We start from the raw sequence: 42,286 nt of genomic DNA, 5'->3' as shown, positions 1-42,286 counted from the left end.
TGTCTGCAGTACATACCCCGCCGTTCCAGCCGCGGAAGGCGGAAATTCTTGACGCGACACTGCGTGATGGTTCCTACGCAGTCGACTTCCAGCTCGACGAGAAGTTCGTCGGTGAGCTCCTCGGCCGGCTCAATGAGACGCCGATCGGCAAGGTCGAGATCGGACACGGCCTCGGCTTCGAGGCGGAGCGGTCCGGCATCAAGGCCTGCAACATCGATCTCGCGCGCTGGTGCGCGATCGCGCGGGAGGAGCTGACGGCCACCTCGTGGGGCATGTTCGCGCAGCCAGAGTTCAGCCGGCTCTCCACGCTCCGCGAACTTTGTGACGAGGGAATGTCGTTCGTCCGCATCGGCATGGAGCCCGAGCGGGTCCCGGACCACCTCGAGTACATCGAGCGCGCCACCGAGATCTGTGGCGAGGTCTACCTCAACCTGATGAAGACGAGCGGCACGCCCGCTGAGGAGATTCCCGGCCTGCTGAGTGGCGTCACTCCCGCCATCGCCGGTGTGTACGTGGTGGACTCGTACGGCTCCATGCTTCCCAGCGACGTCCACCGCTACGTGGCCGTCGCGAAGGAGAGCTTCTCCGTCATCGGATTCCACGGCCATGACAACCTGGGCATGGCAAACGCGAACAGCATCGCCGCGATCGAGGCGGGCGCCGCGATCGTCGACGGAACGCTCGACGGAATAGGCCGCGGCGCCGGCAACGCGGAGACCGAGTCGCTGGCCGGGATCATCAGCACTCTCGGTGAAGATCGGTTCGACTACAAGCAGCTGGCCAGGCTCGCGCACTTCTGCCGGACCAGCCTGGACCTCCTGCCCGAAGACCGGAACATGCAGGTGCTCGGCGGCGTGATCGGCATGCACTCCGGATTCTTCCCGCTCATCGAGCAGTTGTGCTCCGAGCTCATCGTCGACCCGGCTTCCTTGATGGAGGCCGCCGTCGAGCTGGCCCCGCGGAGCGCGGGCAAGAACGACATCCGTGCCGCGGCTCAGCGAATTTCCCAGCGCACGGCCGTGGCCTGACCCCTTCAAACCACGCGAATAGGGAGCAACAAAGTGCGACTGGCACGGTTCAACACCGAAGACGGGCACCAGATTCTGGCGAGCCACCGCGGCGGCTGGATTTCACTGTCCGGCATCGAAGGCTACAAAGCCCCGCACCGCCTGGCCGACCTGCTGGACGCGTCCCGCAGGAGCGAGCTCGCCGGGCTGCTCGAGTCCCGGCCGGACGCCGAGCCGGCCGACGTCCGCCTGGAGGAGGCCGCGACCATCATCGACGCCGGCGACATCTGGGGGGCCGGCCTCAACTACAAGGGGCACTCCCAGGACCTGAGCGCACAGCAGCCCTCGTCCGGGCCCGGCTCGTATCTGCGGCCGGCCAACTGCCTCATCGGAAACGGCGGGGTGATCGAGCTTCCGTCGCAGAGCAAGCGGGTGACCGCGGAAGCGGAACTGGGCCTCGTCGTCGGGACGGAATGCAAGAACGTGCGGCGCGACGAGTGGAGGTCGGTCATCGCGGGTGTCACGGCCGTCCTCGACATGACTGCGGAAGACGTCATCCGAGAGAACCCCCGCTACATTCCGTGGGCCAAGGGATTCGACACGTTCTGCAGCGTGGGCCCGCAGCTGGTGACCCTCGACGAGTTCGAAGACGCGGACCTTCAGTCGATCCGGGTCTCGACCGTGCGCAACGGTGAGGTCGTCGCCTCCGCACAGGTCTCCGACATGAAGTACGACCTCGGCTACCTGGTCGAGTACTTCACGGCCGGCCGCACCCTCGTGCCCGGAACCGTCATCTGCACGGGAACTCCGGGAGCCGCAGTGATCAACTCCGGCGATTCCATCACCTCTGTCGTAGAGGGCATCGGCACCCTCTCCCACTCCGTGAAGGGCTGAAGGCGTGCCCGTACAGCAGATATCAGTGGCAGACGCGATCGAGCACACCATCCAGGAGCGTCCCGAATGCACTGCCCTGGAGACCGCGGACGGGGTGCTCAGCTACCGGGAATTCGGCGAGCAAGTGCGGGAGTTCATCGGGCAGCTCGAAGCACTGACCGCGCCCGGTGAGTTCATCGGGATCGAGGCCATACGTACCTCGGGCTCCATTGTCGCCATGGTGGGCGCATTGCGGGCCGGACGCCCGTTCGTGTTCATCGACCCCCGTGACAGCGGGTCCTCGAACAGGACCAAGGTGTCCTCGCTCGGTATCAACAGGGTCGCCAAGAGCCCTGCCTTGTCGCACCCGCCAGAGCTCGTCGACACGCCGGCCGAGTGGCGCGGGGACGCGGGAGAGCGGCAGCTGCGGGCACCTGCGGAGCTTGCGCCGTACCAGGGCAGTGTGGGTTACGCGATCCACACCTCGGGATCGACGGGGGAGCCCAAGTGTGTGCTGGTGCGCACCGGACCGCTGGCCCGGATGGTCCAGGACCATGTGCGCTCTCTGGAGTTGGGCACAAAGAGCCGTACGCTGCAGTTCGCCCGACTGACCTTCGACGGATGCATCACGGAGATCCTGTGGACCCTGACCGCAGGCGCGTGCCTGGTGGTTCTCGGTGAGGAGCAGCTCAGCCCAGGAACGGTGCTCCAGGCCACTCTGGAGAAGTTCCGCATCACTCATCTGAAGACGACTCCGTTCGCGCTGACGGCGACCGAGCCGTCGAGCGCGATGAGCCTGGAGCACGTCATCAACGGCGGCGGAGCCTGCCGCCAGGCGGTGGTACAGAAGTGGTCGTCGGAGGCGGCGCTCCACAACGCGTACGGGACCACGGAGACCACCGTCTGCAACTTCCTCAGCGACCCGCTGGACCCGGACGACTGCACCGAGTCCGTGCCGCTCGGCGCGGTGGTGGGCGATTGCAGTTACGACATCCTCCCCCTGCCGACGGCGGGCGGGGACGGGCCCACCGGATCGCAAGTCACCCGTGGTGAGCTGGTCATCACCGGCGAGAGCGTCGCGATCGGCTATCTGACCGCGCAGGGCCTGCGGCCCTTCACCGACGGCGCGGCGAGCCGGGTCTACCGGACCGGCGACATCGTCGAACGCCGCGGCGGGCAGGTCTTCTTCGTCGAACGGCTGGACCGGCAGCTGAAGATCCGGGGCTACCGGCTCGATCCCGGCGAGATCGAGAGCGCGGCATGCCGGCTCGACGGAGTCGTGGAGGCGGTGGTGACCGCAGAGTCGCATGAGGGCGCGGACGACTACGCCGCTGAGGCTCTGGTCTGCTACTACCAGGGCACCGTCACCCCCCGGGCGCTGCGTGCGCACCTGGAGACGGTCCTCGACTCCTACAAGGTCCCCTCGGTGATCCAGCAGATCGAGTCGCTTCCCTACACGCGTAACGGCAAGGTCGATCGCGACGCTCTCAAGGCCAGCCGTCATTCCGCGCCGGAAGTTGGTGAGACCGGCGGCAAAACCGTCCCGCCGGAGGAGCAGATCCTCGATCTGGTGCGCCACCTCACCGGTGTGAACGACGCCGCCCTCAACGACAACTTCTATGACATCGGTGGCGATTCGGCCTCCACGGTGATCCTCGTCAACAAGCTGAAGGAACTCGGCTGGATGGATGCCGGTGTCCGGGACGTACTCCGGGCGGAGAACTTGAAGGTCCTTGCCGACGAACTTCGTGACCGGGGTGTGTGAAAGCGATGTGTGGCGTATGCGGGACTTTTTCCCCGAACGGTGGGGTTGATCGCAGCATTGCCGCTGCCATGCACTCCCGGCTCATCCACCGTGGGCCCGACGAGACCTACTCGCTGAACACCGAGACGATCTCCGCGAAGCTCGGCCGCCTCGGCTTCACCGGCCTGACCGACGGGTGGCAGCCGGCCGAGGACCGCAGCGGCCGCTACGTGGCCATGACGAACGGCGAAGTGTTCAACGCTCGGGATCTGCGCGCCAGAGTGGGCGCCGACCGGCAGAACAACGGCGTCGACGTATCCGTCATCCCAGAGCTAGTCGCACAGTACGGGATCGAGGGACTCCGACTGGTGGACGGACAGTTCGCCACGGTCGTTCTCGACCGCGCCGAGAATGCGATGTTCCTGGCCAGGGACCGGTTCGGCATCTGCCCGATGTACTACACCGCTACGGGTCCGGACGTGCACTTCGCCTCGGAGATCAAGCCGCTGGTTCAGTGCGTCAGCCGGTCCTGGAAGGTGGATATGGGGGCGGTCGACCAGTATTTCTCGATGGGCAACATCGTCGCGCCGCGCACTCTCGTGAAAGAGGTGCAGGCCGTTCCCCCCGGCTGCGCCGTCCGGTTCGACGCCAGTGGCCGGGAGACCCTGCGTTACTGGCGCTACGGCGACTTCGCACCGGCCGCGGAACCCGTATCCGGCGAGGCGCTGCGCGAGGGACTGCAGCGGTCGGTCCGGGACCGCCTGCATGCCGACGTGGAGATCGGCGCCTATCTGAGCGGAGGATTCGACTCCACCGCGATTCTGACGGAAGCGGTGGCTCTCACTGCCCGGCCTGTCCGGACGTTCTCGGTAGTCTTCGACGATCCGGGCCTCGACGAGGGACGTTTCCAGCGGGAAGTGGCGCAGGCAGTCGGAAGCAAACACGAGCAGATCCTGTGCCGGCAGACCGACATCGCCTCGAAGTTCGAGCAGATGGTCCGGCACTGCTGCTATCCGCAGCGTGAGACGTACAACGTGGCCGCCATGATGCTGGCCGATAGCGTGCGCTTCTCCGGAATCAAGGGAGTGGTGTCCGGCGAAGGCGCGGACGAGCTGTTCTTCGGCTATGACTCCTACGCCTTCGACAGTGCGACCCGCTCGAGCCGGACTTCCCGCGCGGAGAACGAGCGGGCGTGGGGCAGGGCGGACTTCAGCTGGGAGGTCGACTGGCGCAAGGTGGGCCAGCGGCGGGACGACTACCTCGCCCCTGTGGCGCAAGAAGCGCTGGAAGGCGACGAGTTCTGGCGTACGAGGCTCATCCCGTTCTCCGAGGACGAGGTGAAGTCGCTTTCACCGATGCAGTTGCGCTCCATCGCCGACGTGTACGTCCAGCTGTCGGGCCACCTGCTCGGCGATCACGGCGACTCGATGCTCATGGGAAATTCCATTGAGGGGCGCTACCCGTTCCTCGGCAATGCGGTCGTCTCACTCGCCCTGCAAGTCGAAGACAGCGCGAAGGTGGTCGACTTCGAGGGGAAGGCCTGCCTGAAATCGGCGTACGAGGGAATCGTCCCGGACTCGGTTCTCCGCCGTGGGAAGCACGGATTCACCGCATACGATCTGCGCTCGGTCACGGATGCGCGGACCTGGGACGAGTGGCGCGGCCTCGTCGAGGCCAGTGGCATCTTCACTCCCGGCTGTCTCGGCACACGCGCCGGTCAGGGCGCGGAGAAGTGGGACTTCAGGCTCAGCGCGATCAGCATCGCCATGGTCATGGACGAGCTCGGCCTTGGACTCTGACTCCCGTGGCCCCGATACGCGCGCACTCGTGTCTGAGGATTGGAGAATTCAGTGAGTCCCGAGAGCCCAGGCATCATCGTCTTCCCGGGTGCCGGTTCGTTCGGCAGTGAGCTCCGTCCACTGCTGCGTGAGCTGGAACCCTCCGCGTGGCTCGCCCGGTATCCAGGCCGTTTCGGTAGGGATTTCGGCAAGGCGGCGGCATCGTTCCAGAAGGTCGTGGAGTCGTGCGTCACCCAGGTGGGGCGGCTTCAGCCGTATCGCCCGGTTCTCGTCGGGCACAGCTTCGGCGCCTACGTCGCCTATGCCACGGCAAGGGAACTGGAGGACCGCGGGACGGAGGTCTCCGCACTGGTGGTCGCCGGAGCCACCGCGCCGGCCCTGCTCACGGTGCCAGAGCAGGCGTGTCGGAGCCGGTCGGACACTGCGGCCTACCTGGACGGTATCGACCCTGGCCTGCTGCCGGACGAGTCCGATGAGTGGCGGGACATCGTTGTGGACACCGCGGGGGAGGACCTCCGGGTACTCAGGGAATTCACCGCCTCGGCCCATCCGGAAGTGCGGTGTCCGGTCTTCGCCGTGCGTGGTGAAGAGGACCCGCTCACGTCCGCAGGCGGAATCGGCGCATGGGCCGGTGTCACTGCCAAGGGGTGTATCCACCGGGAATTCCCAGGCGGTCACTCGGCCCTGCTGAACTCGCCCGAATTCGCCGCATGGCTGCGTGAGATACGTGTACGCGGCTGAGCAAACGCCGTCCCTGGCGGGAAAGGAGATCTGTCCTGTGAACAGCCGTCCCCTCACCGCGGGCGGGCACCTGGTGGTTATCGGCGGTGGTGCCGCCGCGACGGCGGTGCTGCACCAACTGACGGAGCACGCCGGGTTCCGGCCCGGATCGGTGACGGTGGTGGACCCGCGGCCGGCCGGGTTCGGCGTGGCCTTCGGCACCACCGACCCAAAGCTGCGCTGCAACACCTCGGTCGATGTCACCTCGCTGTACCGCGCTGACCGCTCTGACCTCCAGCGCTACCTGGCGGCACGGGGCTGGCCGGTGGGCCGCGCCGACTTCGTCCCGCGTGCGCTGGTCGGGCAGTACTGCCGGGAACGGTTCGGGCAGCTGAGCCGGGAGCTTCAGGCGCGGGGGGCCCAGGTGCGCCAGGTGACCACGCGGGCCCGTACGGTACTCCCGGCAGAACGCGCGGGCGAGGGATACCGGGTCACCCTGGACGACGGCAGCACGCTGGAGGCCACCGATGTGGTGGTGGCGGCCGGTGGCGACCAGCCGCACCTGCCCGAGCTGCTGCGCGCGTATGCGGACCATCCGGATCTACTTGCCGGCCCCTACCCCACGGACCGGCTCCGGGCACTGCCCACCGACGCCAGAGTGCTGGTCGTCGGCAGCAAGCTGTCCGCGGTGGATGCCGCTCTGGTGCTGTGCGGGGCTGACCGGCAGGTCACCTTGTGCTCGCCTTCCGGCGAACTGCCAGCCGTCCGCAACCGGCTGTGCCGTACGGCCCGGCCGACCGGGCTGTTGGCCGACTTGCGCGAACTGAACCCCGGCACCCCGGATTTCGACCGGACGCTCACCCGGGTCCTGGCGCGCGCCGTCCGGAGCGCCAGGGCCGGCTGGGGGCACCCGGCGGCCGCGCTGCGTCGGCAATTCGGCACCGAACCCAAGGCGCTGGAGCGGCTCACCACAGAACTGCGGCAGACCGAGGCGGGCGACAATGCCTGGCAAGACGTGATCGCCGAACTCATCGAGGCGGTGAACGACTGGACCGAGGGCTGGCCCTCCGCCGAGCGAGACCGTCTGCTCACGCGCTTCCGCCCGCTGATCGCCCGCCACATCTCGGCCATCCCGGTGTCCAGCGCCCGCGCCCTGGCCGGGCACGGCCTGGCCGGACGGCTCGCCGTGCGCCGCGGCACCCCTGCGGCGCTCACACCGGACCCGGACGGCGGCTGGCAGGTGCGCTGGACGGCCGCCGGCCCGGCCGAGCACCACACTCATGTGCTGTCGGCCTCCGGATACCTCAGGCCTGCCGTGTGCACGCACGGCCCCGCGCTGCTCGCCCTCGGTCCCGCCGCCTGCTCCCCGCACTGCGCTCCACCGCTCACCGGCCCGGACCTACGGCTGCTGCGTCCCGGCGGAGCCGACCCGGAACGCATCTGGATGGTCGGAGCCATGGGGGCCGCCCGCACCGCCATCGTCAACTACCTGTGGACCGCGGCTGGCCAGGCGGGCACCGTCGCCCAGGCCCTCGCCGTCTCCACCCGTTGAATCCTGTCGAAAGGACGCCGCCCATGTACGTGCTCGTCGATCCCGTCTCCACCGGCCGTGAGCTGGCCGCCGCCTTCCGCGAGGAGGGTGCGGACTGCCTGCATCTCTACGAGGCCGCCCTGCACGCCGAGCACGCGAGCGACCCGGCCCCGCACACCGGCCTGCTGACTGCCACCGGACCGCAAGCCGTTGCCGAGGCCGCAGAGCTGCTGCGCGACAAGCAGATCACCGCGGTGATCGCGGCCAGCGAACGCGGGGTGCTGCTGGCCGACGCCCTCGCTCACGCACTCGGACTGCCGCACCACGACGTCCAGCTGGCCGCCGCCCGCCGTGACAAGGAACTCATGGTGCGCGCCCTCGAGGCCGAGAGCGTGCCGGCCGCCCGCACCCGGGCAATCAGCTCGCTCACGGAGCTCGACGAGACCCTCGACGCCTGGGGCGCTGCCCCCGGCACCCCGCTGGTGGTCAAGCCGCGCAACAGCGCGGGCAGCGACGGCTGCACCGTGGTCGCCAGCCGCGCCGAAGCCCGCGCAGCGGCCGAGGCCACCCTGCTCCAGCCCAATCTGATGGGCGAGACCAATACCGACGTGCTGCTTCAGGAGTACCTGGAGGGGACCCAGTACATCGTCAACACCGTCAGCATGGACGGCCGCCACCTGCTCTCGGAGGTGTACCGGGAGCGCATCGACACCATCGCCGGGGCGCCGGTCCTGCGCCACATCGTCTCCCGACCCCAACTCGACGACCGCGAGCAGGACCTCGTCGCGTACGTGCTGCGCTGTCTGGACGCCCTCGGCATCCGGGAAGGCGCCGCGCACACCGAGGTGATGCTCACCACGGCCGGACCACGCCTGGTGGAGGTCAACTCCCGGGTGATGGGGCCGTCCCTGGCACCCGACCCGTACCACGCCGCCTTCGGCTACAGCCACCAGCACCTGGTCGCCGAGCGTTTTCTGCGCCCGGACGACTTCGCCCAGCGCTTCGAGCTGCCCTACGGGGGAGGCCGTACCCTCGCCAAGATCTTCCTGCGCACCTTCCGGGAGGGGGTACTGGCCGCCGTGGACGGAGCGCGCATCCTGCGCCGACTGCCCGGCTTCCACTCCATCGACCGGCTGCCCGCGACCGGCGTGCCGATCCCGGACCCGACGCTGACCACCGGCGCCTCCGGCATCGCCTACCTCGTCCACGATGACGAGGAACTTCTTTACAGCTCCCTGGGGTTCATCCACCACCTGGAGGACGACGGCGCCTTCTACCGCATGGCCGACCCCGGCCAACGGCACGACGCCAGCGAGCCGCTGCAGCGGACGGCGGCCTGATGGCAGGGGCACCCGCACTCATCGCCCTCTCGGTGCTGCTTCAGGCCGCCGCTGAGGCGTTCCTGTCCGGCCGCATCAGTAGCGGCGACAGCCTGCGCTTCTCTCTGGTGGCCTTCTTCGGCTGCACGCTGCTGTTCCTGGCTGTGAGCCGGATACGCCGCACACCGGCTCGCCGGGCGGCAGAGCCGCATGCCGGGCCGGGGAAACTGCGCCTGTTCGCGGCCCTCAACGTAGCCAGCGCGGTGACGTTCCTGGGCCTGTACCTGGCGCTGGTGTGGGTGCCAGCTGCGTTCGCCGCCAGCCTGATGGCGGGGGTCGGCCCGACCGCCGCGACGGTGCTCGCCACCCTGTCAGGCCGACGCCACACGGCGGCGAGCTGGCTGCGCTCCGCAGGTCTGTTCGCCGCCTCCGTGATCACCGCTGCGGCCGTCCAGCCCTCCCTCCTGGACACCTCCACTTGGCAGTCCGGGCCAGCCGCCAGCGCGGTCGGCGCCGGGCTCGCGGTACTGGCCGGGGTGGGCGCCGCGGCCATCGCCCACCTGTCCCTGCAGCTCGGTGCACACGGAATCGCACCAGCCGTCGTGATGGCTCACCGCTTTCACCTGACCTACCTGCTCGCCGCCCTCGCCCTGACCAGCGACGGCCTGACCCAACCCCCTCGCCTCAGCTGGACGGTGACCGCGCTGATCGCCCTCGTCGGCGTGGTCCTGCCTCTGTACATCCTGCAGATCGGTGTCCAACGGACTCCGGCCGCCGTCACCATGGCTCTCCTCGCCACCCAACCCGGCCTCGCTTACCTCGTGCAAGGCGTACTCGGCTACCCACTTACCTGGACCGGCACCATTGCCGTCCTCTTCCTGATCGTGGCGGCCATCGTCGTCGCCCGAACCGAACACCGCGCCAGCTCCAGCGGCCCGCCCGCGGGAAAGGACACGGGTGGGGTCAAGGGAAAGGTGGGCAGCAGCCCCTAACCACGCTGCACCGTACGACAGCTTGCGCCCGTCACGCACCCGAGCTGCGGCAAGGGCGCACCAGTCACCGTCACCCTTGGTGGTCGCACTGAAATCTTTCGTGCGCTACTGAAATCTCTACTGAAATGAATCTTGCGCTACTGAAATCTTCAGAGCCACCCGACACTTGACCTGGGGTTTCATTGGCCGCCTGCGTCCCGGATGACGGAGGTGACGCACTTTTCCCCTATCTCTCTGCATGCTGAAGCGGGGCTGCGCGCTGCAGGGCCAGCGCGTCCTCCTCCTGGACCGGCCCAGGCCTGCCAGGTCTGGCTGTAAAAACCAGGTGGAAGAGCGCGCAGTCCGCCAGACTGCGCCCTGTGACTGACCTCTACTCCACCCGCGAGGGGCTTGGACCGCGGCGGGACCGCGAAACCATCACTCCGGGGGCATGGCAGGGCATAACCGCCCTGATCGGGCAGTGGGCCAACAACGGCTCGCTGGCGCGGCACTTCCCCTTGTACGAATGCGTTGACGACAGGGGCAGGAACACCATCACGGGCACGGACATGGGGATGTTCCTCCGCGCCATCACGGGGCACATCCCTGATCTGGCCGTGACTCCGCAGCCGGACGGGCTTGAACTAGAGCGATCTCCGCTCGACCCGTACTCGATGCCCGACACCGCCTCCGTGCTGGACCTCATCGAGTTCGTCGCCCGCTACATCGACAAACCGATCGACGCCACCAACCACCCTTGGGGCGGCAACCACACCGACTACACGTTCCGGCACGGGGACGGCCCGGACCCGTTTTCTGACCGCAAGCTGTCCCCGGGCGAGGCTGAGCTCCGGGACAAGGTCAACGAGATCTTCGAGCGGAACGGCATCGCGTACATCGTCAGCGACACCATGCAGGTCCAACGGCTCGGGCCCGTTGAGGCGCGCCTGCTGGTGTCCGAGTTCAGGCCTTCGACGGGAGACGCCAGGCTCGACGGCCTGTTGGATGACGCCATGGGGCGCTTCCTGTCCCGGAAGCCGGCCGACCGGCAGGACGCGGTGGAGAAGCTCTGGGATGCCTTCGAACGGCTCAAGACGCTGGAGGGCAACAACAAGGCGGTGGCAGGTCCGAAGCTGATCGAAGATGCCGCATTGAGCTCCGAGCCGTTCCGCAAGCTGCTGTCGGATGAGTTCCACCTGCTCACGCAGGTCGGCAACAACTTCACGATTCGGCATCATGAGCTGGCGAAGACGCCGCCGCCCTCCGATGACGCGAGGGACTACCTCTTCGTGCGGCTCGCCTCCGTCATCGCCGTTGTCCTGCGTCACACCGGGCGCATGGCCTGAGACCAGTCGCGCTTCTGCGCCGTGCCGCGCCGACGTCAGTCGGTGTGGTCGGCGCGGGCCAGCGTCAGCACCGCGTTACCGAATGTAATCTTCACGCGTTCCGACACTTCTGCTGACTGCCCTGTCCTGGCCTTCGTCGTGCCGGTGCCGGCGGACTGGCTTCCGGCGGCCGCGGCCTTGTGTCGGCGCCGTTGGGCCTTCTCGCGGCAGCTCCTTGAGCACCACCGACGGGCCCTTCCGGACTCATCCCTCTCGATGGGCTCCTGACAGTGTTCGCAGGTCCGGATCCTGTAGGGGGCTGGGTCGACTCCGCGGCGGGCTCGTTGCCCGCAGAGGTATGAGCACCAGCGACGCTGGCCGACACTGGAGTTTGCCTTCGGGAGAGGGTCCTGGCAGAACTCACAGGTCTCGGCCGGCGGGCGGAGGAACTGTTCGGGTGAAGTGAGACGGCTCCATCGGCGGGCGTGCTGTCGGCAGGCCGCTGAGCACGTCTGGCGGTGCGATCGAGAGCCTGGAGGCAGAGGCTTTTCGCAGGCTATGCAGCGACGGCCTGCTTGGTGGGCAGGATCATCGTCAGCGCTGGATGCCGTCGAGGAAGCGCCTCCCTGCTGGCGAAGGAGGTAGGCAGAGCGACGGCATGCCGATGAACAGAGCCGGTGGCGTTGTCCGATCTGGATCTTCATCGGCTTCTGACAGATGCGGCAGGCCTCCGTGGTTTGCCTCCGGCGGTGGGCCCGGGTCCTGCAGCGCATGGAACAGAGGATCGCCCGTCGGCCGAAGGCATTGCTGGGCGGAATGTCCGTGCCGCATTCAACGCACTTCTTCGTCTCGAGTGTTGTTCGCAGGAAGTCGGGGTCACGACCGGTGACGGCAGCAAGGCGGTCCCAGGACGGTGTGCCGCGGGGGCCAGGTGGTTCGTTGAGGAACTTCCGCAGGTAGGGCGACGGGAGATGGTTGGCTTGCGCGAGGCGTCTGATGAAAGTGGGACCTCCCTCTCCCGCCTTCGGCCGGACCTGAAAGGGGAGTGGAACAAGCTGCAGGCCGACCTCGACAGGCGCTGTCACCACCGATTGCCCGCCGTTGGCGGGTTGTTCGGGCGGTCACGTCCCGAGGCGATGTCCAGGTCGACGGCCAACAACCCGCTCTTGGTAATCTTCTCGCTGCCAGTCAGGATGGCATCGACGGCAGCCCCGCGGATCTGGTGGGCGAGGGTGCCGATCATGCCGCCGGTCCGGGTGTTGAGGAAGCGATCGAGGCGGGCCAACGTGCCGCGCTTGTGCCGGTGCAGGAGGAGGGTTTCCTCCATCTGCGCGACCAGTCCCTTCCATTCCTTGTTGTAGGGGAACGGGTGGGTGGCCACGGGGGTGAAGCGCCCTGCGATCTGGTCACCGCGGGTGCCGGAGAGGAGGCCTCCGGACTCGACGTCGATTCCTGCATAGGCGAACGTCGCCGGGATGCGCTCGGAGAAGTACTTGAGGGTGTCGGATGCCTCGGCTCCGTGCCGCGTGTGCAGGGAGATGTTGTGGATCTCGTCGACCAGGACGAGGCCGGTGCGGGCGGTGGTGCAGACGCCGACCACGGCCTCGGTCAAGTCGGTGATGTTCAGGCTGCGGGTGACGGGGAGGCCGAGGAAACGAGCGAACTCGGCTGCGATCATGCGAGGCGTCGCGGCCGGCGGAACGGTGATGTAGATGACCGGAATGCGCTCGTCCTGGCCTGGGTGTCGGCGCCGGTCCACGAGTTCGTGGGCCAAGCCGAGTTGGGTGAGAGCGATCGTCTTGCCGGTGTTCGCAGGCCCTGAGACGAGAAGTCCGCGGCGGGCACTGATCGCGCCCCGGTTCAGGATGATCAGGCGACGTCCGCAGGTCACGGTGTGCCGGACCGTGGACGTGGCGATCACTTGCAGGCGCGCGTGATGGTTCAGCCGATCGTCGTCGTACGTATTCTTCTTCTCTTTCGCCAGCGGATCGGACTCGGCCGCCTCGACGAGCGCCTCGTACTCGCTCTCGCTCATGATGACCATCGGCTGGCTCAGGAAGGTCGCGATAAACGAGCGCCATCCAAGCAGGGTGGTCAGATGCCGGCCGAAGTCGTCGCTGGCTTGGCCGGACAGCGGCATGGTCACGAACGTCTCCAAGGGTCCTCAAGCGGGTCGAAGAGTCCCAGTGGGATCACCTCAGCCATCTCTTCCTCGTCCACGGATTCCTCGGCGGCTGACGCGTCTGCGGGCTGCGGCTCGGGAAGGACGGCAGGGGCAGGAGCCGTCACCTTGGTCCGGGCCACCACTTGGCGGTCACGCTTGGAGGGCCTGTTCTTCTTCCTCTTCTGGCCGGGCTCGGCCGGATCCGGTCCGGCGTTCGCACGGGTCAGCAAAGCGGCCACGGCCTCGGCGAGTTCTTCCTCGGTGGCCTTGGGAAGCTGGTGACTGACGTGGTCCCAGGCGAGATCGCCGAAGGGAACAGGCGCCCGGTTCAAGTACTTCCACGTGGCCTGGATCCACTCGCCTTCACCGCGGTGGTTGCGTACCCAGACACGAGAGACGTCGTAGGGGTCGCGATGGACCTCCCAGAGCCCCCGCTTGGCCGTGACACCTGAATCGCGCCGACGCATGGGCCCGAGTCCCGGAGCATCGTAGGTGCGGTTGTTGATGCGAATACCGTAGGAGTTGACGACCCGCCAGGCAGCGGGCAGAAGCTCGGTGTAGTCGTCTGCGCTGAGCGCGACCGGGACATAGCCACTGGACTCCACCAGCGCGGCATACTTCTGGTTCGGAGTGAACAGCCGCCCCGGGTGGTCGGGGTCTCGCAGTCCGTCATGAGGGCGGTTCTGCCACTTGGCGACCACCCACTCGTCGAGGAGATCCTGCAACTCGGGCAGTGACCACAGGTTTTCCTTCTCCGGGTGCCGGCCGCGACGGTCAGTGTTACGGCCGGTGTATCCGGGGAGGAACTGCACGAACATCGTGGCAACCGAGCCCAGCATCTTCTCGATGTGGCCCTTCTCGAAGGGCGAGCCCTTGTGGGTCGGCTGGAAATCGATCTCCAGAAACCTGCACGATGCCCGGAAGTTGTGCGAGATGAACGCCTTTCCGTGATCGCAGACGATCATCTCCGGGACGATCACCGGCTTGGCAGCCGCGTGCTCCAGACGCTCATCCAGTGTCAGCAGTCGGCGGTGAGGCAGCACAGAGCGGGACATCTTGAGCGCGTCCACCCAGCCCGGCCGCATCAACTCGGGCGTGACGGTCCGCGCCAGCAGCACACTGGCATCGACGGACTTCGTCGACGGCCGCAGGACAAGCGCCGTCGGGGTCCGGGTCGCGACATCGATCATGCCTGTGAGCTCGACTTTGCCGACCACCCCGTTGTCGAGGCGAACCATCACGTCCAGCGGAGTGGAGTCGATCTGCATGACCTCACCCGGAGCGGTGACCGTCAGCTCTCCCAAGGTCGTGCCCGCCGTATGAGCCTTCGAACGGCGCGTCACCGCCGAGCCCAGGGCGTGAGTACCCGCCGTCAGTTTCTCCACCAACCGGTAGAGCGTGGCCCGGGAAGGCCACTTGGGCTCCGCTTGTCCGTCCTCGGCCTCGTCTTCGGTCTCCGTCTCGTCTTCGTCCTCGGTGTGCGTGAGGATCTCTTTCGTCCGCCAGATCAGGTAAGACGCGGTCCGAGTGGAGGGGTCGGCACCTTCCTCGATGGCCTGGCGCATCGCCTCGACCACTCTGGTGTCCACCGCCCCGAACTCCGGTCGCTTGCGGGCCGCCCGGCGATCTGCCAGCCCGGCAACCCCTTCCTTGAGGTAGCGGCGACGCAGCCGGGCGACCGTGTGGGCCGTCACCAGGCGACCGGACCGGGACAGCTCGGCCGCCTTGGCCTCGTCCCGTGCGGCCAACGACGTGCCCGCCCCGTATTCCTCGCGTGGCGTCGCGCCGGGCTCCGCGTCCGGCGGGAGTCCATGTACGACTTCCAGAATGTGGCCCTCCCACCACAGAGCCTGCTTGACCGCCGCGGCAGGCAGCAGGTCCAAGCCGGATGAGGCAGGCAACGGCATCTGCTCCGGTCGGAACAAGACCTCGAAGTCCTCCGCCGCGAACAGCTCAAGCAGAGCCACCACGCGATGCGGAGCCTCCGCGTCCTCCAGGACTGCGGCCTGCGCGGTCACTTCGAGCACTCCGCGGACCTGCCCGTCAAACCGAACCCGCTCGCCAACTGTCAGAATCGGCGGACGCCTCAGCCGGTCCATTGCCGCCGCCCCTTCGCCCAGACCAGGCTTCCGGTCTTCAGCAGCCCTCCCGAGAGATCCACCTTCAGCTTCCCCAACCACAACAGGTGGAACAGCACCGGCAAGACCTGGATCCGGTCGCCGACCAGCGCAGCACCATCCCACAGGCGCCTCGGCTCGCTGAAGACCTCCAGGAGTCGCTCGACTACCGCCTCCGGTCGACCGCAGCGTGCCCGGCGATACCGCGCCAGCCACCGAACGTTAGCCATGAGAATCGGCTGCGGACGGCCCGCCCACTCGAACTCCCAGCCCACCGCCGCGCAGGCCCGCTGAGTCACTGCGAAGGACTCCCGTGTGTCCTCGTCCATGTCGTCCTCGGCGCGGACATCCACAATCCGAGCCTGGCCCGTAGCCAGCCGGACAAAGTAGTCGGGAGCATGACGGCGCCGCCGTTTGCCGTCATGCCAGTGCAGCCAGAAGGGCTGCGAAGATATCGCCCTGACCTGCGGATCTTTATCGAGCAGGATCAACCGGTCTCGCTCGAGCCAGGACTCATAGCCCACGTGATCCCGTACGGTCGTCGAGTAGTACCAGCCTGCGAAACCCGGCGTTCCCTTGTCCCAGCGAAACGGTCGGACAGGTTCGACTGCCTCGAACGGAACCTGCCAACTCGCCCCCAGAGCGTGCTTGCGACGCTCGCCGTTACTGAGAAAGTCCAGCTCAAACGCTGTTAACGCTTCATCGCCGTACGCACGCGACAGCGCCTCCACCGCACCCCCAACCCGGCAGGCCGAGCGGATCCTCAACCTTCGGTGAGACTAACGAGCGCTTCAGCAACTTCGCTGAGATTCGCGGAATCTTCGCTGAGACAGGTCACCGGCCCGCAGCAGCCTCGTCGGGCAGGGGAGTGGCGGGGCTGTCGAGCCAGACACGGCAGGCGCCACTGCGGTCGGCGCTCACCCCGAATCGGGTACGGCCCGGCCGCCCGCGCCTGTCCCACCAGCTCCAGGCCGCGCACGGCGAAGCCGCAGTGCAGCGCGTCGTACGGGGCGCCCGCCGCATGCCCGGCCATGGCGTCCGCGCACAGCACGGTCACCGGCGGGCGGCATCCCTCAAGGCGCGACCGGAGGCGATGGGCGAGGTCGGGGTCGGTTTCGACGGCGGTCACGAGCGCCCCGGAGGCGGCCAGCAGCGCCGCCGTCCAGCTGGTGCCGCCACCCAGACCGAGGACCCGCGCACTAGGGGAGATCTCCAGCAGCGCGAGCATGACGGCGACGGCCGCGGGCGCGGACGACGACGAGGAGGGCACCGGACTGCCGTCGAACAGGGACTCGGTGAGCTGGGTGACGACCGACTCCTTGGAGCAGACCAGCGCCTCCCACTCCAGCGGCGCCTCGCGCCGGTTCACCGCGCGGTAGCGGCGCGCGGACCCGGGCTCGCGTACGTCCCGCCGAGGTCGTCCTTTTCCTCCTCGGTCAGCTTCCTCCTCGGTCAGCGCACCATCGCTGTCCGCGTCCTCCCGCGCCATCACAACTCCCCTTTCAGCCCTGCTCGTTCTACCCCAGGACGCGAAGCTGAAGCGAGAGCCCGACTACCGCTCGGCTGCCCTGCCCCGCGACCAACCCGCCGCCCAACAACCCTGCGGCAGCGCACCGTTGCCCGGCTGTCAGGATGCCCGTCATGGAAGCGCCGCCGACCGCCTGCCTTGCCGACCTGATCCCGGACGCCACCGGCGTCACCGCCTTCAACCGCGCCTACGGCGCGGCCAGGGACGCCGGGAGGTGTTCGTCTGCGTCGCCCGCACCGGACAGCGCTGGACGGTGAAGACCGACACGAACACCGCCGGGCCCGGCCGCACCGTCAGCGACAACGCGGCCGGCGCCGTACGCGAGGCCATCGACCGCCTCCGCGACCGACGCTAGGTGCGCCTGACGCCCCGGCCGCCGGCACCGGATAGCACCGTGCCGTACGACATCGCGGGCGAGGGCCGGGCCCGGCGGATCGCGGCGACCCTGCCCGCCGCCCTCCACAGCGACCTGGAACCGCTGGCCCGCACGGTGCCCGCCACCTGAACCCGCTGGGGCCCTGGCTGACGCCGGACCGTCCGGCCCGCCTGGCGGGACGCCTTCACACGTGCCGGTGCCATGCGCCGGGAGCGTGCTCCCGCGGCGGCACCGGCCTCTTTACAGAAGGGGCAGGGACAGCAAGGGTGACGGGACCTCCTGTTCTGGGATGGATCGGGAAGAGAGCTGGGGTGGCGCAGTGTCCTGCACGGGAGTGCCGCCACCCCAGCCACCCCGCAGAGACGGCTTTGGACAGACGGAGGGCTGGAGCGAGGATGCCGCGACTGTTCGATCACTGCCTGGCCCGGCCCGAGCCGGTCTCCCTGCACGACTTCCTGCAGACAGCGACCGCCGTCGGCTCCACGGACCCGGTGGCCCAGCGGGCCAGGGCCCTGCTTGCCGACCCTGAACGGGCCCGCCAGGCGCGCAGCGTGCGGACGGGCGGCACCGGACTGATCCTCGATGACGCCAAGCAGGCCGTCGTCATCGCCGCCGAAGCAGTCCACCACCGCGTCGCGGACGCCGACGTGCTGGAGCTGTACGCCCAGCTGCGCGAACAGCCGGTGCTGCCCGCCGAAGAGGCGCTGTTCATTGAGGTCCAAAAGCTGCGTACGCTCGGCCCGTTGACCAGCTACGGCTGGCTGGTCGTCCGCCGCCCGACCGAGCAGGGGCACGAACTGCAGGCCTGGCTGTCGACGGAGTGGGGCGGCAAGCTGCTGTCGGGGATCGCCAGCCTGTGGATCGACCTGCACGCCGACGGACGCTATGTGTGCGAGCCGGACACCCCGGGCCCCGCGACCCGGATCGCCTTCGCCGACGCCCCCGACCGTCCCGGCCTGCTGCCGAGCGTCTTCGACCCCCTCGTGACCGCCGTGCTCCCCAGTACCGTCGCCACCCTGCTGGCGAGCCTCGCCGTGGTGCGCACCGCCGAGCTGCCCGCCATCCACCTCGACCAGGCGCAGTCGGCCCGCTACCGGCGCCGCACCGGCTGCCCGCTCACGCCGTACCGGAAGATCCCGGCCCAGGACCCGGTGCTGAACGCACTGGTGCCAGCGGTCCGCGAAGAGTCCTAGTCACCCGCACTCCCTGGACAGCAAGGCCGGCGCGACCACGTTGCCCAGTCCGCGAGGCGGGATCCCCAGGCAGAAATCCCGGGCCTCTCCGCCCGCCCGGCGGGCCGTCCTGAGCCGCCCGCCGCTGCGTTGCGTCAGCCTGCCGAGACTGACCTGGCATCCCGATGCACCAGCGCACCGGGACGACCGGGCAGAGGGAGGCCGCGGTGGATGACTTCGAGACCGACGACATCGCGGCCATGCGCGAACAGGGAGATCTGCCGGCGTTCCTGCGCCTGCAGATCCGCCCGGCGAGAGCCCCCGTCCAGGTCGTGGCGCTGTGGCAGAGGTTCCCCGGCCCCGCGGGCCACAAGCCCGGCGCCTGGCCGTCAGCCACGCCGCTCGGCGCGGACCACCGGCGGGCCCCGGGCGAGCCCGAACTCTGCGACTGCGCACGGTGTCTGGCGATGGCGGCGCCCTGCGAGGACGACCCCTGCCGGTGCCCGCGCTGCGGCTCCCCGCATGCCCCGGCGGCGTGAGGATCTCGCGCACCAGGCTCAGGGCACACGTCCTGACGGGGCACGGACACCGACGGCTGAGCGGGCCGGGGGCTAGTCCAGCCCGGCGTAGGCGATGCTCAGGACCGTGATGGTCCGGGTCTGGTCGCCGATCAGGAGGACCACGGCGAGATCGCCCGCGGCCCACAGCCGCATCAGCCCGTCATCGACGTCTCCGTACGGGCTGGTGGCCGCCCGGGGATCGCTGACCGAGTCGAGGAGGAACTGCGCGACCCGGGCGCGCGCCTTGTCCGGAAGGTCCCGGTATACGGCGTGGAGGGTGGAGTCCATATAGAGCCGGTACATGGTTCAGGCGGCCCGGCTCTCCACGATCAGGTCGGTGACGTCGGAGTACTCCGCGGGCAGCTCCCCGCCGTTCTGCTGCTGGAAGGCGCGCACCGCACGACCGCGTTCGACGGCGCCCTCGAGGTCCTCGATGGCCTTGACCCACTTCTCGCCGAGGGCCTTGAGCCCGTCGAGCGGGGTGAGGTTGAACTGCCGCCAGAATTCCTGCCGCATGCCGGCGTCTGGCAGAGCATGGGCGATGGAGTCAGGGGTCCAGTCGGCGTTACCCATGATCAAACCGCCTCGAAGGTCGTCGGCACGTGCCGCTGCTGTACCCCTCAGGGTAGCGGCCCGGCCTTGCCCGGCGGGAGACAACCGGCACGAGCACCCGGCGCACCCTTCGCGGGCATGACGACGCCGGGCAGGATCCGCGCCCGGCGAACGAGCCGGGAGCGGTCCGGACGAAGATCCCGCCGTGCGGGAGCGCCGGGCAGGACGCCGACGCAGCCGACGGGACGAGGACCGGCACCAGGCGCTCGGCGCCAAGCGGACCTGATTGCCTCGGAACGGCCCGGCACCCCGACCGTAAGAACCGGGCCACCCGCCGACTTAGGAGGACCCAAATGAAGTCGACGCGCATGCACCTGGCCCGCGCGGCCGTACCCGTCGTAGCGCTGGGAGCCCTGATGGCGTCCGGCACCGGCACCGCCACGGCGGTGACCACCTGGTGGTACAGCAGCGGCCCGCACGGCAGCGGCGCCGCCGCGACCTTCCGCGAACAGGGCGACCAGCTGCGCGTGTGCGACGTCAACTCCGACGGCTACCGCGCACTGGTGGACGTCCAGACCGCCGCCGGCGCGCACGTCTATCGCGTGACGGACAGCTACAACGACAACCGGTGCACCACCGTCAGCGCCGCCGACGGCCGTCACAACATCGCCGAGAAGCGCTCCTACCGGCTGCGGGTCTGCGTGATCAACACCGGTCAGCGCCCCTCATACTGCAAGACCTCCGACCCCTTCTACAACGACCACTGACCACAGGGAGGGGAGTGACCACGTGGACAGCAGCGTGCTGAAGCCCTCAGGAGGACGCGTCACCTACGACACCGGCGGTGGTGGCCGGGAGATGCTCATCGCCGCCAGTGCGCGACTGGCGGCCGAGACGAATGCCCCGCTGACGATCGTGGAAGCCCGAGTTCTTCACTCCGAAGTCCGCGCGCTCGTCCGAGAGTTGCAGCCCGAGGTGCGCAGCGCGGTCATCTCCGCCGAGGAGGCGGCCCTGCAGCCGGCCGGAAGCATAGGCGGCGTTGGCCGTACACGCCGACGTCCTGCGCGATGCAGACGTCCGCCAGCCGCTGCTCGCGATTGCCCACAGCGCCGACCACCTCGTCGTGGCGCGCCACGACTACAGCGACACCGCCCTCGATGCCCTTGCCACTCCCGGCCTCGTCCTCAGGCTCCGCGACCTGATGCCCCCGCGCCCCGCCCGAATCCGATCGCCGTGCGGTGGACGACCCCGGAGATGGAGGAGCACAAGCAACGCTTCATCCGGCAGCTCAACCAGGGAGCACTGCCCGAGCAGGACCTGGTGAGCTTTGAGGACCTGGCCGAGATGATGCAGAAGGTGGACCCCGATGAGGTCAGGCAGCGCATCGAGAAGTTGCGGGGCCGGCCAGTACGAGGAACACATCGAGCTGGTCCGCCAGCAGCGGGCCGACGGCCCCGCGCCCCGCCCCGGGGCCACCCACGACCACGGCCAGGAGCAGTCCGCCGCACACCAGCAGCACCGGCCCCAGGGGCCCGGCCGCACCTAATCACCCGTCCAGATCGGCACACTGCGAGGTGAGGCCGCGCCGTCGACCAGACCTCATCGCGAAGAGGGACCCACATGAACGATGCGATCAACCACCCCGAGGCGGCACAGCTTGTCGACTCGCTGGTGGCCTCCGGGGGAGGCCTCGTCTCCTACGAGTTCGGGGCCCCCGGCAGACAGATCGCCGTCGCTGCGGGAGCGCACCTGGCCGCCCGCACGGGCACGTCATTGACGGTGATCGACTTCCGCCACCTGCTGCCCCAGATCCGCGCCACCGTCGCCGAGTTGCACCCGGACCTCACGTGTACGCCCATGCCCGCCGGTGAGGCGGTCCAGCATCCGGAGCGCAACACCGGCGGTGTCCTGGTCGTTCACACCGACCTCCTGCACGACCCCGGCACTCGCGAGGCGCTCCTTGCGCGGGCCGGCGCGGCCGAGAGCCTCATCGTGGCCAGTCGCGCCGACGTCGACGAATCCGTCCTCAACACCCTCCCCGGTCCCCGCTTCGTCGTGAGCGCCCGCGCCCTGATGCCGCCCTCCCCTCCGAACGCCTCGGGCCCCGGAATCCATAGGCGATTCGAGGCCGCCATCGGCACGTCGTACTCGGACGGGTTCGCCGAGATGCGGGAGCGCCAGGAGCGTTTCGTCAGGCAGCTCAAGCAGGGAACACCGGGTGAGCACGACACGGTGGGCGCCGAGGAGTCCACCGAGACGGTCAGCGTCGAGGAGTTCACCAAGGCGGTGCAGAACGCGGACCCCGACGAACTGAGACGGCGCATCGCGCGCGTCCAGGAACAGCAGGGGCAGCGGGCCGCCGACTACCCCGCCCCCGCCGCCCCGCAGCAGGTCACCCGCGACCACCAGGAGCAGTCCGCCGCGCATCAGCAGCAGGGACCTCAGGGCATCGGCCTCACCTAGATCCCGCCCGCCGGCCACCGGCCCCCACCACCGAGCCACCGTTGCGGCGGCGCACGCCGTCCCCGTGAGCAGGGCGTGGGCATAGGGTGCGCCGAAGAGTCGGCGCGGGCGAGGGGGAGCGGGTGGGAAAGGCGGCCTGGCCCTCGTACATCACCCGATGGTTCACCCGGCGCCGCCCCGGGCTTCCCCTCTCGGCGGCCGCCCACACGATCGCCTCGTGGGACGCCGCGACGCGCCTGCAGACCCGTGGACACCTGCTGTGGCTCGCCCAGCAGATCACCGAGGCCCGGCGCATGGCGCAGGCCGCCCTCGACCAGTCGGCCCCCTCCCTCGTGCGTTTGCCGGACGCGCTCGACATCACCGTCCCGCCCCAACTCCGCGACGCCGCGCTGCCGGACGGCGCCGAGCAGCTCGCCGCCGCCGTGAACCAGGCCCGGCATAACGCCGAACAACTGGCCACCGTCACGCCCCGCTCGGCGCGCAGGACCCTCCAGCGCCTGGCCGACGACCTCACGCAGGCCGAGAACAGGCTCGACCGCGCGGGCAACGACGTCTGCGGAGCAGACCTGAGTGCAGCCGACCTCACCCACCTCTACCTCGGCGGTCTGCGCTGGGATGCCGCCACCCAGTGGCCCGCCGGGTGGCGCGATCAGGTCCGCGCCGACTCAGATCCCGTGGACGGCGGCCACCAGGTCCGAGACGGCTGAGCCACCCCGCCCCAGCGGCAGTGTGCAGCCCTCGGCTACTTCTCCTCCCCGGCACCGGGCAGGACGCGGATATGGCGCTGCGGCGTGGCAACGGCTGCCGTGTCGCGGGCGGGAACTGGCTCGTACGGCTTCCACAGCGGAGCCTCCTGGTAGGGGTGGTTCCGGTCCCAGCGGGGCGCGCCGGCCAGCGCGACCACCCGGTTCAGCGGGATCCGCACCGGGTGGTGCTCTCCGCCGGGCTTGAGCGCCAGCATCCCGTCACCGACCTCGTCGAGGGTGCCGTACAGGCTCGCCCAGACCCCTTCGCCGCCCTCGGGCCCGCACCACAGGTCCAGGCGCAGCACCTGCCAGCTCAGCCAGGATCGGAGCTCCTTGAGAAACGCGGTCTGCTCGCTCCCGCCCGGGATCCAGCAGCCGTAGCCCTCGCTGAGGGAGGACGCGATCCGGGAGGCCCGCTCGCCGTCGTTGCCGCGCTCGAGCCGGTAGCTCGACTCGGCACGGGCGTGGCGCTGCTCCCCGACGACTGCCGGCACGGTGTCCGGGGCGCTGTCGGCGTCCGCGGGCAGCACGGGGAAGGCGGTACGCAGCAGCTTGAGGGCCGCCGCCGTATCGGTTCGGCGGCGTCCGGTGACGGGCCCGGCGGCCACGAACCGGGGCGGGTTGTGACGGCCTTGGACGGCGGCCTGTTCCTTCTCCAGCTTGGCGACGATGTGCCCGGGCGCAGCAATGACCGCCGAGTAGGACGGCCCGGTGGCATCCCCGGCCCCGCTGAAGTAGCCGGTGCGCCGGTAGCCGAAGGGGACCAGCGGGCCGATCACCGGGCAGGCGGCGAGGTAGGCGACGGGCGTATCCCGGGTATTGGTGAGCGGCCAGTCGTGGACGAGCAGCAGCCGCGGCGCCGTGTGCGCCGACTCGGCCTCGAACTCCGCCTCCATCCGCGCACACGCCTCGGCGACCGCGCGCGGCCACCACCCCGCCAGCTCGGCATCCGCCCAAGCCGCCGGGCTGTCGTACCCGCCTCCCGGGTTCTGCGGCGCCGGGAGGCGGGTGACGTCCACGACGCGCGCCCCGGCCAGCTCCCGGGCCACCGCGTCCTGCACCAATGCGGCGGTGCGGGCGGCGTCCAGACCGCGCGAGCGGGCCGCCAGCCACACCCCGCACACCAGCTGCCACGCCTCGACTTCCGGATCCGGCTCGTACTGCCGCGCGCGCCGGGCGGACTTCCCCGCGACCGCGGCCGTCACCTCGTCCAGAACCCGCCGCTCCTGGCTGCCGGCCGTGCGGCGCACCGCATCGCGGGCCCCGTTGTAGGCGTCCACCTCCGGGCAGTCGGCGGCGTAGCCGGTCAGGAACTCGGCGAATTCGGCGGCCAGTTCCTTGCGGGCATCGGCCAGCGTCCGGGCGTCCTTGGCGAGCTTGCGGTTGGTGCGGGCGGCCTTGAGCCAGGCGTCGAACTGCTCCTCGTCACCCGGCTGTTGCTGGGCTGCGTAGCGGGCGTAGCCGAGCCAGGTGCGCGCCGCCTGGTCTGACCGGGCGCGCTGGAGAGCCACCGCCCGGTCGGCGGTGAACGTGGCGGCCCGCCACAAGGCGTCTGGTGCGTCGGCCAGGGTGACGGAGCATTTCTTGCAGATCTCGCCGAACACCTCGAACAGGGGGTACGTGGATGCGTCCGCCGCAGGCCGGGCGTAGCGGCAGCCGCCATAGGAGTAGCGGCGCAGATCGGAGGGCGGCACGTGGTATTTTCCGCCGCCCCCGCCGGTCAGCGCGACCCGGATCGTGGCGAGCGCGGGCAGCTCCACGCCGAGCGCAGCGAAACCCTGGGCGGAGATCGCCGGAAGGGACTGGGTCATGGGTCAGCCCTCCTGTCCGGAAGCAGTGGCGGAGGGAGCCGTGACCGGGGCGTCAGTGTCCGGGCCCTCGGCGGCGGTGATGTGGTGGCGGGCCAGGGCGTCGGCGAACTGGGCCGAGAACTTGACCAGCTCGGGCAGCGTGTAGCTCGACGTGAGGGCTCGCAGCATCATGGAGACCTGGATCTGCGCCAGGTCGAAGGCGAACCGGTGTTCACGGGCTTGGTCGAAGGCGGCCAGCGCGCGCCCGGCGTCCCCCGCCGCCACGTTGCCACAGGCCCTGGCCCACAACCGCAGGGTCGTGGGCAGCGTCGCCTCCGGCACTCCGGCCAGAATCGCCATGGTGGGCAGGTCCCACACGTCGCGGTTGAAGACCTCCTCGGCGGTGGTGAACCCATCGGTGAAGTCGACCGCTCCCACCATGCCCCGCCAGTGCTCCTGGATCTGCTGCTCGAGCTGGTCCAGTGAGGTCCGCCACTCCCCGTGTGTCTTAAGGCCGCGGCCTTGATTGAAGGACGCGATACACCCAGCGCCCAGATACAGCCAGACCGCCGCGAGGTCCTCGCCCTCCGCCTCCTCGCAGTACGCCACGAACGCGGCGCGCTCATCGCTGTCCTCGTCCTGGGCGACCAGGTCGGCACCGAACAGGGCAGAGAACCGACTGAGCTCGGCGCGGGCGCGCTTGGCCCAGGGGGCAAGGTCTGACAAGGGAACTGGCGCGGAGGGTGTCTCGAGCACGGAGGCGTCGGCGGCGAGCAGGATCTCAACCGCCCGCTCCCGGCCGGCCCTGTCCAAGAGCGCAGGGAGCAAGCCCTTGCGCGCGGCCTCAGCGACCCGCCGCAACGCCTCCTGGTAGCCGCACCCGGAGGCACGGTTCAACGCACGGGCGAGCTGCTGCTGGTGGCTGAGGTTGGCCTTCTTTTTCGGTTGTGCCATGACGAACTCCTGCACATCCCTCGCGATGCCGTCCCACCACAGCAGCCGCTAGTGCGTTGTCCACGAACGTTCGCCGGGGGCACGTGGGTTGGTGCTTGCGGTTCTGGGTCTGCCAGGCTCGCTCTCGATGGCCGGATGATCGCTGTTGAGGGTGTGGTGGTGGATGACAGAGCCAGTCAGGGCAAGGCGGTTGAGTGACTACGAGGGCCAGAAGCTGCAGCAGATCGTCCGGCGGGGTAGACACGAGTCGGTGCGAGTCCGACGGGCTTTGATCATCATGGCGTCGGCGTCGGGCACTCCGGTGACGGCGATCGCCCGGTTGGTCGCCGCGCACGAGGACACCGTCCGTGATGTGATCCACGCGTTCAACGAGATGGGCCTGACCGCACTGGACCCTCGGTGGGCGGGAGGCCGTCCCCGCCTGATCGGCGATGACGAACGCGAGTTCATCATCGCGACGGCCAAGACCCGCCCGGTGGCAGTGGGACGTCCGTTCACGCACTGGAGTCTGCGCAAGCTCGCCGACCACCTGGCCCACAACCGGGTCCGGACGGTCAAAATCGGCCGGGAACGGCTGCGACAGATCCTGCGCGAACACGGGATCTCCTTCCAGCGCACTCGCACCTGGAAGGAGTCCAAGGATCCCGACAAGGACACCAAACTTGACCGTATCGAGCACGTGACCAGGCATTTCTTGGACCGCTGCTTCGCCTTCGACCAGTTCGGCCCGCTGTCGATCCGCCCCTGCCACGGCTCAGGCTGGGCCGAGGAGAAGAAGCCGGAGCGATTGCCGGCCACCTACCACCGCACTCACGGCATCCGCTACTTCCACGGCTGCTACTCCATCGGCGACGACCGGCTGTGGGGCATCACCCGCCGCCGCAAAGGCGGTGACCACAGCCTCGCGGCGCTGAAGTCGATCCGGGCCGCCCGACCCGACGGCGCCCCCATCTACGTGATCATGGACAACCTCTCGGCGAACAAGACGCCGGCGATCCGGGCCTGGGCGAGGAAACACAAGGTCGAGTTATGCCTGACGCCGACCAGCGCGTCGTGGGCCAACCCGATCGAGGCCCAGTTCGGGCCACTGCGAAACTTCGTCATGGGCGGCTCCAACCATCCGAACCACACCGTGCTCGCCCGGAAACTGCAGGACTACCTGCGGTGGCGCAACGCCAACGCCCGCCACCCCGATGTCCTGGCCGCCCAACGCCGCGAACGCGCCAAGGCCCGAAGCGAACGCCAGCAACGCTGGGGACGTCCACGTCCTCAAGCCGCATGATCAACCCCGGCGAACGTTCGTGGACAACGCACTAGGGAGCGTACGAGGCGTCAAGGACACACCAGTACAACCAAGTCACATTCGCCTCCGAGCGGCCGCTCGATTCACCCTCGACCAGAGGTGGGCCCGGCCGCGGCGCGCACCAGCGAAGTACGCCACCACGACGATACAGGGCAGCAATCGGGCCGCGTGACGTGATGCCGACGCCCACGGCGCCCGGGAAAGGGGTGGCTCCGTGGCTCCCCAGGAAACAACTGTGACCAGGAACAGTCGGGCAGGCGGCGACCGGAAGAGCAGCCCCGGCGGTGCCCTGTCTTGCACAGCAGGGCCCGAGGAGGACTGCCTCTACGAAAGTTGTCCCAGTGGTACGGGGGAGGCCACTGGGACAACTTCGTCCAGCGTATGCACCGGTGCTCGCCGCGTAGCCGGATACGGAGAACTTGTCCGGATGCGTGCGCCCTGTCCGCCTCTCCGCCGCACCCGTGAACTCGCAGGACTATCAGCAGGGTTGGGTCGGATCTGGTGCGCCTTGTGGAGCCGGGCGATGCCCTCGGACGGTCTTCGGCTTTCGCCCCTGAGGCCGAAAGCAGACGGTGCCCGTGTCGGGGAACTCATGCCGACGTCACCACCAGGGTTAGGTGCGGCCCGACGTATGAGGAATCAGGTGAGATCTTCGAGGCAAATCGTGCGGCTCACCGGGGCTGACCTCCTGCGGGCACCTGGCCGTACGGCCCGGACGACGAGGGCGGCCCTCGCCCCCACAGCCTGCGGCACATCCCGCCCCACCTGTCCCAGATGACGCCCCTCGTCCCGCCGTGCGGAACGCCATGACGAGTAGTTCGCGTAAGGCGGTCCGCCGGACGGGACGCCCCGCACATGCTGCGTTCACCAGCTCGCCGGTGCCGAAAACTGCCAGCACCGAGCAGGACGCTCCTGGGCCCGGCCCGGCCGACCGCGTTCGCCACTCCGTCCGGGGGCTCGGCCGAACGTCACCTGCGATGAGGGAACTTGATGATGGTCACCGTGCTGAGCTGGATGGGCCTGCTCGCGCTCACCGCCATGGGCGCCCTGGTGATGTGGGAGCTCGGCGCTCTGCGCGTCGCCCACCGCGATGCCGAGCGCCGCGAGCGCCGGCAGGCCGCTGTCTGCGCCCAGCAACTGCGCACGTCCACGCAGCACACGGCTCTGCCCGACCTGTCCGACCCGGCAGAGCGGTGATGCAGACGATCGGGTGGATACGGGACCGTTTCTGGAGCCACTTCGTCGTCGGCTGGATGCTGACGATCGCGGTCATCACACGGTGGGGGAGCGGCCCGCACCTGGGGCTTCACGCCCTCCCCATGGCCGTGATCGCCAGCTGGGTCTGGGCAGTTCACTGCGCCAGTGACCGTCGTACCCAGGTAGCCGAAGGCTTCCGGGCCCAGCACCACACCTGGAACAGACTCCTGCGCTCCAGGCCCCCGCACGCCCCGGGCCCCCTCTACAGCGCGGCCGTACAGCTGATGCGGAGCACCGAGAGCCACCTGTGGGCCGTGGCCCGCGAGCACCGCCTGCAGCGCCTGAGCATCGCGTTCACCGACGGCTGGGACCCGGCCGGCGACGGCAACGAGGCCGCCTCCGTGGGCGCCGGGCGGCGGGCCCATGTGTGGCTGGGCAGCAACTGGTTCGGCCCGGGCGACACCGACCACCTGCCGGCCGTCCTCGAGCACGAGCTCGGCCACATCCTGCGCCGCGACAACGCGCGCTCGACCGTGGTCCAGGCCGTCGGGGTGCTCCTGGTCGTCCTGGCGGCCGCGTGGCTGCCCTGGTCCCTCGCCGTCCTGGCAGCAGTAGCCCTCCGGCTGCTGTACATCGGATGGGTCTGGCACAGCGAGCTCGCCTGCGACGCCCGCGCCGTGCGCGCCTGCGGCCGCAACTCCGTGATCGCCCTGTGGAGGCGCAACACCGCACTGCTGCGCACGATCCCACAGCCCGCACGCCTGTGGCTCGGCCTGCGCTCGGCAACCACCCACCCCCCGTACCGGCTGCGCATCTGGTGGGCCCGGCGCATCAGCGCACCCGCCGCCCCCAAGCCCCACCCCCTCGCCGCGATGCCCGACGCCTACGCCAAGATCCCGCCGTTCGCTGCGTGAGCCGGAGCTGGCCGCGACAGAGGCGAATTCCGTGCGGCGGCCCCCGAAGACCACGCGGTGCCCGAAACCTCCCGGGCGACGGGAGCCCCGCGGCGCACGCCGTCTACGGCCAAGGAGGGCGCACAGACTGCCCGGCACGATCGCGAACGAAGGGGCCCCGCTCATGCCGGTGATCAGCATCATCACGCCCGTCCATGCCGCCACGGCCACATTCCTGGGCGAGGCCTACCACTCCCTGGCCGTCCAACAACTCCCTCCCGACTGGAAGATGGAATGGCTGGTGCAGGCCGATGGACCCGTCGACCTGAAGTACCTGCCCGACGAGCCGTGGATCTCCACCGACACCGGCCGGCCGGGCGGCGCCGCCCGGGCCCGGACCCTCGCCCTGGCCCGCGCCACGGGAGTGCTGCTGCGCCAGCTCGACGCGGACGACCTGCTCCCCGACCCGCTCGCCCTGTCCCGCGACATCCACACGCTGATCAACAACCCGACCATCGCCTGGGTCGTCTCACCCTGTCTGGACCTCCTGGCCGACGGCTCCACCGCCCCGGGCCCCTACGACCCGGCCCCCGGCCTCATCCCGCCGCGCACCTTGCTCGAGGGGCTGCTCGCCGAACGATTCCCGGTCATGGGGACCACGGTCACCCTCTACACCGAGCTGGCCCGCGCACTGGGTGCCTGGCCCGCCCTGCCGTACGGCCAGGACGTCGCCCTCTGCCTCAACGCCGAAGCGGTGTCCGCCGGCTGGATGCAAGAGCAGCCCGGCGAGCTCTACCGCCAGCATCCCGGCCAGGCGACCCTGCTCCGCCCAGCCGAGGAACGCTGGATCGGACTCAAGGCGCTGGCGGACCAGGCCCAAGCCCTCCACCGGACCGGCTGGGCCTACCACCCGCCGGTGGAGGACCTCCACGAAGATCCGGGCCACGGCTGGGACGAAGACTGGCTGCGGTATCCGCCGATCGCGAGCTGACCGCCGGCGTCGGCCCGCTGCGCCGTACTCGTCAGAACCTGCCGCGGTGCACACCCGCTCCGGTCCGGGCAGAGCGTCATACCGCGCGGCCTGTCAGCCAGGCGATCCACGCGCCGTCGGGGGCCCGGCCCAGGTGGAGGGCCGGAGTGTGGCCTGCCGCGTGGGCGCAGATACGGCCGTAGAGCCCGTGGCTGGCAGGGCACAGCTGGCCTAGTTCGTCGGCGGTAAGAGCCGTCAGGTCCTCCGGGAGGCGCTGACCCGCTGCGGTGGCGCGGGCCTGTGCGCCGCGGCGTCGCTCCACCTCGTCCAAGCGTGAGGCGACCAGGCGGAACCAGCGCAGGTCGGAGTCGTCCTCGTCGCCGCCAGGGGTGTACAGGCACTGCCGGGCACCGTGCTCGTCGAACTCGTCGACGAGCACCATGCCGACCGACTCCAGCAGGCGGCGCGAGCGGACGTTCGCCGCCTGGGTGACAGCAACCAACGGGCCGCCGCCGGGCACAGCCGCTGTCCACCAGCTGACGATCGCACCGACCGCCTCCCGTAATGGTGGAGTCGGATGTTGCAACTCTCGGAATAGCCTCCCGATCGCGCAGCTCGGGCTTGCCAGTTCCTGATTGGGGTGAAGCAGCGGATATGCCGATCAAGCAGGTCAATCGTCGTCTGGAGCAGTTCCCACCCATGCCACCGGCTGCCCTTCGGGGGTGGTCCCTAAGTGCGGATAGTCCGCCTCGTGCCCGACATCCAGGACACAGATCCGCCCCCACCTGCCATGTTTTCCCGGACACCTCCGGATTAGCAGGTCGTAGTCGCCGTCCCTCACCGCACGGTCGTACCGCTCCTGGGAGCGCCGGAGCTTGGGGCTGAGCTCTCGCGCCAAGGAGGCTTCCAGCTGGTCGATCTCTTCCCTGAGGCGCTGAACAGCGGGATCCGACATCACGGCATTCAGCGCCGTCTCGGTCCACCGCTGAACGCGCCACCGGGCGTGCGCCGCCCGGCGCTCCGCCAAGCTGTCCTCCACGGCTTCCCTCCCTAGGCTCAGGTCCTCGTGAGTCTCCAGCGTAGATATCGCCTCGGAGAAGTGTCCGCTCAGTTCGGCGGAACAGGCGGCTTGGACGTGGCGGTGCGGGTAGGCCCTAGTCTGTTTCCGTGAGGAACACCAAAGCTTTCAAGGATGCGGTCGCGCAGACGCTGGCCGAACTCGCCCGCCTCGGGGTGACGATGCGGCCCGGGTCCGTCGAGGACACCATTGAAGCCAATATGAGCAGGGTCGCCGCTCAGCTGGGTATCCAACAACGTTCCGCATGGCGGTACTTCGACGCGGAAGAGCTGGCCAAGTCCCTCGCCCAGCAGCACAAAAAGTTCGAGGCCTCCAGCGAGAGCGCCGGCGTGGGCGTGGCTCCCATGCCGCCGGTCGACAATCCCGAACTGGCTCTGGTGCTGGCCGGTGTTCCGGACTCGCTTGTGCAGACCGGCGGGGACCTCTTCGCAGTGATCATCAACGTTGCCGTGAATGCGTGGATGGCCGGTCACATCCACGGAGAGGACGGTTGCGAGGGTTGCGAGGGCAGTCGTGGTCCCTCCGGTCACGACTGGGACGACCGGATGAAGCAGATCACTGCCATGTCCCCGGACATCACCAAGTGGTTCGACCGGGACCGGTGGACCGCGGCTCTGCACGACAGCGGTTTCAGCATCGAGCGTCGCTGATCTGAGGTTCGGTGGCCTCGTTGAAGCGGCGGCCACCAACTTCGCCGCCCTGCAGCACCACGCCCGCCGGGCGGCGACGCGCGCGTGCGAGGCGGGACCGCACAGGTAGACCCGGACCCGCTCGTCGGTCAGCAACTCGCGGACAAGGTTCGCGTCTTCGGGGGTGACCGGTCGCAGGAGCAGCCGGTCGGTACGTAGTTCGGCGGGCCAGACGCTGTCCAGGGCGGCATCGACAAAGTCCATGAGGCTCAGCCTGGCAGCCGGTGGCACCGGGCGGGCTGGCTCAGCAGGACACGGCGCGGTCGGGCGAATCGCCAACAGCACCGGCCGGCCGGGCGGCGCCTCGTCCCAGACGAACACGAGCGGCTTGCGAGCGAGAACGCTCCCTTCCGGCTGGACTCGTTCGATAGCTCCCAGGGCTTCACCGACCGCGTCCGCTGCAGTTGTCGCCTACTCCACCGACGCTCCGCGAGAAGGCTTCGCCGCTGGCCAGGCGGTGTTGTCAGTGCCGTACGCCATCCTGGCGGCGACGGTCGTGGAGAGGTGAGCCCATCGTCGAGATCAAGACAGGGAGGGAGCCCATGGCTGCCGGTGAGGGGAAACGCGTCAGAGCGGGAGGGTCTTCGCTGCTGGCGGACTTCAAGCAGCTCGGGGCGATGCCGTCCGCCCACAAGCGGGGCTACCAGCTGGAGGTGCTGCTGGAGCAGTTGTTCAGGCGGGCGCACTTCCGGGTCGACCGCAACGCGTCCGTCGCGAAACCGCGGCAGACGGACCTGGTGGCCCGCTACGGGGACACCTGGTACCTGATCGAGGCCAAGTGGCACAACGAGCCGGCCGACATCAACGTCTTCGATTCCGTCCGCTCACGGATGGAGCGGGCCGCCTCATCCGCTGTCGTAGGCGTCATCATCAGCGTGAACGGCTTCACCGACTCGGCGGTGGAGGACCTGCGGGTGCGCCGGGACCGGGGGCCGATCCTGCTGTTCGGCGAAGACGAGCTGACTCAGGTCCTGAGCACACCGAGGTCGCTGGTCAACCTCCTGCAGGTGAAGCGGGAGGAACTGATCACCCACGGCCGCGTGCACCTCGCTGCTGTCCCCAAGCCCCGGCGTCGGCGCCGGCCGGCCACCGGCCTGCCGGGTGCCGAGGCGCGGCTGCTCGACCCCGACCTGAAGCCGCTGCCGTACGTCAAGTCCAGGGGCGGGTTCGGGGAGTTCATCTTCGTGCCGGAGCTGCCCGACGTGGACTGGGCGTTCGGCAGCGGCAGCGGCGTCTCTCTCGATGTGCCGGTCAGGCCGTACAACGAGGACGGCATCGTGGAGTTGCTGTACGGGCTGGGCTCGATGGGCTGGACCAGTGCCGCACCGCAGTGGAACATCCAGCAGTCGAGCGCGAACTGGCACGGCGTCGGCGCCCGCGAGTTCGTCGAGGCGCTGCGTGCCTGGAAAAAGCGCGAAGACACCCTGGAGAACGCCCACCACACCGAGCAGGTCACCTACTTCGACACCTGCCAGGGCGGAGGCTTTTACACCCTCACCGCGAGCATCGCCAACCACCGCTTTCGGGCGGTCTACGACTGTCACCTGTCGTTCCAGCTGCCCGGCGTCCCCGTGGACTTCCAGCCGATCCGGCACTTGTTCGAACAGTTCGACGCCGCAGCATTCAGCTACTTCCGTCCGCTGAACGGCCCGGCAGTCGTTCGGCACCACCTTGAGCAGAGGGTGCCGCTGGAGGTCGTCGGTTACGTCGTCTCGCACAGCGAGCTGGACCCGATGGACTGCGATGACGCGCCTGCAGAGTGGGTCACGGGCCTTCTGGTGAGAAATCCGTACCGAGGCGAGGACGGTCGGTCTCTCTCGGATGAGTGGCCGGGCCGGGTCACGGAGAGCGAACTGCTCGTCTGTGCCCTGCGGTCGCACCACCAGCTCCATGAGCCCAAGGAGGTGTACCACCTGTACTGGTGGGAGTACGCGCGTACCTCCGACGCCCTGGCCCTGCGACCCGTGGCCGACTGGTAGCGAGCCGGAGGAGGTCCGCCGCCCCGGCCGGCCCGACTGGCTCCTGCTTCTCTCCACACTCCTCCCTGCGGCGTAGTGGCGGTGCGGCCCCCGGGCTCGTCGTACAGGGTGGGCTCATGAGCGTGTTGTGGTCCGGCCATATCACCTGCGCACTGGTGAGCGTGCCGGTGCGGCTCTACACGGGGATCGAGGAGGCGAGGCCGCGCCTTCACCGCGTGCACGCCGCGGACGGCGCCCGAATCCGGCACCGGCAGGTGTGCGAGGCCGAGGCCCGCGAGGTCGGCGAGTCCGAGATCGGCCGGGGCTGGCAGGCCCCGGACGGCCGGGTAGTCGTGTTGCGGGATGAGGACCTGGACCACCTTCCGCTGGCCACCCGCAAGGCCGTGGAGATCGTCGGCTTCGTCGACGAGCGGGACGTCGACCCGCTGCTGTACGAGCGGTTCTACTACGCCGGACCGGCCGACGGGCAGGCGGCTCTGCGCCCGTACACCCTGCTGGTAGAGGCGATGACCCGCAAAGGGGTCCTCGCCGTGGCCAAGTTCGCCGCGCGCACCCGGGAGCGCTTGGCGGTGCTGCGCCCGCGCCAGGGCGTCCTCGTGGTCCACGCCCTGCGGTGGCCGGAGGAAGTCCGCCCACCCGAGGACATCGCCGTGGCGGCGCCGGCCACCACACGGGAGCTGGAGCTCGCCGAGACGCTGATCGACCACCTGACCGGCGTGGACATCAGCGCCCTGCACGACGAGTACGGCGCAGCGCTGGAGCAGGTCGTGGAAGCCAAACTCGCGGGTGTGGGCTGGGAGGAGCCTCCCGAGCCGGTGCCGCCGGTGGACCTGATGGCGGCCCTGGAGGCCAGCATCCGCCGAGCCCGGAACGGGCGCGAGCCATACCCGTAACCTGCGCGCCGAGGGATTCACCCTCCTCGCCCGGCTCCGCCTCGTTGCCCAGGTATGACAGATGATCTGAAGACGCGAATCCAGGCCAACTGCCGCAGCCTGTCCCTGCCCACGGCCCGGCACGTGGCGGGACTGCTTCAACGCCTGGAAGCCGAGCACGAGACGGGCAGCGAAGAGGTGATCGAGCGGGCCTTCAGCGGCGCCGTACGGGCCGCCTGGACGCAGGACGAGCCGTGGGGCCGTGGAGTAGTACGTCCGAGAGACCGTGAACAACCATCTGTGCGCCGTGGACAGCGCCCTGGCCCTCGCCGGTCAACGGGCTGGGAGCCGGTTGACACGGTTGCCGCCCTCTCGACGATGGACCACGACACCGCGGCGTTCCTCCTCGGGCAGCGTGCCCAGCCACGCAGCCCGGCCGACGGCGACTCCGCGTAGGCGCCAGCTGAGGCGGCCCGCGAGCGGCTTCAGGGGGTGACGTGCGCGCCGTCGAGCCGACGGTGCACCATCGACAGCGTGGTGAGCAGCTCCAGCAACTCCTCGTCGGTGACCGTGCGGTGAAGCCGTGGCTCGTGCGCGGCCGGGTTGCGGTACATGCTGAACAGTCCCTTGACCAGGTTTGCCAGCCCCTTCTGTTCATCCAGCTCCGGACCGGTGACGTTCGCGTTGATGGCCACCCGGGCCGTGCCCTGGCCGGGCATGAGCACCGAGTCGACCAGCCGCGCCCCGTCCAGGCCCTGACCGGTGAGCTGACGCAGCCGGTCGGCCACCGACTTGACCGCCTCCAGGCTGGCGTGGAAAGGGTTCTTGGCCAAGATCTCCAGCGTGCAGTAGCGCAGCACCTCAGGATGCGTGGAGCGGCGGCGCAGCTCCGACCGCAGCGAACTGGCGTGCCGGGCGGCCTCGCTCAGCGTGGCCGCGGCCGGCCCCCTGGCAAGGCGCCCCTCGTCGTTCACCCGCAGCCCGACATGGACGAGGATCTCGTTGAGGTCGTCCTGCCGGCGCGAGAACGTGTGTGGTTGCTGCGCGTAGAGCACCGGGGCCATCGCTGCGCTGATGAACGCGATCACGCAGTTCGACGCCTTCTGGCGCGCCTGGTGCGCCAGCAGCGCCCCGGCCAGCCGGTCCCGCTTGTTGCCGCCCTCCACGTCCGGCACCTTCACGGTCGTCAGCAGCTGTCCGATCTCCCGACCGGTCAGCCCCTGCGCGGTGTCGCCGAGCACACCCGCCACCGCAGTGACGACCGGTGCAGGCCAGGGCTCGTGTCTACGCGCTGCCATGCCTTCTCAACTTCCCCTCGTTATATGGCCAACCGGTCAGGATGACACGGGCGCGGGTGGGCGGCTGCCCCATTTCCGCGCCTACGGAAAGTCCGCGACCCCGGCACGCTCGCCTGGGAGCCGCGGTCGACCTCAGATTCGGCCCGGCCAGGGATTGATGTCCCGTGCTCGCCCTGCACCGCATAGCGGCCCCCGGGCGCCGTGGACACCCGGGGGCCGCTTACGTGCCCCGACGGCGGCTACGCCGCCCCGGCGCCCGTCACCGCCCCGCGCCGGGGCCCGTGAACGGCGTCTGCCGGACGGCGAGCAGGGCCAGCGCGGTGGGTGTCTGCGTGAGGTCGACGCGCGGGTGAGCGGATCCGTCCAGCGGGTTCAGCAGCCGGGCCGTCCACCCCTCGGCGTTGCGCACCACCTCCAGGGCGGTCTGGTCGGCCAGGGGCAGGACGGTCAGCAGAGACCAGGCCCCCCGCCGGATGACGCCGGTCGTGGGGTGCGCGTAGTGCTCGGCCAACCGGTCGCCGACCGCGCCGGCGCCCTGGCGGCACACGCTGCCCACGTACTGGCACCCGCGGCGGCTGTCCCACGCGACATACACCGCACATCTCGCCCCCACCCGGCGGCGTACCGCACCCGGCAGGGCCGGGCACACCACCACCGGCGAGTGGCTGTCGCCGCCCCGGACCACGCTGTCGTCGAGCACCGAGCCCACCAGCCGCAGCACCGGCCGCAGCGCCCGGTCGATCTGCGCGGGCAGCGTGAGAGCGGCGCTCACTCGTTGTCCTCCTCGTCCTCGTCGAACACGAAGAGGGAGGTGTCGACCGGCCCGAACTTCGTGAGGATCTCGGAGAGCTGGCCCAGCTGCTCGCGCTGGCCCTGGACGGCATCGAAGGTGCCGAACACCTGGTTGCCGCGCCTCTGGCTCATGCGGGCCAGCGCCCGCGCGGCCTTGGCGGCCGAGGTGATGCCCAGCTCGAGCGTCCGGCGCAGGCGCACGTCTTCCGCCTCGGGCTCCTGCTGCTTGCCGCCCGTCTTGGCCTTGGCCTCCGCGTGGTTCTTGGCGATGGTGTCCAGGGCCTGGGCCGGGTCGGCGGCGTGGACGAGGTCCCACTCGTAGTCGATGATCATCTGCTGGCCGGCCTTGTCGAGCATGGGCTCGCCGTCGCGGACCAGGACACCGTCGACCTCGCGCTCCTGGGTGTGGAACAGCTTGGGCAGCACGGCCGGGTCGGCGGCGACATGGGCGCGGGCGATGGAGTGCAGCATCCGCAGCCCCCCGGCGGTCCGCGCCAGCAGATCCAGCAGCTTCACCGGCGTCGCCCGGAAGGGCGCCTTGCGGGCCTCGCGGTCGGTGCCCTCCTTCGAGCCGCGGTCCCGGGTGATGTAGCTGTCGAGGATCGCCGCGGTGCCGCCCAGGACGGTCAGCTCCGCCACGGCGCCCATCTCGCCGGCCAGAGCGCGCTCGAGGATGTCGTCGAGCACCTCGAACGTGTCCTCGCCCTTGGTCAGCTCCCACGGCTGCTTCCACACCGTGTCGGTGATCGTGCCGCCGTTGCCGAAAGCGCGCAGCGGCTGCTCGATGCCCTCCTGGCTGCGGTAGTCCGACAGCGCCATGGGCGCGAGCCGCTCGCTGACCCGCTGCCGGTCGGCCTTGCCCATCCCGAATTCCTGCTTGATCAGCCGGTTCACGGCGTCCGTGTGCGGCCCGGCGAGCACCGCGTGCTGATGGACCGCGGCCGACCACAGCCGGTGCGCCGGAACCCCGAGCAGTTCGTGCATGGCCTGTGCGCCCACGGTGCCCGACAGCACCCGGTGCACGTCCGGGGTGATCAGGCCCTCACGGTGGGCGTGCCGGTAGACCCGCTGCATGCCCTGCGTGTTCTGCGCCCCCGGGGTCCAGGCGGTGACGTGCACGTGCAGATTGGCCAGCAGGTCGTCCCGGGCCGCCACCAGGTCCGCCAGCGGCCCGCGGCTGTCGGACCGCGCGCCGACCACGACGGTGGCCGGGAAGGCGAGCGTGTGGCCCTCCCGCCGGGTCGCCTCCGTCAGCATGGGCGCGGCCAGGTTCTTGCGGGTGCGCGCGGTCAGCTCGGTCACCCGCCGGCGCACGGCCCCCTGCTCGGCACGGCTGCGCCCGCCGGGCTGGTCGGTCGAGCCGATAACGGTGCTGATGCAGGCCGAGATCGCCTGGTAGATGTCGCCGCCGGTGCGCGCCAGCCACATGCTCACCAGCCGGCTGTTGCCGTCGCCCGCGATCAGGAAGGTGTCCTCGCTGCCGTCGTCGTACACGACGCGCATCACGAACAGCGTCAGCGGCTCCTTCACACCCTGCTGGAGCACGCTCTGGGTGTAGTCGTTCTCGCCCTTCTGGGCGTGGAACGTGTTGAACATGCTCTCGGAGACCGCACTGGCCAGGGCCTTGCGGTCGCGCATGCGCACCGTGAAGACCGCGATCGGCTCGCCGGTCTCCGGATCGGTCAGCGTCTCGTACGAGGTCACCAGCGACGTGGGCGGTGCCGCGTCCATGGCCGTGCGCAGCTGGTCCGCCCACCGCTGGTTGATGAAGTCGGGCAGGACGTCGAGGTCGAGGTAGCGGTCGTGCGGCGCGGTCGCGTACAGCGTGCCGCCGACGACCGGCTTGGCCGTCAGCAGGCTGACCCGCTCACCGTCCACCAGAGCCCGCAGCCGCGCGGGATCCACCGCACCCGAGGTGACGGCGTTCGCCGAGGCCTCGTCCAGCGAGGTGTCGGGGTTCTCCAGAAGCGCCTTGCGCGCACCGCGGAGCCTGGTCACCGGCTGCGGGTCCGCCACCGGCGCGGGCCGGCGCAGCAGCGGAGGAAGGCCGTCGTCGGGCTCCTGCCCGTCCCGGCCGTCGAATGCGTCGATCGAAGTCAAGGTCTCGCCCTCCCGGGCATGGCACGCAGCAGGAAAACCCGCGGGCAGGGTCATCCCTGCCTCCACTGCGCGCCGTCCGCAGGGGGCGGCGAGCGCCGTCACGCTCCACCAGCGGCTCATGTCTCCGCGATGTCCCGTGCCGACTGGCGTTCTACGGTCACCGGCGAGCTGCTGGTCAGCCGGTCCGAGGACCGAACGCCCGTCGATGACGGGTGCCAGCTGCTCTCATGCCTCAGTTCGAACTCTGCGGCATGCAGTTTCCGTGTATCCAGAGCGGTGCGCGGCCGGCACAGCAACGCTGGGCCAGCAACCCCCGAGTGTACGCCAACACGCACCGAACTGCACCGAGTTCGTTTAAACGGCCAAACGCCCAGATCGTGCGATGTGGTCGCAGCCGTCCGGACCGAGCAGGCAAGACGCTGCCGAATGGCGCGAGGCCCGACCGGGGCGATGGGCTAGGGAGCGGGGTGACACACCCCGACCTGCTGAGGTTGCAGCACCGCCTGGACGAGCTGCGTGGCCAGGTGCTCCAGTCCTTCCTGCTCCTTCTCCTTCCAGAGGTCGACGGGCACGGTGGTGAAGCCGATCTCGGCGCGCCGCCGTCGGCGGCGCAGGTCAGCTCGGCGGTGGGGAGCTCGGTGTATCGGGCCAGGGCGGCGGTCGGTCTACGCCCTCGGCTGGAGCGAATAGCCGGTCTGCTTCAGTGCGTCGTCCCACACTGCGGGCGTCAGCCAGCGCTCGATGTCGGGCGATGCGGCCGTGATCGACCGCATGCGGGCCTCCCAGTCGTGACCGCCAGGGGTTGCGGTGCCTCGTCCGCAGCCGTCGCACCCGTCTTCTCCGTGAATGTGCCCGGCCATCCAGGAGTTCAGCGCGACCTGGAGCAGGACCGTGAACAGGTCGCCGCTCTCGGCCAGGTGGTCCAGGGCATCATGCATGATCAACGCCAGCTCGGGATTGCCGTAGGGAGGGAATGGGGGCTGGCCTTGCTGCAGTCCCCCACCGGACTTGGCGCTGGCCACCGTCTCGGCGATGGCCTGAGCGAAGTCCTTCGGGTCGAAGTAGTTCCAGGCGGTCCGGACCTGCACGCCGAGCTGCTGAGCGACCGAGCGGCACCAGTAACTTTCACAAGTCCGGCGATGCGACGGAGAGGGAGCCGACATGCTGGGAAGCCGCGTCCACATCAAAGGGTCGGCCAGACAGAAGCTCGGGGCCGAGCTGAAGAAGGCGTACAGCAGGGGGGCCTCGATCCGGACCCTCGCGCACGGCTGCGGGCGCTCGTACGGGTTCGTGCACCGCGTGCTCACCGAAGCCGGCACCGCCATGCGCACGCGCGGCGGCTCGGAGGACAGCCGCCGCACGGTTGCCGTCGTCGTGGTGGGGGGCTGATTTCTGCGGCTCGGCGTGCCGCGGGAAATTCCGTACATCGTCCAGGATTTGCTCACCCCACGGCATTGCGCAGCGTCACCGCCGACCTGTGCCCCGGTGGAACGCTGGGCGCCGAGGACATGGCGTATTCCCGGTACCGCGTGTCGGGATCAGGCGACGGTCCAGTCGCGCAGCTGGCGGGCGATCCGGGCGATGCCGAGCGCTCCGGAGGCGGCGTCCCGCACGAGCGCGACGGCCGCCTTGGGCGGGTAGTCGAGTTCGCGCGCGTTGAGGATCAGATAAGCCTCGGTCGCATGCCAGGCGAAAGCCTCGTTGGAGTGCTCCAGGCACGGCAGTTTCGCCAAGGTCTGCAGCAGCGCGCCGGCCTTGAGATATAGAGATCCGTAGATGTCGCGCTCCATCGCTCGGGCATTGACCCGGGCGACAGCGGCGTACAGCGGTCCGAGGTCGTCGACCTGCGGATCACCGTCGAGCAGCTCGGCGGCGTGCAGCAGGAACGTGACGTCGAGCGGGTGGAGCGGCGGTTCCGGCTGGGTCACGCGGCGTGGCCTCGTTCCTGGTGCTGTCCGAGTTCCCGCTGCGCTTCCTGCTCGGCCGCCCGCTGCTCGGCACTGGGGTCCAGACTGCTGGGCTCGGCCGCGAAAGCCGCGCCGCTGCGGGCCATGGACGCCTGGAAACCGTCCAGGAACCGCCGCTCCACGGCGGTCGCACGGTCGTAGGCGGCAGAGAGGATGTACTCCTGCATGCTGACCCCCGCCTGCCTGGCCGCTGCCGCGATCGCGGCCCGTTGCGCAGGATCGGGGAAGCGCAGGTTCAACGCTGTTTTGGCATCCGACATGGTATCCACGGTACCAGCGGTACCACGCGGGCGTCTCGGGAGCGGCGCGGACTACCCCGGCCCAGGCCGTCGGCGAAGCGCATCCGCCGCCCCGCCCCTGAGGAGGCCTCTCACGCGCGCGCCTGTCGTGCACCCGAATTATGTAACGTCCTCTGAGCCGGGACGGAAACATGCAACGGCTACTCTCCGTATTCTCACGGTCCACACCGGCCGTGGGCCCCTGGACCGACCACGTCGTCGCCGAGCACCTCATGCGCACCCAGCTGGCCCGCGCGTACGCCGTCGACGTATGGGCGACCTCGACGACCTGTTGGACCAACGGGCCCATCACGATAAGGAGATCAGGCGGTGGGCGACGCCTCTTCGGGGGAGCTCTGGTAGGCAGCCAGTCTGGCTGCGTCCCGCTCGGGCGTCAGCCGCCTGACAGGGGCGACGAGCGGGTTCCGGCGGCGCCGCAGAGCCTGGCCCAGCAGGTCGGCCGCGCGGTCGGCTGCAGCGCGGGCCAGGAGCCGGTGGGCGGGATCGCCGAGTTCGGGCAGTGACGCGGAGCCCGCCGGTTCGGTCGACGGGGCGGGCAGGGGCGGCGCACGAGTTGCACCGAATGCAACTCGTGTCCCTCAGGGCTGTGGCAGTGCGTGCGTCAGCGCGGTGATCAGGCCGTGATGGGCCGCCTCGACTCGCCCTGGAGCGCAGCCCGTGCAGAAGGTGTGGCCGCTGCGGGTGACGACCAACCCCCAGGCTTGAGCTGCGTGGACGCTGTCTCCGTGACTCTCCGGTGCGTGCACGATGATGCCTTCGACCGGCAGGGAGAAGGCGGCGCCTGCGATCCGGTCGGACAGCTGGGCGGAAGAGGCGAACTGCCAGTTGTTTCCGTCGGTATACGGGCTGCCGAGGCCCTGGCTCGGCAGCCGCTCCAGCAGCGCTGACGTGCCGGAGAAGTCCTCCAGCGTGAGCGTGATCGCCCACAGCCGTGCCGCGTCCTGCTCCGCAGGCGACCACACGGGGTCCAACGCGTCGTGGGCGTCGTTCAGGTCGTGCTCGACCTGGTAGCGCACGGCGGCAGAGTCCACGAGCCGCCCGTTCTGCTCGACAATCAGAGCCTGCTGCTCCGACCGGGCCCTCTTCCGCGTCATGTAATCCAGCTGCTGTGGGCGCAGCAGGATGACGGCTTCTGCCG

General features: G+C 69.6%; 43 protein-coding genes. 26 read left to right on the top strand and 17 right to left on the bottom strand.

Annotated elements, in window-relative coordinates; translation table 11 throughout:
- The 9 genes from OG883_RS46325 to OG883_RS46285 all read left to right on the top strand — a co-directional run.
- Positions 1 to 1,028: hypothetical protein (locus OG883_RS46325; protein WP_323181096.1), on the top strand; the 1,028-nt coding region annotated here is incomplete at its 5' end.
- A gap of 33 nt (positions 1,029 to 1,061) precedes the next feature.
- Positions 1,062 to 1,901, top strand: a complete 840-nt coding sequence (locus tag OG883_RS46320; protein ID WP_266549119.1) for a fumarylacetoacetate hydrolase family protein — start codon at positions 1,062 to 1,064, stop codon at positions 1,899 to 1,901.
- 25 nt (positions 1,902 to 1,926) lie between these two features.
- Positions 1,927 to 3,645: a non-ribosomal peptide synthetase gene (locus tag OG883_RS46315; protein WP_266549116.1), complete on the top strand. Its 1,719-nt coding sequence runs from the start codon at positions 1,927 to 1,929 to the stop codon at positions 3,643 to 3,645.
- A gap of 5 nt (positions 3,646 to 3,650) precedes the next feature.
- Positions 3,651 to 5,423, top strand: a complete 1,773-nt coding sequence (asnB, locus tag OG883_RS46310) for an asparagine synthase (glutamine-hydrolyzing) (RefSeq protein ID WP_266549114.1) — start codon at positions 3,651 to 3,653, stop codon at positions 5,421 to 5,423.
- 51 nt (positions 5,424 to 5,474) lie between these two features.
- Complete coding sequence (locus OG883_RS46305; RefSeq protein WP_266549111.1) at positions 5,475 to 6,164, top strand: thioesterase II family protein; 690 nt, start codon at positions 5,475 to 5,477, stop codon at positions 6,162 to 6,164.
- Positions 6,165 to 6,201: 37 nt separating this feature from the next.
- Positions 6,202 to 7,695: an FAD/NAD(P)-binding protein gene (locus OG883_RS46300; protein ID WP_266549109.1), complete on the top strand. Its 1,494-nt coding sequence runs from the start codon at positions 6,202 to 6,204 to the stop codon at positions 7,693 to 7,695.
- A 23-nt stretch (positions 7,696 to 7,718) separates the two neighbouring features.
- Entirely contained in the window at positions 7,719 to 9,014 is a 1,296-nt protein-coding gene (locus OG883_RS46295; RefSeq protein WP_266549107.1) for an ATP-grasp domain-containing protein, read from the top strand.
- Positions 9,014 to 9,985: a hypothetical protein gene (locus OG883_RS46290; RefSeq protein ID WP_266549105.1), complete on the top strand. Its 972-nt coding sequence runs from the start codon at positions 9,014 to 9,016 to the stop codon at positions 9,983 to 9,985. The genes OG883_RS46295 and OG883_RS46290 overlap by 1 nt, the downstream gene beginning before the upstream one ends.
- Positions 9,986 to 10,344: 359 nt before the next feature.
- A complete protein-coding gene (locus tag OG883_RS46285) occupies positions 10,345 to 11,310 on the top strand; it encodes an AbiJ-NTD4 domain-containing protein (protein WP_266554880.1) in 966 nt (321 codons plus the stop codon).
- A 1,060-nt stretch (positions 11,311 to 12,370) separates the two neighbouring features.
- On the opposite strand, the gene OG883_RS46280 is transcribed toward OG883_RS46285, so the two are convergent.
- From OG883_RS46280 to OG883_RS46265, 4 genes are read right to left on the bottom strand one after another with little or no spacing between them, the layout of a single operon-like run.
- Positions 12,371 to 13,429: a TniB family NTP-binding protein gene (locus tag OG883_RS46280; protein WP_266549124.1), complete on the bottom strand. Its 1,059-nt coding sequence runs from the start codon at positions 13,427 to 13,429 to the stop codon at positions 12,371 to 12,373.
- Between the two features lie 2 nt (positions 13,430 to 13,431).
- Positions 13,432 to 15,552 (bottom strand): Mu transposase C-terminal domain-containing protein, encoded by a 2,121-nt coding sequence (locus tag OG883_RS46275; RefSeq protein WP_266541776.1) that lies wholly within the window; start codon positions 15,550 to 15,552, stop codon positions 13,432 to 13,434.
- On the bottom strand, positions 15,540 to 16,301 hold the full coding sequence (locus OG883_RS46270) for a TnsA-like heteromeric transposase endonuclease subunit (RefSeq protein WP_266541778.1): 762 nt from the start codon (positions 16,299 to 16,301) through the stop codon (positions 15,540 to 15,542). Before OG883_RS46270 ends, OG883_RS46275 begins: the two co-directional genes overlap by 13 nt.
- 32 nt (positions 16,302 to 16,333) lie before the next feature.
- The gene (locus OG883_RS46265; protein ID WP_266554878.1) at positions 16,334 to 17,059 is read right to left on the bottom strand and encodes a hypothetical protein; all 726 of its coding nucleotides are present in this window, start codon (positions 17,057 to 17,059) and stop codon (positions 16,334 to 16,336) included.
- Positions 17,060 to 17,312: 253 nt separating this feature from the next.
- Here OG883_RS46265 and OG883_RS46260 point away from each other — a divergent pair, with 253 nt between their 5' ends.
- The 3 genes from OG883_RS46260 to OG883_RS46250 all read left to right on the top strand — a co-directional run bounded on the left by OG883_RS46260 (position 17,313) and on the right by OG883_RS46250 (position 19,185).
- Positions 17,313 to 17,453, top strand: a complete 141-nt coding sequence (locus OG883_RS46260) for a hypothetical protein (RefSeq protein ID WP_266554876.1) — start codon at positions 17,313 to 17,315, stop codon at positions 17,451 to 17,453.
- A gap of 416 nt (positions 17,454 to 17,869) precedes the next feature.
- Positions 17,870 to 18,667 (top strand): hypothetical protein, encoded by a 798-nt coding sequence (locus OG883_RS46255; protein WP_266554874.1) that lies wholly within the window; start codon positions 17,870 to 17,872, stop codon positions 18,665 to 18,667.
- Between the two features lie 206 nt (positions 18,668 to 18,873).
- A complete protein-coding gene (locus OG883_RS46250) occupies positions 18,874 to 19,185 on the top strand; it encodes a hypothetical protein (protein WP_266554872.1) in 312 nt (103 codons plus the stop codon).
- Between the two features lie 72 nt (positions 19,186 to 19,257).
- On the opposite strand, the gene OG883_RS46245 is transcribed toward OG883_RS46250, so the two are convergent.
- Together OG883_RS46245 and OG883_RS46240 are read right to left on the bottom strand one after the other, a co-directional pair.
- The gene (locus OG883_RS46245; RefSeq protein ID WP_266554870.1) at positions 19,258 to 19,494 is read right to left on the bottom strand and encodes a hypothetical protein; all 237 of its coding nucleotides are present in this window, start codon (positions 19,492 to 19,494) and stop codon (positions 19,258 to 19,260) included.
- A gap of 18 nt (positions 19,495 to 19,512) precedes the next feature.
- On the bottom strand, positions 19,513 to 19,779 hold the full coding sequence (locus OG883_RS46240) for a hypothetical protein (RefSeq protein ID WP_266554868.1): 267 nt from the start codon (positions 19,777 to 19,779) through the stop codon (positions 19,513 to 19,515).
- A gap of 332 nt (positions 19,780 to 20,111) precedes the next feature.
- On the opposite strand from OG883_RS46240, the gene OG883_RS46235 reads away from it, so the two are divergent.
- From OG883_RS46235 to OG883_RS46220, 4 genes are all read left to right on the top strand, one after another.
- Complete coding sequence (locus tag OG883_RS46235; protein WP_266554866.1) at positions 20,112 to 20,525, top strand: hypothetical protein; 414 nt, start codon at positions 20,112 to 20,114, stop codon at positions 20,523 to 20,525.
- A gap of 599 nt (positions 20,526 to 21,124) precedes the next feature.
- Complete coding sequence (locus OG883_RS46230; protein WP_266554864.1) at positions 21,125 to 21,304, top strand: hypothetical protein; 180 nt, start codon at positions 21,125 to 21,127, stop codon at positions 21,302 to 21,304.
- Positions 21,305 to 21,378: 74 nt separating this feature from the next.
- Positions 21,379 to 22,221 carry a hypothetical protein gene (locus OG883_RS46225; protein WP_266554862.1) on the top strand — a complete coding sequence of 281 codons (843 nt, stop codon included), beginning with the start codon at positions 21,379 to 21,381 and terminating at the stop codon, positions 22,219 to 22,221.
- Between the two features lie 122 nt (positions 22,222 to 22,343).
- Positions 22,344 to 22,928, top strand: coding sequence for a hypothetical protein (locus OG883_RS46220; RefSeq protein WP_266554860.1), 585 nt, complete (start codon positions 22,344 to 22,346; stop codon positions 22,926 to 22,928).
- 35 nt (positions 22,929 to 22,963) lie between these two features.
- Here OG883_RS46220 and OG883_RS46215 read toward each other — a convergent pair whose 3' ends face one another.
- A complete protein-coding gene (locus OG883_RS46215) occupies positions 22,964 to 24,778 on the bottom strand; it encodes a hypothetical protein (protein WP_266554858.1) in 1,815 nt (604 codons plus the stop codon).
- 3 nt (positions 24,779 to 24,781) lie between these two features.
- Positions 24,782 to 25,711 carry a hypothetical protein gene (locus OG883_RS46210; protein WP_266554851.1) on the bottom strand — a complete coding sequence of 310 codons (930 nt, stop codon included), beginning with the start codon at positions 25,709 to 25,711 and terminating at the stop codon, positions 24,782 to 24,784.
- Between the two features lie 163 nt (positions 25,712 to 25,874).
- Here OG883_RS46210 and OG883_RS46205 point away from each other — a divergent pair, with 163 nt between their 5' ends.
- The 4 genes from OG883_RS46205 (at position 25,875) to OG883_RS46190 (ending at position 30,095) form a co-directional block, all read left to right on the top strand.
- Positions 25,875 to 26,993, top strand: coding sequence for an IS630 family transposase (locus tag OG883_RS46205; protein WP_266554849.1), 1,119 nt, complete (start codon positions 25,875 to 25,877; stop codon positions 26,991 to 26,993).
- Between the two features lie 1,011 nt (positions 26,994 to 28,004).
- Positions 28,005 to 28,211, top strand: a complete 207-nt coding sequence (locus OG883_RS46200) for a hypothetical protein (protein WP_266554847.1) — start codon at positions 28,005 to 28,007, stop codon at positions 28,209 to 28,211.
- Positions 28,211 to 29,125: a M48 family metalloprotease gene (locus OG883_RS46195; protein ID WP_266554845.1), complete on the top strand. Its 915-nt coding sequence runs from the start codon at positions 28,211 to 28,213 to the stop codon at positions 29,123 to 29,125. Before OG883_RS46200 ends, OG883_RS46195 begins: the two co-directional genes overlap by 1 nt.
- A 163-nt stretch (positions 29,126 to 29,288) precedes the next feature.
- On the top strand, positions 29,289 to 30,095 hold the full coding sequence (locus OG883_RS46190; protein WP_266554843.1) for a GltA: 807 nt from the start codon (positions 29,289 to 29,291) through the stop codon (positions 30,093 to 30,095).
- Positions 30,096 to 30,171: 76 nt separating this feature from the next.
- On the opposite strand, the gene OG883_RS46185 is transcribed toward OG883_RS46190, so the two are convergent.
- Together OG883_RS46185 and OG883_RS46180 are read right to left on the bottom strand one after the other, a co-directional pair.
- Positions 30,172 to 30,660, bottom strand: coding sequence for a hypothetical protein (locus tag OG883_RS46185; protein ID WP_266554841.1), 489 nt, complete (start codon positions 30,658 to 30,660; stop codon positions 30,172 to 30,174).
- Positions 30,661 to 30,744: 84 nt separating this feature from the next.
- Positions 30,745 to 31,113 (bottom strand): hypothetical protein, encoded by a 369-nt coding sequence (locus OG883_RS46180; RefSeq protein WP_266554839.1) that lies wholly within the window; start codon positions 31,111 to 31,113, stop codon positions 30,745 to 30,747.
- A gap of 128 nt (positions 31,114 to 31,241) precedes the next feature.
- Here OG883_RS46180 and OG883_RS46175 point away from each other — a divergent pair, with 128 nt between their 5' ends.
- From OG883_RS46175 to OG883_RS46160, 4 genes are all read left to right on the top strand, one after another.
- Positions 31,242 to 31,802 (top strand): hypothetical protein, encoded by a 561-nt coding sequence (locus OG883_RS46175; RefSeq protein WP_266554837.1) that lies wholly within the window; start codon positions 31,242 to 31,244, stop codon positions 31,800 to 31,802.
- A gap of 581 nt (positions 31,803 to 32,383) precedes the next feature.
- Positions 32,384 to 33,820, top strand: coding sequence for a restriction endonuclease (locus tag OG883_RS46170; protein WP_266554835.1), 1,437 nt, complete (start codon positions 32,384 to 32,386; stop codon positions 33,818 to 33,820).
- A 116-nt stretch (positions 33,821 to 33,936) separates the two neighbouring features.
- Positions 33,937 to 34,713, top strand: coding sequence for a Ku protein (locus OG883_RS46165; RefSeq protein WP_266554833.1), 777 nt, complete (start codon positions 33,937 to 33,939; stop codon positions 34,711 to 34,713).
- A 54-nt stretch (positions 34,714 to 34,767) separates the two neighbouring features.
- Positions 34,768 to 35,148 carry a hypothetical protein gene (locus tag OG883_RS46160; RefSeq protein ID WP_266554831.1) on the top strand — a complete coding sequence of 127 codons (381 nt, stop codon included), beginning with the start codon at positions 34,768 to 34,770 and terminating at the stop codon, positions 35,146 to 35,148.
- Positions 35,149 to 35,177: 29 nt separating this feature from the next.
- Here OG883_RS46160 and OG883_RS46155 read toward each other — a convergent pair whose 3' ends face one another.
- The 4 genes from OG883_RS46155 to OG883_RS46140 all read right to left on the bottom strand — a co-directional run bounded on the left by OG883_RS46155 (position 35,178) and on the right by OG883_RS46140 (position 39,970).
- Positions 35,178 to 35,990: a TIGR02391 family protein gene (locus OG883_RS46155; protein WP_266554829.1), complete on the bottom strand. Its 813-nt coding sequence runs from the start codon at positions 35,988 to 35,990 to the stop codon at positions 35,178 to 35,180.
- A 259-nt stretch (positions 35,991 to 36,249) separates the two neighbouring features.
- Positions 36,250 to 36,762, bottom strand: coding sequence for a hypothetical protein (locus OG883_RS46150; RefSeq protein ID WP_266554827.1), 513 nt, complete (start codon positions 36,760 to 36,762; stop codon positions 36,250 to 36,252).
- On the bottom strand, positions 36,759 to 38,882 hold the full coding sequence (locus OG883_RS46145; RefSeq protein WP_266554825.1) for a hypothetical protein: 2,124 nt from the start codon (positions 38,880 to 38,882) through the stop codon (positions 36,759 to 36,761). Before OG883_RS46145 ends, OG883_RS46150 begins: the two co-directional genes overlap by 4 nt.
- Before the next feature lie 665 nt (positions 38,883 to 39,547).
- A complete protein-coding gene (locus OG883_RS46140; protein ID WP_266554823.1) occupies positions 39,548 to 39,970 on the bottom strand; it encodes a hypothetical protein in 423 nt (140 codons plus the stop codon).
- 73 nt (positions 39,971 to 40,043) lie between these two features.
- On the opposite strand from OG883_RS46140, the gene OG883_RS46135 reads away from it, so the two are divergent.
- Positions 40,044 to 40,271: a helix-turn-helix domain-containing protein gene (locus OG883_RS46135; protein ID WP_266554821.1), complete on the top strand. Its 228-nt coding sequence runs from the start codon at positions 40,044 to 40,046 to the stop codon at positions 40,269 to 40,271.
- Between the two features lie 149 nt (positions 40,272 to 40,420).
- On the opposite strand, the gene OG883_RS46130 is transcribed toward OG883_RS46135, so the two are convergent.
- A complete protein-coding gene (locus OG883_RS46130) occupies positions 40,421 to 40,810 on the bottom strand; it encodes a fic family toxin-antitoxin system, toxin component (protein ID WP_266554820.1) in 390 nt (129 codons plus the stop codon).
- Entirely contained in the window at positions 40,807 to 41,109 is a 303-nt protein-coding gene (locus OG883_RS46125) for a DUF1778 domain-containing protein (protein WP_266554819.1), read from the bottom strand. Before OG883_RS46125 ends, OG883_RS46130 begins: the two co-directional genes overlap by 4 nt.
- A gap of 212 nt (positions 41,110 to 41,321) precedes the next feature.
- Between OG883_RS46125 and OG883_RS46120 the strand changes: the two genes are divergently transcribed.
- Positions 41,322 to 41,651 carry a hypothetical protein gene (locus OG883_RS46120; RefSeq protein WP_266554818.1) on the top strand — a complete coding sequence of 110 codons (330 nt, stop codon included), beginning with the start codon at positions 41,322 to 41,324 and terminating at the stop codon, positions 41,649 to 41,651.
- 75 nt (positions 41,652 to 41,726) lie between these two features.
- On the opposite strand, the gene OG883_RS46115 is transcribed toward OG883_RS46120, so the two are convergent.
- The coding region (locus tag OG883_RS46115) for a hypothetical protein (RefSeq protein WP_266554817.1) at positions 41,727 to 42,286 on the bottom strand (560 nt) is incomplete at its 5' end.

This window comes from Streptomyces sp. NBC_01142 (assembly GCF_026341125.1).
Taxonomy (GTDB): Bacteria; Actinomycetota; Actinomycetes; order Streptomycetales; family Streptomycetaceae; genus Streptomyces.
This window is presented reverse-complemented; position numbering and strand designations above follow the sequence as displayed.

Coding starts and splice junctions, on each gene's coding strand:
- OG883_RS46280 (WP_266549124.1), bottom strand. CDS start 13,429: ATGCCGCTGTCCGGCCAAGCCAGCGACGACTTCGGCCGGCATCTGACC.
- OG883_RS46205 (WP_266554849.1), top strand. CDS start 25,875: ATGACAGAGCCAGTCAGGGCAAGGCGGTTGAGTGACTACGAGGGCCAG.
- OG883_RS46165 (WP_266554833.1), top strand. CDS start 33,937: ATGAGCGTGTTGTGGTCCGGCCATATCACCTGCGCACTGGTGAGCGTG.
- OG883_RS46170 (WP_266554835.1), top strand. CDS start 32,384: ATGGCTGCCGGTGAGGGGAAACGCGTCAGAGCGGGAGGGTCTTCGCTG.
- OG883_RS46230 (WP_266554864.1), top strand. CDS start 21,125: ATGAGGTCAGGCAGCGCATCGAGAAGTTGCGGGGCCGGCCAGTACGAG.
- OG883_RS46160 (WP_266554831.1), top strand. CDS start 34,768: ATGACAGATGATCTGAAGACGCGAATCCAGGCCAACTGCCGCAGCCTG.
- OG883_RS46225 (WP_266554862.1), top strand. CDS start 21,379: ATGAACGATGCGATCAACCACCCCGAGGCGGCACAGCTTGTCGACTCG.
- OG883_RS46295 (WP_266549107.1), top strand. CDS start 7,719: ATGTACGTGCTCGTCGATCCCGTCTCCACCGGCCGTGAGCTGGCCGCC.
- OG883_RS46155 (WP_266554829.1), bottom strand. CDS start 35,990: ATGGCAGCGCGTAGACACGAGCCCTGGCCTGCACCGGTCGTCACTGCG.
- OG883_RS46255 (WP_266554874.1), top strand. CDS start 17,870: ATGCCGCGACTGTTCGATCACTGCCTGGCCCGGCCCGAGCCGGTCTCC.
- OG883_RS46265 (WP_266554878.1), bottom strand. CDS start 17,059: ATGGCGCGGGAGGACGCGGACAGCGATGGTGCGCTGACCGAGGAGGAA.
- OG883_RS46135 (WP_266554821.1), top strand. CDS start 40,044: ATGCTGGGAAGCCGCGTCCACATCAAAGGGTCGGCCAGACAGAAGCTC.
- OG883_RS46200 (WP_266554847.1), top strand. CDS start 28,005: ATGATGGTCACCGTGCTGAGCTGGATGGGCCTGCTCGCGCTCACCGCC.
- OG883_RS46275 (WP_266541776.1), bottom strand. CDS start 15,552: ATGGACCGGCTGAGGCGTCCGCCGATTCTGACAGTTGGCGAGCGGGTT.
- asnB (WP_266549114.1), top strand. CDS start 3,651: ATGTGTGGCGTATGCGGGACTTTTTCCCCGAACGGTGGGGTTGATCGC.
- OG883_RS46125 (WP_266554819.1), bottom strand. CDS start 41,109: ATGTCGGATGCCAAAACAGCGTTGAACCTGCGCTTCCCCGATCCTGCG.
- OG883_RS46190 (WP_266554843.1), top strand. CDS start 29,289: ATGCCGGTGATCAGCATCATCACGCCCGTCCATGCCGCCACGGCCACA.
- OG883_RS46195 (WP_266554845.1), top strand. CDS start 28,211: ATGCAGACGATCGGGTGGATACGGGACCGTTTCTGGAGCCACTTCGTC.
- OG883_RS46210 (WP_266554851.1), bottom strand. CDS start 25,711: ATGGCACAACCGAAAAAGAAGGCCAACCTCAGCCACCAGCAGCAGCTC.
- OG883_RS46240 (WP_266554868.1), bottom strand. CDS start 19,779: ATGGGTAACGCCGACTGGACCCCTGACTCCATCGCCCATGCTCTGCCA.
- OG883_RS46290 (WP_266549105.1), top strand. CDS start 9,014: ATGGCAGGGGCACCCGCACTCATCGCCCTCTCGGTGCTGCTTCAGGCC.
- OG883_RS46215 (WP_266554858.1), bottom strand. CDS start 24,778: ATGACCCAGTCCCTTCCGGCGATCTCCGCCCAGGGTTTCGCTGCGCTC.
- OG883_RS46245 (WP_266554870.1), bottom strand. CDS start 19,494: ATGGACTCCACCCTCCACGCCGTATACCGGGACCTTCCGGACAAGGCG.
- OG883_RS46235 (WP_266554866.1), top strand. CDS start 20,112: ATGAAGTCGACGCGCATGCACCTGGCCCGCGCGGCCGTACCCGTCGTA.